58 protein-coding genes, 1 tRNA gene and 1 riboswitch (2 of these 60 running past the window's edge) are annotated in these 55,766 nt (G+C 70.0%); of the genes, 31 read left to right on the top strand and 28 right to left on the bottom strand.

From position 1 onward, the window contains the following. Window positions 1–707, top strand: partial view of a SigB/SigF/SigG family RNA polymerase sigma factor gene (locus tag LX12_RS17520; RefSeq protein WP_253655862.1) — the 3' portion only. It extends 139 nt beyond the left edge of the window; 707 of the gene's 846 nt are visible here — the last part of the coding sequence; its start codon lies off the left edge, out of view; it ends in the stop codon at window positions 705–707. Between the two features lie 21 nt (window positions 708–728). On the opposite strand, the gene LX12_RS17515 is transcribed toward LX12_RS17520, so the two are convergent. Beyond that, on the bottom strand, window positions 729–2,258 hold the full coding sequence (locus LX12_RS17515; RefSeq protein ID WP_253655861.1) for an FAD-dependent oxidoreductase: 1,530 nt from the start codon (window positions 2,256–2,258) through the stop codon (window positions 729–731). A gap of 172 nt (window positions 2,259–2,430) precedes the next feature. Between LX12_RS17515 and LX12_RS17510 the strand changes: the two genes are divergently transcribed. Then, complete coding sequence (locus LX12_RS17510) at window positions 2,431–2,829, top strand: ATP-binding protein (RefSeq protein WP_253655860.1); 399 nt, start codon at window positions 2,431–2,433, stop codon at window positions 2,827–2,829. Window positions 2,830–2,836: 7 nt separating this feature from the next. On the opposite strand, the gene LX12_RS17505 is transcribed toward LX12_RS17510, so the two are convergent. The 3 genes from LX12_RS17505 to LX12_RS17495 all read right to left on the bottom strand — a co-directional run bounded on the left by LX12_RS17505 (window position 2,837) and on the right by LX12_RS17495 (window position 4,539). Further along, on the bottom strand, window positions 2,837–3,061 hold the full coding sequence (locus LX12_RS17505) for a DUF6480 family protein (protein WP_253655859.1): 225 nt from the start codon (window positions 3,059–3,061) through the stop codon (window positions 2,837–2,839). 47 nt (window positions 3,062–3,108) lie between these two features. Then, window positions 3,109–4,128 carry a GGDEF domain-containing protein gene (locus LX12_RS17500; protein ID WP_253655858.1) on the bottom strand — a complete coding sequence of 340 codons (1,020 nt, stop codon included), beginning with the start codon at window positions 4,126–4,128 and terminating at the stop codon, window positions 3,109–3,111. Window positions 4,129–4,302: 174 nt separating this feature from the next. Continuing rightward, window positions 4,303–4,539, bottom strand: coding sequence for a DUF6480 family protein (locus LX12_RS17495; protein ID WP_253655857.1), 237 nt, complete (start codon window positions 4,537–4,539; stop codon window positions 4,303–4,305). Between the two features lie 195 nt (window positions 4,540–4,734). Here LX12_RS17495 and idi point away from each other — a divergent pair, with 195 nt between their 5' ends. From idi to LX12_RS17460, 7 genes are all read left to right on the top strand, one after another. Next, on the top strand, window positions 4,735–5,286 hold the full coding sequence (gene idi, locus LX12_RS17490) for an isopentenyl-diphosphate Delta-isomerase (RefSeq protein WP_253655856.1): 552 nt from the start codon (window positions 4,735–4,737) through the stop codon (window positions 5,284–5,286). Between the two features lie 59 nt (window positions 5,287–5,345). Then, entirely contained in the window at window positions 5,346–6,278 is a 933-nt protein-coding gene (locus tag LX12_RS17485; protein WP_253655855.1) for a hypothetical protein, read from the top strand. Between the two features lie 124 nt (window positions 6,279–6,402). Continuing rightward, complete coding sequence (locus tag LX12_RS17480; protein ID WP_253655854.1) at window positions 6,403–6,630, top strand: hypothetical protein; 228 nt, start codon at window positions 6,403–6,405, stop codon at window positions 6,628–6,630. Between the two features lie 51 nt (window positions 6,631–6,681). Then, window positions 6,682–8,124, top strand: coding sequence for a flavin-containing monooxygenase (locus tag LX12_RS17475; protein ID WP_253655853.1), 1,443 nt, complete (start codon window positions 6,682–6,684; stop codon window positions 8,122–8,124). 89 nt (window positions 8,125–8,213) lie between these two features. Further along, window positions 8,214–9,014, top strand: a complete 801-nt coding sequence (locus tag LX12_RS17470) for a GAF and ANTAR domain-containing protein (protein ID WP_253655852.1) — start codon at window positions 8,214–8,216, stop codon at window positions 9,012–9,014. A 147-nt stretch (window positions 9,015–9,161) separates the two neighbouring features. After that, on the top strand, window positions 9,162–10,115 hold the full coding sequence (locus LX12_RS17465) for an AurF N-oxygenase family protein (RefSeq protein ID WP_253655851.1): 954 nt from the start codon (window positions 9,162–9,164) through the stop codon (window positions 10,113–10,115). Window positions 10,116–10,172: 57 nt separating this feature from the next. Beyond that, on the top strand, window positions 10,173–11,696 hold the full coding sequence (locus LX12_RS17460) for an FAD-dependent oxidoreductase (RefSeq protein WP_253655850.1): 1,524 nt from the start codon (window positions 10,173–10,175) through the stop codon (window positions 11,694–11,696). A 6-nt stretch (window positions 11,697–11,702) separates the two neighbouring features. On the opposite strand, the gene LX12_RS17455 is transcribed toward LX12_RS17460, so the two are convergent. Continuing rightward, window positions 11,703–12,164: a MarR family winged helix-turn-helix transcriptional regulator gene (locus LX12_RS17455; protein WP_253655849.1), complete on the bottom strand. Its 462-nt coding sequence runs from the start codon at window positions 12,162–12,164 to the stop codon at window positions 11,703–11,705. Between the two features lie 110 nt (window positions 12,165–12,274). Between LX12_RS17455 and LX12_RS17450 the strand changes: the two genes are divergently transcribed. The 3 genes from LX12_RS17450 to LX12_RS17440 all read left to right on the top strand — a co-directional run bounded on the left by LX12_RS17450 (window position 12,275) and on the right by LX12_RS17440 (window position 15,605). After that, entirely contained in the window at window positions 12,275–13,585 is a 1,311-nt protein-coding gene (locus LX12_RS17450) for a DICT sensory domain-containing protein (protein ID WP_253655848.1), read from the top strand. Between the two features lie 20 nt (window positions 13,586–13,605). Next, entirely contained in the window at window positions 13,606–14,856 is a 1,251-nt protein-coding gene (locus tag LX12_RS17445) for an acyl-CoA dehydrogenase family protein (protein ID WP_253655847.1), read from the top strand. A gap of 83 nt (window positions 14,857–14,939) precedes the next feature. Further along, entirely contained in the window at window positions 14,940–15,605 is a 666-nt protein-coding gene (locus LX12_RS17440) for a TetR/AcrR family transcriptional regulator (protein WP_253655846.1), read from the top strand. Here the strand turns inward: LX12_RS17440 and LX12_RS17435 are convergent. Both LX12_RS17435 and LX12_RS17430 read right to left on the bottom strand, forming a co-directional pair. Then, a complete protein-coding gene (locus tag LX12_RS17435; protein WP_253655845.1) occupies window positions 15,593–16,684 on the bottom strand; it encodes a spore photoproduct lyase family protein in 1,092 nt (363 codons plus the stop codon). The two genes, LX12_RS17440 and LX12_RS17435, sit on opposite strands and share 13 nt — an antisense overlap. A gap of 55 nt (window positions 16,685–16,739) precedes the next feature. Continuing rightward, window positions 16,740–18,044, bottom strand: coding sequence for a diguanylate cyclase domain-containing protein (locus LX12_RS17430; RefSeq protein WP_253655844.1), 1,305 nt, complete (start codon window positions 18,042–18,044; stop codon window positions 16,740–16,742). 226 nt (window positions 18,045–18,270) lie between these two features. On the opposite strand from LX12_RS17430, the gene eat reads away from it, so the two are divergent. From eat to eutC, 3 genes are read left to right on the top strand one after another with little or no spacing between them, the layout of a single operon-like run. Then, on the top strand, window positions 18,271–19,704 hold the full coding sequence (gene eat, locus LX12_RS17425; RefSeq protein WP_253655843.1) for an ethanolamine permease: 1,434 nt from the start codon (window positions 18,271–18,273) through the stop codon (window positions 19,702–19,704). Next, window positions 19,701–21,110: an ethanolamine ammonia-lyase subunit EutB gene (locus tag LX12_RS17420; RefSeq protein WP_253655842.1), complete on the top strand. Its 1,410-nt coding sequence runs from the start codon at window positions 19,701–19,703 to the stop codon at window positions 21,108–21,110. The genes eat and LX12_RS17420 overlap by 4 nt, the downstream gene beginning before the upstream one ends. After that, window positions 21,107–21,892 (top strand): ethanolamine ammonia-lyase subunit EutC, encoded by a 786-nt coding sequence (eutC, locus tag LX12_RS17415; RefSeq protein WP_253655841.1) that lies wholly within the window; start codon window positions 21,107–21,109, stop codon window positions 21,890–21,892. The genes LX12_RS17420 and eutC overlap by 4 nt, the downstream gene beginning before the upstream one ends. Here eutC and LX12_RS17410 read toward each other — a convergent pair whose 3' ends face one another. Beyond that, complete coding sequence (locus LX12_RS17410) at window positions 21,893–22,915, bottom strand: YihY/virulence factor BrkB family protein (protein WP_253655840.1); 1,023 nt, start codon at window positions 22,913–22,915, stop codon at window positions 21,893–21,895. 259 nt (window positions 22,916–23,174) lie between these two features. Here LX12_RS17410 and LX12_RS17405 point away from each other — a divergent pair, with 259 nt between their 5' ends. After that, the gene (locus LX12_RS17405) at window positions 23,175–24,701 is read left to right on the top strand and encodes an HNH endonuclease signature motif containing protein (RefSeq protein ID WP_253655839.1); all 1,527 of its coding nucleotides are present in this window, start codon (window positions 23,175–23,177) and stop codon (window positions 24,699–24,701) included. On the opposite strand, the gene LX12_RS17400 is transcribed toward LX12_RS17405, so the two are convergent. From LX12_RS17400 to LX12_RS17385, 4 genes are all read right to left on the bottom strand, one after another. Continuing rightward, window positions 24,691–25,173 carry a carboxymuconolactone decarboxylase family protein gene (locus LX12_RS17400; RefSeq protein ID WP_253655838.1) on the bottom strand — a complete coding sequence of 161 codons (483 nt, stop codon included), beginning with the start codon at window positions 25,171–25,173 and terminating at the stop codon, window positions 24,691–24,693. The genes LX12_RS17405 and LX12_RS17400 overlap by 11 nt on opposite strands. A gap of 41 nt (window positions 25,174–25,214) precedes the next feature. Then, window positions 25,215–27,101, bottom strand: a complete 1,887-nt coding sequence (cysC, locus tag LX12_RS17395; RefSeq protein WP_253655837.1) for an adenylyl-sulfate kinase — start codon at window positions 27,099–27,101, stop codon at window positions 25,215–25,217. Then, window positions 27,101–28,024: a sulfate adenylyltransferase subunit CysD gene (cysD, locus tag LX12_RS17390; RefSeq protein WP_253655836.1), complete on the bottom strand. Its 924-nt coding sequence runs from the start codon at window positions 28,022–28,024 to the stop codon at window positions 27,101–27,103. The genes cysC and cysD overlap by 1 nt, the downstream gene beginning before the upstream one ends. 109 nt (window positions 28,025–28,133) lie before the next feature. After that, window positions 28,134–28,877 (bottom strand): ANTAR domain-containing protein, encoded by a 744-nt coding sequence (locus LX12_RS17385; protein WP_253655835.1) that lies wholly within the window; start codon window positions 28,875–28,877, stop codon window positions 28,134–28,136. A gap of 170 nt (window positions 28,878–29,047) precedes the next feature. Between LX12_RS17385 and LX12_RS17380 the strand changes: the two genes are divergently transcribed. After that, window positions 29,048–30,130 carry a phosphotransferase family protein gene (locus LX12_RS17380; protein WP_253655834.1) on the top strand — a complete coding sequence of 361 codons (1,083 nt, stop codon included), beginning with the start codon at window positions 29,048–29,050 and terminating at the stop codon, window positions 30,128–30,130. Then, window positions 30,127–31,179, top strand: coding sequence for a TIGR03857 family LLM class F420-dependent oxidoreductase (locus tag LX12_RS17375; RefSeq protein ID WP_253655833.1), 1,053 nt, complete (start codon window positions 30,127–30,129; stop codon window positions 31,177–31,179). Before LX12_RS17380 ends, LX12_RS17375 begins: the two co-directional genes overlap by 4 nt. A gap of 117 nt (window positions 31,180–31,296) precedes the next feature. On the opposite strand, the gene LX12_RS17370 is transcribed toward LX12_RS17375, so the two are convergent. Next, window positions 31,297–31,923 carry a vitamin K epoxide reductase family protein gene (locus tag LX12_RS17370; RefSeq protein ID WP_253655832.1) on the bottom strand — a complete coding sequence of 209 codons (627 nt, stop codon included), beginning with the start codon at window positions 31,921–31,923 and terminating at the stop codon, window positions 31,297–31,299. Between the two features lie 54 nt (window positions 31,924–31,977). Between LX12_RS17370 and LX12_RS17365 the strand changes: the two genes are divergently transcribed. The 5 genes from LX12_RS17365 to LX12_RS17345 all read left to right on the top strand — a co-directional run bounded on the left by LX12_RS17365 (window position 31,978) and on the right by LX12_RS17345 (window position 37,710). Beyond that, on the top strand, window positions 31,978–33,054 hold the full coding sequence (locus tag LX12_RS17365) for an SDR family oxidoreductase (RefSeq protein ID WP_253655831.1): 1,077 nt from the start codon (window positions 31,978–31,980) through the stop codon (window positions 33,052–33,054). Between the two features lie 258 nt (window positions 33,055–33,312). Next, complete coding sequence (locus tag LX12_RS17360; RefSeq protein ID WP_253655830.1) at window positions 33,313–35,697, top strand: alpha/beta fold hydrolase; 2,385 nt, start codon at window positions 33,313–33,315, stop codon at window positions 35,695–35,697. Further along, entirely contained in the window at window positions 35,694–36,638 is a 945-nt protein-coding gene (locus LX12_RS17355) for an ABC transporter permease (RefSeq protein ID WP_253655829.1), read from the top strand. The genes LX12_RS17360 and LX12_RS17355 overlap by 4 nt, the downstream gene beginning before the upstream one ends. Before the next feature lie 117 nt (window positions 36,639–36,755). Beyond that, the gene (arr, locus tag LX12_RS17350; RefSeq protein WP_253655828.1) at window positions 36,756–37,184 is read left to right on the top strand and encodes an NAD(+)--rifampin ADP-ribosyltransferase; all 429 of its coding nucleotides are present in this window, start codon (window positions 36,756–36,758) and stop codon (window positions 37,182–37,184) included. A gap of 61 nt (window positions 37,185–37,245) precedes the next feature. Continuing rightward, window positions 37,246–37,710 (top strand): group II truncated hemoglobin, encoded by a 465-nt coding sequence (locus tag LX12_RS17345; RefSeq protein ID WP_253655827.1) that lies wholly within the window; start codon window positions 37,246–37,248, stop codon window positions 37,708–37,710. A gap of 122 nt (window positions 37,711–37,832) precedes the next feature. Here the strand turns inward: LX12_RS17345 and LX12_RS17340 are convergent. Both LX12_RS17340 and LX12_RS17335 read right to left on the bottom strand, forming a co-directional pair. Further along, window positions 37,833–37,906: transfer RNA gene (locus tag LX12_RS17340), tRNA-Pro, on the bottom strand. A gap of 30 nt (window positions 37,907–37,936) precedes the next feature. Further along, window positions 37,937–38,548, bottom strand: a complete 612-nt coding sequence (locus tag LX12_RS17335) for a TetR/AcrR family transcriptional regulator (RefSeq protein ID WP_253655826.1) — start codon at window positions 38,546–38,548, stop codon at window positions 37,937–37,939. Between the two features lie 90 nt (window positions 38,549–38,638). Between LX12_RS17335 and LX12_RS17330 the strand changes: the two genes are divergently transcribed. Beyond that, the gene (locus LX12_RS17330) at window positions 38,639–39,721 is read left to right on the top strand and encodes an ABC transporter permease (RefSeq protein WP_253655825.1); all 1,083 of its coding nucleotides are present in this window, start codon (window positions 38,639–38,641) and stop codon (window positions 39,719–39,721) included. Here the strand turns inward: LX12_RS17330 and LX12_RS17325 are convergent. Beyond that, a complete protein-coding gene (locus LX12_RS17325; protein WP_253655824.1) occupies window positions 39,642–40,643 on the bottom strand; it encodes a metallophosphoesterase in 1,002 nt (333 codons plus the stop codon). The genes LX12_RS17330 and LX12_RS17325 overlap by 80 nt on opposite strands. A 144-nt stretch (window positions 40,644–40,787) precedes the next feature. On the opposite strand from LX12_RS17325, the gene LX12_RS17320 reads away from it, so the two are divergent. Continuing rightward, window positions 40,788–41,261 carry a GatB/YqeY domain-containing protein gene (locus LX12_RS17320; RefSeq protein WP_253655823.1) on the top strand — a complete coding sequence of 158 codons (474 nt, stop codon included), beginning with the start codon at window positions 40,788–40,790 and terminating at the stop codon, window positions 41,259–41,261. A 9-nt stretch (window positions 41,262–41,270) separates the two neighbouring features. Here LX12_RS17320 and LX12_RS17315 read toward each other — a convergent pair whose 3' ends face one another. Continuing rightward, the gene (locus LX12_RS17315) at window positions 41,271–43,751 is read right to left on the bottom strand and encodes a transglycosylase domain-containing protein (protein ID WP_372505074.1); all 2,481 of its coding nucleotides are present in this window, start codon (window positions 43,749–43,751) and stop codon (window positions 41,271–41,273) included. A 230-nt stretch (window positions 43,752–43,981) separates the two neighbouring features. On the opposite strand from LX12_RS17315, the gene LX12_RS17310 reads away from it, so the two are divergent. Then, the gene (locus tag LX12_RS17310) at window positions 43,982–44,296 is read left to right on the top strand and encodes a WhiB family transcriptional regulator (RefSeq protein WP_253655822.1); all 315 of its coding nucleotides are present in this window, start codon (window positions 43,982–43,984) and stop codon (window positions 44,294–44,296) included. Between the two features lie 7 nt (window positions 44,297–44,303). Here LX12_RS17310 and bagB read toward each other — a convergent pair whose 3' ends face one another. Further along, on the bottom strand, window positions 44,304–45,398 hold the full coding sequence (gene bagB, locus LX12_RS17305; protein WP_253655821.1) for an ArsA family ATPase: 1,095 nt from the start codon (window positions 45,396–45,398) through the stop codon (window positions 44,304–44,306). Window position 45,399: 1 nt separating this feature from the next. Beyond that, complete coding sequence (gene bagA / locus LX12_RS17300; protein WP_253655820.1) at window positions 45,400–46,422, bottom strand: ATPase BagA; 1,023 nt, start codon at window positions 46,420–46,422, stop codon at window positions 45,400–45,402. A gap of 121 nt (window positions 46,423–46,543) precedes the next feature. Here bagA and sp36 point away from each other — a divergent pair, with 121 nt between their 5' ends. Together sp36 and LX12_RS17290 are read left to right on the top strand one after the other, a co-directional pair. Next, window positions 46,544–46,708 carry a Sp36 family protein gene (sp36, locus tag LX12_RS17295; protein ID WP_253655819.1) on the top strand — a complete coding sequence of 55 codons (165 nt, stop codon included), beginning with the start codon at window positions 46,544–46,546 and terminating at the stop codon, window positions 46,706–46,708. Window positions 46,709–46,711: 3 nt separating this feature from the next. After that, window positions 46,712–47,185, top strand: a complete 474-nt coding sequence (locus LX12_RS17290) for a RidA family protein (protein WP_253655818.1) — start codon at window positions 46,712–46,714, stop codon at window positions 47,183–47,185. 10 nt (window positions 47,186–47,195) lie between these two features. Here the strand turns inward: LX12_RS17290 and LX12_RS17285 are convergent, their stop codons facing one another. After that, the gene (locus tag LX12_RS17285) at window positions 47,196–48,047 is read right to left on the bottom strand and encodes an MBL fold metallo-hydrolase (protein ID WP_253655817.1); all 852 of its coding nucleotides are present in this window, start codon (window positions 48,045–48,047) and stop codon (window positions 47,196–47,198) included. Between the two features lie 149 nt (window positions 48,048–48,196). Between LX12_RS17285 and LX12_RS17280 the strand changes: the two genes are divergently transcribed. From LX12_RS17280 to LX12_RS17270, 3 genes are read left to right on the top strand one after another with little or no spacing between them, the layout of a single operon-like run. Continuing rightward, window positions 48,197–48,589: a DUF5313 family protein gene (locus tag LX12_RS17280; RefSeq protein WP_253655816.1), complete on the top strand. Its 393-nt coding sequence runs from the start codon at window positions 48,197–48,199 to the stop codon at window positions 48,587–48,589. Further along, a complete protein-coding gene (gene eno, locus LX12_RS17275; protein ID WP_253655815.1) occupies window positions 48,586–49,845 on the top strand; it encodes a phosphopyruvate hydratase in 1,260 nt (419 codons plus the stop codon). The genes LX12_RS17280 and eno overlap by 4 nt, the downstream gene beginning before the upstream one ends. Next, entirely contained in the window at window positions 49,731–50,591 is an 861-nt protein-coding gene (locus LX12_RS17270; protein ID WP_301284723.1) for a 2,3-bisphosphoglycerate-dependent phosphoglycerate mutase, read from the top strand. The genes eno and LX12_RS17270 overlap by 115 nt, the downstream gene beginning before the upstream one ends. Window positions 50,592–50,603: 12 nt before the next feature. Here the strand turns inward: LX12_RS17270 and LX12_RS17265 are convergent, their stop codons facing one another. From LX12_RS17265 to LX12_RS17230, 8 genes are all read right to left on the bottom strand, one after another. Further along, window positions 50,604–51,170, bottom strand: coding sequence for a histidine phosphatase family protein (locus LX12_RS17265; RefSeq protein ID WP_253655813.1), 567 nt, complete (start codon window positions 51,168–51,170; stop codon window positions 50,604–50,606). After that, window positions 51,167–51,643, bottom strand: coding sequence for a universal stress protein (locus LX12_RS17260; RefSeq protein WP_253655812.1), 477 nt, complete (start codon window positions 51,641–51,643; stop codon window positions 51,167–51,169). Before LX12_RS17260 ends, LX12_RS17265 begins: the two co-directional genes overlap by 4 nt. A gap of 73 nt (window positions 51,644–51,716) precedes the next feature. After that, a complete protein-coding gene (gene crcB / locus LX12_RS17255) occupies window positions 51,717–52,085 on the bottom strand; it encodes a fluoride efflux transporter CrcB (protein WP_253655811.1) in 369 nt (122 codons plus the stop codon). After that, a complete protein-coding gene (locus LX12_RS17250) occupies window positions 52,082–52,573 on the bottom strand; it encodes a fluoride efflux transporter FluC (RefSeq protein ID WP_253655810.1) in 492 nt (163 codons plus the stop codon). Before LX12_RS17250 ends, crcB begins: the two co-directional genes overlap by 4 nt. Before the next feature lie 17 nt (window positions 52,574–52,590). Then, a riboswitch (Fluoride riboswitch) is annotated at window positions 52,591–52,662 on the bottom strand. A 3-nt stretch (window positions 52,663–52,665) separates the two neighbouring features. Further along, complete coding sequence (locus LX12_RS17245; RefSeq protein WP_253655809.1) at window positions 52,666–52,977, bottom strand: hypothetical protein; 312 nt, start codon at window positions 52,975–52,977, stop codon at window positions 52,666–52,668. Window positions 52,978–53,028: 51 nt separating this feature from the next. Next, window positions 53,029–54,207 carry a TDT family transporter gene (locus tag LX12_RS17240; protein ID WP_253655808.1) on the bottom strand — a complete coding sequence of 393 codons (1,179 nt, stop codon included), beginning with the start codon at window positions 54,205–54,207 and terminating at the stop codon, window positions 53,029–53,031. 63 nt (window positions 54,208–54,270) lie between these two features. Beyond that, on the bottom strand, window positions 54,271–55,368 hold the full coding sequence (locus LX12_RS17235; protein WP_253655807.1) for a sulfite oxidase: 1,098 nt from the start codon (window positions 55,366–55,368) through the stop codon (window positions 54,271–54,273). Window positions 55,369–55,375: 7 nt separating this feature from the next. Next, a protein-coding gene (locus LX12_RS17230) for a LysR family transcriptional regulator (protein ID WP_253655969.1) crosses the window boundary here: on the bottom strand, window positions 55,376–55,766 show its 3' end. 551 nt of this gene lie beyond the right edge of the window; the window shows 391 of its 942 coding nt (coding positions 552–942); its start codon lies beyond the right edge, outside the window — the gene reads right to left on this strand; the stop codon is at window positions 55,376–55,378.

Genomic DNA, 55,766 nt, shown 5'->3' with positions numbered 1-55,766 from the left:
GCGACAGTGTCATCGCGCGGTGCCTCCCTCTGGCGGATCACGTCGCCCGCCGGTTCGGCGGGCGGGGCGAGCCCTACGACGACCTGGTCCAGGTCGCTCGCGTGGGCCTGGTGAACGCCATCGACCGGTACGACCCCGAACGGGGCAGTGACTTCCTGTCGTTCGCCGTGCCCACGGTGATGGGCGAGGTGCGCCGGTACTTCCGGGATGCGGCGTGGTGCATGCGGGTCCCGCGCCGCACCAAGGAGAACTACCTCCAGATCACGCGCGTCTCGGACGCGTTGTCGCAGCGCCTCGGTCGGTCACCGAAGCCGTCGGAGATCGCGGCCGAGACCGGCCTCGCCATCGACGACGTCATCGACGGGCTCGTTGCCGGCGCGTCGTACCACACGACCTCGATCGACGCGGAGTTCGGCGGTGACTCGGCGACCCCCAGCATCCGGGAGACCCTCGGGAGCCGCGACGAGCGGATCGGACAGATAGACGAGCTGGTGTCGGTGCGTCCGGCCATCGACGCCCTGCCGCCCCGCGAGCGCCGCATCCTGGTGCTGCGGTACTTCGACTCGATGTCGCAGTCGCAGATCGCCCGCGAGATCGGGATCTCGCAGATGCACGTATCGCGGATCCTGTCGGCCACACTCGACCGGCTGCGGGCGGGCGTCCGCGACCGGTCCGTCGACGAGGACTGGACGGCCGGGGCGGCCTGACGCCGGGCCCGGCCGGTCACCTCACGGCAGGTGGCGCGTGGCCGGTCCCTCGAGCACCTCGCCGTCGGGGGCGAAGCGCGAACCGTGCAACGGGCAGTCCCAGGACTGCTCACTGTCGTTCCAGTGCAGGATCCCGCCGAGGTGCGTGCAGACCGGCGTGACGCTCTTCTCGGCGCCGTCGACGCGGCACCGACCCACGGGACGCACGCCGGAGCGCCCGACCGTGGCGTCACCGTCGGCCGACGGGGTCCGGTCGGCGCTGCGGGTGACCGCGGTCGCCCAGCCCGTGACCATGTGTCGGGCGACCTGTGCGTTCATCTGTGCCGCCGAGGCGACCGAGGTCACTTGCGACGGCCGCCACGCGCGGTACACCCGCGCCCATGGGTGGTTGCCCCCGAGGATCCGACCGCTGCACGCCAGCGCCGCGGCCACCCCGTTCGTCATGCCCCACTTGGCGAACCCGGTCGCGACCAGGATGCGGTCGTCGCCGGGGACGACCGGTCCGACGACGGGCAGCTCGTCGACCGACGAGTAGTCCTGGGCCGACCAGAGGTTCTGCATCTCGGCGCCGGGGAAGGTGGCCCGGGTCCAGCGGATCAGCTCGTCGGTGTGCGATCGCTCCGACGACGCCCGACCCGTCTCGTGTCCGAACCCGCCGACGAGGAGCACCCGCTCCGAGCCGTGCGGCGACGGGCGCCACGCATACCGCAGTGACACCGACGGAGATCCCGCGGCCAGGGACATCGAGCGGGGGATGCGCTCCTCGTCGAGGGAGAAGACCGCGCCGTAGGACCGCTGTGCGGTGAGGCGGGCGAAGTGGGCGCCGCGGTCGAGTGTCGGCATGCCGGTGGCCAGTGTCATCGTCGCGGCGCGCACCCGGCCGTGATCGGTGCGGATCGTGACGTCGCCGCGGGGGAGCACGCCGGGCAGGCCGGGCAGCGGCGACCCGGTCCCTCGCACGCGAACCCCCTCCATCAGCACTCCGCCGTGCTCACGGAGGTCGTCGGCGAGGGCATCGAGCACCGGCATCGGGTCGAACTGGGCCTGGTCCGGCAACGCGACGGCCGCGGCGACGTCGAACGGGAGGTCGGTGTCGGCGACGATCTCGGTGGCGAGCCCGGCGGCCCGGGCGGCGCGATGCTCGGCGACGATGGTGTCGGCGGAGTCCTCGTCCGTGGCATAGGTCAGGGCGGTCTCGCGGTCGACGGAGAGGTCGCGGTCGGCGCAGAACCGCAGCAGCCACTCCATGCCCTCACGGTTGGCGTCGACGTAGGCCGCGACGACGTCGCGGTCGTGGCGACGGGCGATGGTCGAGAGGCGCGTGCCCTGCAGCAGGCTGACCTTGCCGGTGGTGTGCCCGGTGGTCACCGCCCCGAGGTGGCGCGCCTCGAGCACCGCGACGCTCGCGCCGGCGCGGGCCAGCAGGACGGCCGTCACCATGCCGGTGATCCCGGCCCCGACCACGACATGGTCGAAGCGGGACCCGTCCAGATCGGCGACCTGCACAGGAGTGGCAGGGCGGGAACGGTTCTCGAGCCACAGCGAAGTCATCGTCTCCCTCACGTCGTCACGGGCGCCGTTGGGTTACCCCCCATTCAGGGGTGACAAACACGGCCCACCCGGCGACGTTTCGCCCCGGCGGGGGTCGGGTATCGCCGGACGGACCGACGATCGACCACCGCCAGGCAGCGGTGGGACGGAGCCCGCGACGGGAGGAGTCCACGTGGACGACGACTGGACGCGGTCGTCGGCGATGGTGACGGTGACGGTCGCGCCGCACCGGGTCGGACTCATCCGGGCGATGCTCGAGACGCTGCTGTTGCGCGTCGACTTCAGCGTCGAGACCACGTCGGACCTGGTGCTGGCGGTGACGGAGATCTGCGAGCAGATCGTCGAGCGGTCCGACCACCGTCACCCCCTGACGTGTTCGGTGGTGACCGGACCGCACGCCGCGGACGGCGAGATCCGCGGCGTGGTCCAGACGGGCCGTCGTCGACTCGGGGTGGGTGTCGGGTGGCAGCTGGTGAACGCGTCCGTCGACCACGTCGACGTCACGAGTGCGGATCGTCCCGACGGCCGCGACGTCGTGGTGTCGTTCAGCAAGCTGCGCGAACCGGCGTGAGACGCGCTCAGCCGCCCGCGATCTCGTAGATGATCGCGACGACGGCCGCACCGAAGACGATGACGAGCAGGGCCACGGCGACGATGGTGGCGACGCCGGTCGTCGAGAAGCGGTGACGTGCATCGGGTTCGGGCTCGGACAGTCCCGAGGTGGTGGCCTCTGCGGGCGGTGTGTCGCCGGGGGTGACGCCGCCGCCAACCTCGAGATCGGGTGTCTGTTCGGGTTCGGTCATGCGCAGGCGGTTACCCGCCCGCACCGGGGCGGAAACCGCGGACCGGGTCAGAGCCGGTGCACGCAGGCGTTGCCGCCGCCGGCTTTCGCCTCGTACATCGCGGCGTCGGCGACCCCGACAGCACGCCACAACGAGTCGGTCGATCCCGGTTCGACGGAGCACCACGCCGCACCGACGCTCATGGTGACCTGCGGACCGCGCTCGCCCGGGGTGACGGTGGGCAACGCGCCGACGCGATACCGGACCTCCCCGGGCACCCCGGCGACGAGCACGGTGAACTCCTCGCCGCCGTGCCGGGCCACGGTCGCACCGGCCCCGAAATGCTCGAACAGGTGCCGCGCAGCCTCGCCGATGACCGCGTCGCCGATGGCGTGCCCGTGGACGTCGTTCACCGTCTTGAACCGGTCGATGTCGGCGATGACGACGGCCACCGCGAGACCACGGCGGTGCGCCATCGGTTGCAGCGACGCGAAGTTGCGCTCGAGTCCGGCACGGTTCGCCGCGCCGGTCAGGGAGTCGGTGTACGCCAGCTGTGCACGGGGGCGCAGGTCACCCCACAGTGCACGGACGGTCAACGGGACGCCCAGCGCGAGCCACGTCGCGAGGCTCAGCAGGATCGTGGTGCGCCCACTCGGCGTCGCCGAGCTCGCGACCGCCACCAGACACCCCACCGAGATGGCGATGTGTGCGAGGAACGCCAGTCGCCCGACCAGCAGGCCGGCGAACGCACCGACGAAGAGGAAGAGGGAACACCCCATCATCGCGAGCGTCTCGTCCGCGACGGCCGTCACGCCCAGCGCGATGCCGACGTCCGCCGCGACGACGAACGCCACGGCCCCGCGGCCCTCGAACGTCGACGGCGTGGCGGCCGACGTCGTGGCTAGGCACAGGGCGAGGGCCACCAGCGACCACAGCAGGCGGGTGTTCGTGGCCGTCGCCGCGAGTCCCGATCCTGCTGCCAGGGCCGCCCACCCGGCGAAGCTGACACACGCCATCGTGGTGGTGACCCGTACCGGCCCGTCGATCGCACTGTCGCGAGTCGGAACCCACGTGACCGGCGCGGGCATCCGCCGGATCACTCCCCACCCAGACGCTGGCATCTCCCCCGGACGAGCGCGCACCTGCGGTGCTGCGCATGCTTGATCACAATCCGCGATCGCGAACCTGTTAACGGTAACAAAGGTCACGCGGGGGCGCCGCGGTCAATCGGTCGGATGACCGGTTCGTCCGGGACGGTGCTGTCAGGTCGCGTAGTTGAATCCCACCCCGATCGCCGCGGCGACGAGAAACGCGAGCAGCACCAGCACCAGGGCGGCCGCGAGGATCTTGCCGGTGCGGCCGCCCGGGGGGAACCGTCGTGTCACGTCCGGGTCCGCGTCGTCGCGGACCCAGGTCGTGGATTCCGCTGCGGGAGGGGTCGATCCGGGTGCGACACCGCCGCCGGGTTCGAGGTCGGGGACATTCTCGGGCTCGGTCACGATCGCCACGCTACGAGCGACCCGGGGGGCCTGACGAGGCGCGGACGGCCCGGGCGCGAAGGTGCGGCCGAACGGTGACGACAGCACCGGGGAGGTCTCGGTTCGGTCGCGGACGTCGCACGCGTGCACGGTGCGTCCCGCGCAGTCTCTGTACGATCAGTCCAGAAACATCACGCACGACACCGGTCGGGAGACATGAACGCAGATCTGGTGGTCCTCACCGACGAATCGGGCGCACCGACGGGCGTCGCCGACCGCACGACGGTCCACACCGCGGACACGCCCCTGCACCTCGCCTTCTCCTGCCACGTGGTGGACGACGCCGGCCGGATCCTGATGACCCGCCGCGCACTGAGCAAGCGGACATGGCCCGGCGTGTGGACCAACTCCTTCTGTGGGCATCCGCGACCCGAGGAGGCGGTCCCGGACGCGATCCATCGCTACGCCCCGCGAGAGCTCGGGTTCGGGGTCGCCGACCTGCGCTGCGTCCTGCCCGGCTTCCGCTACCGCGCCGTCGACGCCAGCGGCGTGGTCGAGAACGAGATCTGCCCCGTCTTCACGGCGCGTCCGGTCGGCGAGGTGCGTCCCGCCGCGGACGAGGTGGCCGAACACACGTGGTCGCCGGTCGTCGACGTCTGGGCGGCCGTCGAACGGACGCCGTGGGCGTTCAGCCCGTGGTTCGTCGACCAGGTGTCGCAGCTGACGCCGGACGACCTCCTCCGCCCGGCGGGCGTCGCCGGGGTCTGACCCGCCGCACCCGCCCCACCACCCCGGGACGGTCCCGCGGCGTGGCACCATCGCCGACCGTGGGTGGGACACGAGCGATCCGTGGTGCCGTCGCCGCCGCCGCGGCGGCCCTTCTCCTCGGCACCGCGGCGTGCGGTGCGTCGACGCCGGCGCCTCCCGCGGACTCGTCTCCACGCGTCGAGTCCGCATCGAGCGCGGCCGCGCCGACGCCACCCGAACTGCCGCGCGGGGGACGCGTCCTGTTCCCGGGGCAGCGGCTCGTCGCGCTGTACGGCACCGATGACGGTGGTGGTCTGGGCGCCCTGGGTGTCGGCACGCCGGATCAGGCCGCCGTCCGGCTCGAACAGCAGGCGGCGGCGTACGCGCGGCCCGGCCGGCCGGTGCTGCCCGTCATGGAGATGATCGTGACCGTCGCCGACCCGACGCCGGGACCCGGCGGCTGCTACTCGCACCCGATCGCCGACGCGGACGTGGACCGCTACCTCGCCGCCGCCCGTGCGCACCGGCAGATGCTCGTCCTCGACGTGCAGCCCGGCCAGTGCCCGTTCCTGCCCCAGGTGCAGCGGTGGACGCGGTTCCTGACGCAACCCGACGTTGGGTTGGCCCTCGACGCCGAGTGGCGGATGCCGTCGGGCGTCGTGCCCGGGACGCAGATCGGAACGGTGTCGGGGGGCGAGGTGAACGGGGTCGTGACGTGGCTCGCCGACCTGACCCGTCGCGGCGCCCTGCCGCAGAAGCCCCTGGTGCTGCACCAGTTCACCCCGGACATGATCACCGGCCGCGGCGGCGTCCTCACCCCGCCGGAGCTGGCGCTCATCGCCCACACGGACGGGTTCGGCACCACGGGGACCAAGGTCCGCAAGTACGCCGAGCTCGCCGACCCGCGGATGCACCCCGGCTTCAAGGTCTTCTACCGCCAGGACATCGGGGTGATGAACCCCGCGCAGGTGCTCGCGCTCGCGCCGTCGCCGGACTACATCAGCTATCAGTAGTGGCCGGTCCGCGACGTTTCGTCGCCGACGGGACGGGTATGTCACGGCGACGACGCTGACGAGATCACCGGGCGTCGGCACTGTCGGTACCCGACCGCGCCGCGAGGCGGGTGAGGAGCGGTTCATGCTCAAGGGGAATCTCGTGTCGGTGGCTCTGCCCGACGGGCGGCGGTGCGTGTGCACCGTCGTCGCCGTGCGACACAGCCCGGTCGATTTCGTCGAACTCCAGCCGATCGGTGGCGGCGCCAGGATCGCCGCGCCGATGTCCCGGATCACGCACTCCCGGGAGATCGACCAGGAGAAGGGCGTCGAGCGGGTCATCGCCTCGCTGGTGTTGTCGCCCTCGCGCTGACCCACGCCGCCCGCCGTTGACACCTGTCCAGATGGGTGTCCATCATCGACCATGTCGTCGGAGCCGCGGGTCGCGGTCATCGGGGCCGGGTTCGGTGGACTCTGCGTCGCGCTGCGTCTCGCCGCCCGTGGACACCGGTCGTTCGTCGTGTTCGAGCAGGCCGACGACGTCGGCGGCACGTGGCAGGCCAACACCTACCCGGGCGCGGCGTGTGACGCACCGTCACACATCTACAGCTACTCGTTCGCCCGCACCGTCGCCTGGTCACGCCGGTTCGCGCCCGGCCCCGAGATCCACGCCTACCTGCGTCGGTGTGTCGCCGATGCCGGCATCGGCGACCGGATCCGGCTGTCGACGACAGTCGTCGCCGCGGCGTGGCGTGACGGCGCCTGGCATCTCGACCTCGACGACGGGACCGTCCATGTCGCCGACGTCCTCGTCCCGGCGGTCGGCCAGCTGTCGGTGCCGTCCGTCCCGGGCTGGGCGACCCCCGAGGCCGTCGCGGCGGCGGGGTTCCCGGGTCCGGTGTTCCACACCGCCCGCTGGCGCCACGACGTCGACCTGCGGGGGAGGGACGTCGCCGTGGTCGGGACCGGCGCGAGCGCGGTCCAGGTCGTCCCGGAGATCGTCGACGAGACAGCCCATCTGACGGTGGTCCAGCGGAGCGCGCCGTACGTGCTCGCCCGACCCGACGCCGACTACGGGTCGCCGCACCGCGCGATCCCGGGGTACGCAGCGGTCGCTCGCGTGGGCATCTGGACGGCGTTCGAGGCGTTCACGCTCGCGTTCTGGCGGTTCCCGCAGGCGATGCGCCTGATGCGCCGATTGTTCCTGCGCCAGTTGCGATCTGCCGTGCCCGATCCGGTCCTGCGGGCGCGACTGACACCCGACCACGAGATCGGCTGCAAGAGGATCACGGTGTCCAGCGACTGGTACCCCGCGCTGCAACGTCGACACGCCGAGGTCGTGAGCGGCGCGGTCGAGGGACTCACGGCCGACGGGCTCGTCGTCGGCGGTGTCGTCCATCCCTGCGACGTCGTCGTCCTCGCAACGGGTTTCGCGACCACCGAGTTCCTGACGGGGGTGTCGGTCACCGGCCGTGACGGGTCGACGCTCGCCGACGCGTGGCGCGACGGGGCGTCGGCCCACCTGGGCCTGTCCGTGCCGGGCTTCCCCAACATGTTCCTCGTCTACGGCCCGAACACGAATCTCGGTGCCGGGTCGATCGTCTTCATGCTCGAGACCCAGACCGCCCACATCCTCGACGCGGTCGACGAGATCCGACGATCGGGTGCGGCGCTCGAGGTGCGTCCCGAGGTCCACGAGCGCTTCCGACGGAACGTCCGCGCAGCGGAGCACCGCACGGTCTGGGCCGGGTGTCGGAACTGGTACCACGACCGCGACGGACACGACACGCACAACTGGCAGTGGTCGATGCGGTCCTACCGTCGTCGGGCGGGCCGTCTCCGACCCTCGGACTACCTGCATGCCTGAGCCCGCCCGCCGTCGTCACGTGGATTAGGACGCCGTCGCAGTGGGTAGACCGCGTCCCGACCAGGAACCCGAGAACGTGGGGAGCGGCGATGGTGCACACCGTGGACGACGAGTCGGACCGGCGGGACACCGCGCCGGACCTGTACGACGACCATCTCGAGGTGCACACCGCCATCGCGCGGCTCGCGCGCCAACTGCACGGCATCGAGGCGCGCGGGATCGACCCGTCGGCCGTCCTGGCCGAGGTGACGCACGCGGCGGTGACCTTGCTGCCCGCGGTCGACCACTCCGGCATCACGCTCGTCAGCCGGCGTCGCGGCGTCAAGAAGCCCTACCTGGAGTCGACGGCCCCGACCGGCCCGGTGCCCGAGCGTCTCGACGCGCTGCAGCACACCCACGACGAGGGCCCGTGCTACGAGGCGGTCTGGGAACACGAGACCATCGAGGTCCCGGACATGGACGCCGAACGCCGCTGGCCGTCGTTGACCGCGGCGATCCTCGGCGAGTTGCCGGTCCGGTCGTCGCTGTCGATCCAGCTCTACGTGTCCGACCTGGACATGGGTGCGCTGAACCTCTACTCCGAGCGCTCGCACGCCTTAGACGACGAGACGCGCGACCTCGCGCACATCCTCGCCACCCACGCCGCCGTCGCCATCTCCGGCGCCCGACGGTCGTCACAATTCCGCAGCGCGCTCGCGTCGCGCGACATCATCGGACAGGCCAAGGGGATGTTGATGGAGCGGTTCGACATCGACGCGGTCCGCGCCTTCGACCTCATCCGGAAGCTCTCGCAGAACACCAACACGCGCCTGTCGGAGGTCGCGGAACGGCTGGTCCACGCCGATCACCCGCCGTTGTCGCGCGATCGGGAACACACCGACACCCTGTGACGTAGTTCACTGCGGGTGCTGTCGGGTGACCGCCTCGCAGTGGGTTTACACATGTGCACCACCGTCGTATCGTGACAACGAGCGTTGACGACAACAGAAATTGTCACGATCGACGACGACGAGGTCGTCCCACAACGGAGGTGCACGATGACGGTCATCGCGGACAACACGGTCGCGCAGGACGGAACGCAGCCGCAGGGCGCGGTCGCCGACTCCCGGCTGGACCAGGGACCGCAGGAGGTCTCCGACCGCCTCATCGCCTCCGCCGCACGGCTCTCCCGCAACGCGATGACCGAGGTGGACTGGGACGAGCCGCTCGACCCGACGAAGTACGGGTGCAGCCCCGAGTGGTGCACCCTCTACGGCACCGACCTGTGGAACAGCCTCGACGAGAAGCAGCAGATCGAGCTGACCAAGCACGAGACCGCGTCGGTCGCCTCCAACGGCATCTGGTTCGAGATGATCCTGCAGGAGATGGTGCTGCGCGATCAGTACCTCGGCGAGTACCACAGCCCCGAGTTCCAGTGGTCGCTCATCGAGATCGCCGACGAGTGCCGCCACTCGCTGATGTTCGCCAAGGGCTCCGAGAAGCTCGTCGGCACCTCCTACCGGCCGTCGAAGCTGGTCGGCTTCCTGGGTCAGGGCTTCAAGCTCCTCGCCCGCAAGGAGGTCGCCTACGCCGGCATCCTCGTCGCCGAGGAGGTCCTCGACGTCCTGCAGCGCGGCTGCATGAACGACGACCGCGTCCTGCCCTTCGTCCGGACGATCAACGAGATCCACGTCCTCGAGGAGTCGCGCCACATGAAGTTCGCGCGCGAGGAGGTGCGTGAGTCGCTCAAGGGTGTGGGCTGGCTGCGTCGTCAGATCAGCGCGCTCATCATCGCGATCGCCGGCTTCGTGATCGTCGGCAGCCTGCACTCGCCGCAGGCGTACGTGAACGCCGGTCTCGACCGCAAGCAGGCCATGGCGGCGCGCCAGAAGAACGCGCACTTCCACTCGATGATGCGTGGCAGCTGCCAGCACCTCATGGAGTTCCTCGACAGCGTCGGGTTGCTGACCCGCCCCGCGGCGTACTGGTACCGCCGCGCGCACATCCTCTGATCGCGGCGCGCAGTGGCTTTCGCGATCACCCAGTCGTGTTGCAGCGACGCCGGGTGTGTGGCCGTCTGTCCGGTCGGCTGCATCCACCCGGCACCGGGTGAGCCGGGGTTCGGTACCGCCGACATCCTGCACATCGACCCCGAGAAGTGCATCGACTGCGGCGCGTGCGCCGATGCGTGCCCCGTCGACGCGATCTTCCCGATCGACCGGCTGGGTCCCAAGGACGCACACTTCGCCGAGGTCAACGCCGCGTACTACCGCGACACCGAGGTCGATGCCGGACCCACGCAGACCCAGTACGCGCGTATCCCCCGGCTGCCCGAGGGGTTGCACGTGGCTCTCGTGGGCACGGGTCCGTCGGCGGGCTACGCGCTGCGCACCCTGCTGAACCGCACGACGGCGTCGGTCACCGTGATCGACAAGCTCCCGACCCCCGGCGGTCTGATCCGCTCGGGCGTCGCGCCCGACCACCCGGCGACGAAGAACATCATGCACGGCTTCGACCTGCACCTGCGCGACCCGAGGGTCACCGTGCTCGGTGGGGTGGAGGTCGGCGTCGACATCACTCCCCAGGACCTCGCCGACCACTTCGACGCCGTCGTCTACGCGGTCGGTGCGTCCGAACCGCGTCGCCTCGGCATCGCCGGTGAGGACCTGCACGGCAGCACGTCGGCCACCGAGACCGTCGCCTGGTACAACGGCATCCCCGACGTGGAGAACCCGCTGCGGCCCGGCGTCGTCGGCCGCACCGTGCTCGTCGGTACCGGCAACGTCGCGCTCGACATCGCCCGGCTGTTCCACACCTCGTCGGATGCGCTGCGTCGCACCGACATCGCGGACCGGTCGCTGCCGTTCTTCGACGACAACGCGACGTCGGAGATCGTCCTGCTCGGCCGCCGCGGACCCGAGACCGCGGCCTACACGAAGGCCGAGTTCGCCGCGCTCGCAGCCATGCCCGACGTCGAGGTGGTCACCCTCGATGCCGACGAGGTCGACCCGTCGGAGTTCTCCGGACCCCCGCAGGCCGGCCGACGCCGTGTGGTGTTCGTGTTCGGCACCCGTCCCGTCGAGGTGATCGGCGATGCCGGCTCCATGACGGCAGTGCGTGTCCGGTCCGGCGAGCGCGAGTACGACATCGCCGCCGACAACCTCATCAGCTCCATCGGCTACCGGACCAGGCCCATCGCGGGCCTGCCGTTCGACCCCGACGCCGGCCTCATCCCCAGCCACGACGGTCGCGTCGTCGACGGCGACGACGTGGTGCGCGGCTCCTACGTCGTCGGGTGGGCCAAGCGAGGGCCGTCCGGCGGTATCGGGGCCAACCGTGCGTGCGCGGAGGACACGGTGACCGCCGTCGTCGACGACATCGCCGACGGACTGGTCCCGTCGCCCAACCGGGACGCCGACGAGCTCGAGGCATTCCTCCGCAAGCGCGGCGTCACCCCGATCCGACGGCGCGGCATCCGCACCATCGACCGCGTCGAGCGGGAGCGGGGCGCCGGAGCCGGTCGTCCGCGCGTGAAGCTCACCAGCACAGAGGAACTGACGAAGACCGCTCGTCGGCGTCGTCGCCGGGGCTGATCCGCCTCAAGGACGGGGCCCGACGGACTCCGGATCCGCCGCCTGTCGGCGCACGGACGCGAGCGCGTCGGTCATCTCGCGCAGGCGCTCGACCGACATCGTCGACCCCAGCCGGTGGGCCAGTTCGTCGTGGAACGTCTTCTCGGCGGCGGTGAGGACGGCCCGGCCGGAACCGGTGAGTTCGAGCCATGTCGCGCGGCCGTCGTCGGGATGGCGGTGGCGGTCGAGGTACCCGGCCGCGGCGATGCGATCGACGAGCTTGCTCGCCCCGCCGTCGGTGATGAGCAGGGTGGTGGCGATGTCGTGGACCCGTGCGTGGTCGCGACCGGCCACGACCCGCATCGGTTCGAACCAGCTCAGGGGCAGGTCGTGGACGTCCCGCAACCGCCCGTCGACGGCGTTCCACAGCAGGATCTGCGCGCGCACGAGGTGGTCGAAGAGTTCGGCCGCGACCGTCCCGTCGTACATCACACCTCCGGTGGCCGTCTGGACGGTCGGTGAGTCCGAAGAAGCCTGCGTGAGGAATTCTCCTCATCGACGGATTTGGTTTCCGTGGAAACCATATACTCGGAGGAGTCGTGAGGAAGGGGGACCGGGATGCGACCACCTCGTCACCGGTCGATCCCGGCGCACGGCCCTGCTCGGTCGCGACCGTGACCGCCGACGACACCCGTCGGCGGCAGATCGAGGCCGACGACCAGATGAGCACCTGGGCCGACCTGCTCCACCCCCGGTTCGCCCCGATCCACCGACTGTCCGACGGGGCCGTCGCGGCCGTGTCCGTCCAGGTCTCCGGGCCACCCGGCACCGCGATCGCAGAACCCCACGCCCTGGTGCACGCCGCACGCCAGATGGGTCTGGAGCGTGTTGTCGACGCGACCCGGCTCGCGGTCGCCCGGACCATCACCCCGGTCGCGGGTGCGGGCGACGTCCCGCTGCTGGTGACGATCGACCTGCTGTCGACCACCGCGGCCACCCACGACGACTCCGTCGACACGGCGGCCGTGTCCGTGCGACCGCAGGATCTGCTGCACCACCCGCACCGCACCATCGCCGCCGTACACGCCGCGCGTGGTGCCGGGCGGGCCGTCTGGGTCGACGGACTGGGTGTCGACGACAGCGCCATGACGTTGCTGGCGCTCATCGAACCCGACGTCGTGGTCGTGGACCGACAGGTCATGCAGATCGGGTCGTCGCAACGCCTCGGCGCCTTCGTTCACGCGCTCTCCGCGCACGTGCAACAGACGCCGACCGTCGTCATCGCCGACGGCGTGGACTCACCCCGCCACCGGCAGGTCGCACAGACCCTGGGCGCGACCCACGGCATGGGGGCGATGTTCCCCGCGGTCGAGCATCCGAGGACGGTCACCGGTTCTCGCGCGCCGCTGACGATCACGACGCGCGCCCACGCGGAGCCGGCGGAACCGACCACGCCGTACTCCCTCTGCGCCGGGTCGCACCGGGCGCGGCGAGGGAGCAAGCGTCTGCTGATCGAGATGAGCAAGGCGCTCGAGGCGCAGGCCGCGGCGAGCGGCGGGGCCGTCGTCGTCCTCGGCACGTTCCAGCACGCCCGCCATTTCACCGTCGCCACGGCGCTGCGGTGGGATCGTCTCGCGCAGACCACCGCTCTGGCCGGTGTCTACGGCGTCGGGGTGCAGCCGATGGCCGACGGTGCCGTCGTCCACGCCGCGCTCGACCCCGACGACCCGCTCGCCGACGAGTGGAACGTGGCGGTTCTGGCGCCGCACTTCTCGGCGCTGCTCGCCGCCCGTGACCGCCACGACGACGGCAGCGACCTCGACCGCACCTTCGACTTCGTGCAGACCTACGACCGCGCGACCGTCATCCGCGCCGTCCACGCCATCCTCGACCGATTCCTGGAGAACTGAGCGGTCGATAGCCTCGGGGGATGGACTTCGCCCCGTCGCCACGCGCCGCCGACCTCGTCGACGCCGTCTCCGAGTTCGTCGCCCGCGAGATCGACCCGATCGAGGACGGCTACCACCGTGAGCTCGCGGGGGTGCGCGCGAACGGCGGTGATCCGTGGACCCCGCTGCCGGTCCTCGCCGAGCTGCGGGAGAAGGCCCGCGCCGAGGGTCTGTGGAACCTCTTTCTCCCGGCGGGTCATGAGGGTCCATGGGCGCAGCGCTACGGGACCCGTGGGGGCGCCGGGCTGAGCAACGTCGACTACGCACCCGTGGCCGAGGTGATGGGCCGATCGGCGATGGCGCCGTACGCGTTCAACTGCAACGCGCCCGACACGGGCAACGCCGAGGTGCTGCTCAAGTACGGATCCGTCGAGCAGCAGGAGCGGTGGCTCGCACCGCTTCTCGCCGGCGACATCCGCAGCGCGTTCTGCATGACCGAGCCCGCGGTGGCGTCCTCGGACGCGACGAACATGGAGCTGACCGCCGTCCGCGACGGTGGTGACTGGGTGCTCAACGGTCGCAAGTGGTGGTCCACCGGTGTCGGTCACCCCGACTGCCGCATCCTCATCGTCATGGCGGTCACCGACCCCGACGCCGACCGCCACCACCGTCATTCGATGATCCTCGTCCCCCGGGACGCGCCCGGCGTCGTCGTCGAGAGACTGCTCGACACCATGGGTTTCCGGGACGAGCCCTACGGCCACGGCGAGGTGAGCTTCACCGACGTGCAGGTGCCGGCCGAGAACGTGATCGCCGGCGCGGGGAAGGCGTTCGAGATCGCCCAGGGCCGGCTCGGTCCGGGACGCGTGCACCACTGCATGCGTCTGATCGGACTCGCGGAGGCCTCGCTCGAGCGCGCGATCCGTCGGGGGATGGACCGGACGGCCTTCGGGAAGCGGTTGATCGACCTCGGCGGCAACCGGGAGCGGATCGCGTGGGCGCGCATCCAGATCGACTCCGCCCGACTGCTGGTGCTGAACGCCGCGTGGAAGCTCGACGAGGGCGGCCCGACGAACGCTCTCTCGGAGGTGTCGCAGATCAAGGTCGCGGTGCCGACGATGGCCCAGCAGGTGATCGACATGGCGATGCAGATCCACGGTGGGGGCGGGCTGAGCAGCGACACCCCGCTGGCGGCTGCATGGACCGCGGCGCGGGCGATCCGCCTGGCCGACGGCCCCGACGAGGTGCACCTCGGCATGGTCGCGCGCCTCGAACTGGCCAAGCACCGCTGACGAGCAGCGGTGACGCCAGGCGATCTGACGACATCGTCACAGTTGGGATCGTGCGATGATGACCCGATGACCAGGAGTGACCGGTGAGCGGCGACGGTGCGGCGAGTCGTTCCGAGCGTCGTAAGCAGCAGACCCGCCAGGCGCTCATCCGGGCGGCGCAGCAGTTCCTCGCCGAGGGGCGGACCGCGGTGTCGGTCCTCGACATCACCACCGTCGCCGACGTGGGGACGGGGTCGTTCTACAACCACTTCGCGACGAAAGAGGAACTGTTCGACACCGCGGTGATGGCCGTCGTCGACGTCCACGGCGCGATGATGGACGGCCTGACCGCCGACATCGACGACCCTGCCGTGGCGTTCACCCAGAGCTTCCGACTGACCGGACGACTCCACCGACAGTTCCCCGAACTGAGCAGGGTGATCGTGAACCGCGGCCTGGGCATGCTCACCGCGGACGAGGGCCTGCTCCCGCGCGCCCGCCGCGATGTGGGGGCGGCCGTCGAGGCCGGCAGGTTCGTCGTCACCGACCTCGACCTCGCGCTGACGGTCGTCTCGGGCGCCACCCTCGCGCTGGCCAAGCTGCTGCTCGACGAACCCGATCGTGACGACGCCGAGGCGACGGACACCGTCACCGGGCACGTGCTGCGCGCCCTCGGCGTCCCCGAGAAGAACGTCGCCGCGTTGATCGCGCTGCCGCTGCCCACGGCGACGGTGCAGGTGACCGGACTGGAGATCGGTCAGAACGCGTAGCGCACGCGCAGCCAGGGTGTCGTCGTGGCCACGAGGTCGCAGAGGGCGTCGACGCCGCGACGCTTCACGTCGTTGCGGTAGCGGACGTTGGTCATGCCGTTCTGGGATCGCTTGGGCTGCTGGATGTCCGGTCGCCACAGCACGTCCTCGGCCTTCGGGTGCCAACCGAGGTTGACCTCGTGCAGCTGCTCGTTGTGGGTGAGGAAGATGACCTCGGCGGCGGCCTGCGCCCGGAACGCCGCGCCGGTGCCGTCGGCGACCTGGAGCAGCAGCTCCCGCCAGTCCTCGAGCCACCCGTCGCGGATGACGACCGGGGACAGGTTCAGGTGCACCTCGTAGCCGGCGGCGACGAAGTCGTCGATCGCGGCGATGCGGTCGGCGACGGGGGTGGTCCGGATGTCGAGCAGGCGGGAGTCGCGGTCGGGCATGAGCGAGAACCGCACCCTGGTGCGCCCGCACGGCTCGAGGTCGAGCAGAGACCGGTTGACGAACTTGGTGGCGAACGACGCCTTCGCCGCGGGCATCTCGGAGAACGCCCGGATCAGGTCGGCGACGTTGTCGCTGACGAGTGCGTCGACCGAGCAGTCGTTGTTCTCGCCGATGTCGTAGACCCAGGCCTGCGGGTCGCACTGGTTCGGTTCCGGCTTCGTCCCCTGCCGGACGACGTGGCGCCGCAGGTACCCGACGATGCGGTCGATGTTGGTGAACACGGTGATCGGGTTCGCGTAGCCCTTCCGCCGCGGCACGTAGCAGTAGGCGCACGCCAACGCGCAGCCGTTCGCGGTGGACGGCGCGACGAAGTCGGTCGATCGCCCGTTCGGTCGGGCCGAGAGCGACTTCTTCTCCCCGACGACCAGGTTCTCGACCTTCGTGCGGACCCAGCGGTCGACGCTGCCGGCGTTGCCGTGCAGCTCGGGGATGTTCCAGTGCGACGCGACCTCGACGACGTCGGCGTCCGGGAAGCGCGCCCGCACCTGCTGCCCCCGCGGGCTCTCGAGCGCGCCAGGTTCGGCCCAGAGGGTGCGGACGTCGAGGAGATCGGAGACCACGGGGCGGGTGGTCGCGGGTGTGCCGGGCATCCGCCCGTTGTACCCCGAGCCTCCGACAGTCCCCGCCGCTGCGCGTCCTCCAGGGTCAGTCGGGGCGTCCGGGTCGGCGGTGCCAGGCGGTGCGGTCGCCGCCGGAGCCCTTGGCCTCGTACATCGCGTAGTCGGCGTCGCGGAGCACGTCGTCGATGGAGCGGTGGTCGTCGACCGGGACGGCGACCGCGCCGATGCTCGCGGTGATGCGGACGGCGCGGCCCTCGAGGCCGATGGTGCCGCGCAGCGCGCCGTGCAACGCCCGGGCGACGTCCTCGACGTCGTCGGCGGAACCCCGGAGGACGGCGACGAACTCGTCGCCACCCACGCGCCCGAGGACGCCGCCGCTCGGGATGACCGATGCCAGCCGCGCCGAGACGCGGGTGAGCAGGTCGTCGCCGACGCTGTGTCCGAGGGTGTCGTTGACGGCCTTGAGGGCGTCGAGATCGAGGTACAGGACGCCGAGGTCGCAGTCGCGTGCCGGGTCACGCACGGCCTCGGCGAGCTCCTCGACGACGTGCTGCCGGTTCGGCAGGCCGGTGAGCGAGTCGTGCCGTGCCTGGTAGCGCAGGCGCGCCTCCGCCTCGCGGTCGGCGGTCACGTCGGCGAAGGACGAGATGACCAGCCGCGTGTGGTCGACACCCACGAGCGTGGTCGTCCCCCGGATGATCACGACCGTCCGGTCGCGCCGGGTGATCTCGAGATCGAAGCTCGCGGGCTCGCCGGTCTGCTGCGCCCTGCGGTGGGGGAGCTCGGCGGGGGTGATCATCTTGCCGTCGGTGCGGCGGACCAGACCGCGTTCCCACAGCAGCGCCGGGAAGTCGGTGCCGATCGCCTCGTCGGCCTCGACACCGAGGAGACGCGCGGCGGCCGGGTTCATCGATCGCACGTAACCGCGACGGTCCTGCACCACCACCCCGTCGACGAGGCTGTCGACGATCTCGGCGAGGCGCCGTTCCGCGACCCGCGCGGACTCCTCTGCGGTCGACTGGCCGGTCAGGTCCCTCACCGAGGACATGATCGCGGGACCGCCGTCCCAGGTCGTCGGCGCCGATCGGGCCTCGACCGTGCGGACCCGTCCTCCGGGGCGGACGACCTGCGCCAGAACCGTCGATGTCGTGGGAGTGCCGTCCAACAGGTCCTCGATCCGGTCGTACAGGACCCGGCGGGAGTCGACGTGGATGAAGCCGTCGATGCGTTGGCCGATGATCTCGGCCGGAGACACCGCACCGAGGATGGCGGCCGCCGCGGGATTGGCGTACTGGACCACCTCTCCGTCGTGGACACAGATCGCGTCCGGCGACGACTCCACGAGACGACGGAACGCGGCGTCCGGTGTCGCCGTGCTGTCGTGGTCCATGCTGTCGGTCCGCTCTCGCCCCTCGGGCTCCGCCGCGTTCGGTGTGAGGGAGATTACTCGCCGGTAGCCGGGCGTCGTCGCCCCGCACCCCTGTACGGGTCACAGTGCCAGGTGGGCGATCGACGTGTTGTCGCAACGTCACTGCAACGTGGTGGTCCTACTGTCCCTGGACACACGACATACCGCGCACATCCGACGCGGGTCGCCCGAGCACAGGAGTGACACGGTGTCCGTCGACGAACCGATCCGTACGCAACCGACGGCCGCGGCCGCCCCCGACTCCGACTATCTGGAGAAGCGACAACTCAAGGGCGGGACGGCCGGGTGGTTGCTGCTCGCGGGGCTCGGTGTCAGCTACGTCGTCTCCGGCGACTACTCGGGGTGGAACTTCGGCCTCGCCGAGGGCGGTTTCGGCGGACTGGCCATCGCGGCCGTGATCATCGCCGCGATGTACGTCTGCCTGGTGCTCGGCATGGCCGAGCTGTCGTCGGCACTCCCGGCGGCCGGTGGCGGCTACACGTTCGCCCGACGGGCACTCGGACCCTGGGGTGGTTTCGCCACCGGGACCGCGATCCTCATCGAGTACTCGATCGCACCGGCGGCGATCGCGACCTTCATCGGTGCGTACGTGGAGTCGTTGAACCTCTTCGGCATCACCGACGGGTGGTGGGTGTACCTGGTCGTGTACGCGATCTTCATCGCCATCCACCTGTCCGGCGCGGGCGAGGCGCTGAAGGTGATGTTCGTGATCACCGGCATCGCCCTGGTCGGTCTGATCGTCTTCGCTGTCAGCGCCGTCGGCGAGTTCGATCTCGGCAACCTGACGAACATCGTGCCGACGGACGCCGCCGGTGCGTCGGACCTCCTCCCGTTCGGCTACATCGGCATCTGGGCGGCCATCCCGTTCGCGATCTGGTTCTTCCTCGCCATCGAGGGTGTGCCGCTCGCGGCCGAGGAGACCGCGAACCCCGAACGCAACGTGCCGCGCGGGATCATCGCGGCGATGGGCGTTCTCGTCGTCACCTGCGTGGCCGTGCTCATCCTGACGACCGGGGCCGGTGGGGCGGATGCGATGTCGGCGTCGGGCAACCCGCTCGTCGAGGCGCTCGGGGGCTCGTCGATGGCGACGGTGGTCAACTACATCGGGCTCGCCGGCCTCGTCGCCAGCTTCTTCTCGATCATCTACGCCTACTCGCGGCAGCTGTTCGCGTTGTCGCGGGCGGGCTACCTCCCGACGGCGCTGTCGGTCACCAACTCCCGCAAGACGCCGACGCTGGCGCTGATCGTCCCCGGCGTCATCGGGTTCCTGCTCTCGCTCACCGGTGAGGGTGCGCTCCTGCTGAACATGGCCGTGTTCGGTGCCGCGCTCAGCTATGTGTTGATCATGGTGAGTCACATCGTCCTGCGTCGCCGCGAGCCCGACATGCCGCGGCCGTACCGGACGCCGGGCGGTGTCGTCACGACGGGCTTCGCGTTGGTCGTCGCCGTCATCGCGGTCATCGCCACGTTCCTCGTCGACACCGTCGCGGCGCTCTGCTGCCTCGGGGTGTTCGCCGTGTTCATGGCGTACTTCGCCCTCTACAGCCGCCACCGTCTCGTCGCCGCGTCGCCCGACGAGGAGTTCGCCGCTCTGGCCCGGGCGGAGGAGGACCTGCGGTGAGGTTCTCCCAGACCCTGTCGGGTACGACCTACGAGTTCGACGGTCTCGTCGACCTCATGGCGAAGGCGACGCCGAAGCGGTCCGGCGACGAACTCGCCGGGTGCGCGGCCGAGTCGGACGCCGAACGCGCCGCCGCGGCGTGGCAACTCGCCGACGTCGAGCTGTCGACGTTCCTCTCCGAGGTCGTCGTCCCGTACGAGACCGACGAGGTCACCCGGCTCATCGTCGACGGTCACGACCGTGCCGCGTTCGAGACCGTCTCGCACCTCACCGTCGGTGGCTTCCGGGACTGGCTGCTCGAGACCTCCACGCGGGCAGACGCATCCGAGCGCCTCGCCGCCATCGCCCCCGGTCTGACCCCGGAGATGGTGGCGGCGACGTCGAAGATCATGCGCAACCAGGACCTCGTCCTCGTCGCGAAGGCGTGCTCGGTGGTGTCGGCGTTCCGCACCACCATCGGGCTGCCGGGCCGCATCGCGACCCGCCTGCAGCCGAACCACCCGACCGACGACCCCCGGGGGATCGCGGCCGCCACCCTGGACGGCCTGCTGATGGGGTGCGGCGACGCGGTCATCGGGATCAACCCGGCCACCGACTCACCCGAGGCCACATCGGATCTGCTGTACCTCCTCGACGACATCCGGCAGCGGTTCGCGATCCCCATGCAGTCCTGCGTGCTCTCGCACGTCACCACCACCGTCGAACTCATCGAGAAGGGTGTGCCCGTCGACCTGGTGTTCCAGTCGATCGCCGGGACCGAGGGCGCGAACAAGGGTTTCGGTGTCGACTTGTCGATCCTGCTGGAGGCCAACGAGGCCGGGCGATCCCTGCATCGCGGCACCGTCGGCGACAACGTCATGTATCTCGAGACGGGCCAGGGATCGGCGCTCTCGGCGAACGCGCACATCGGCACCGGCGGCAAGCCTGTCGACCAGCAGACGCTCGAGACCCGTGCCTACGCCGTCGCCCGGGCACTCGACCCGCTGCTGATCAACACCGTCGTCGGGTTCATCGGGCCCGAGTACCTCTACGACGGCAAACAGATCATCCGCGCCGGCCTCGAGGACCACTTCTGCGGCAAGCTGCTGGGCCTGCCGATGGGTGTCGACGTCTGCTACACCAACCACGCCGAGGCCGACCAGGACGACATGGACACGCTCCTCACCCTGCTCGGGGTCGCGGGTGCGGCGTTCGTCATCGCGGTCCCGGGTGCCGACGACATCATGCTGGGTTACCAGAGCCTGTCGTTCCACGACGCGCTCTACGTCCGGCAGGCGCTCGACCTGCGTCCGGCGCCGGAGTTCGAGGCGTGGTTGGCCGGTCTCGGCATGGCCGACAAGGACGGTCGGATCCTGCCCGTCGACGTCGGGACGTCGCCGCTGCGATCGCTGACGGTCGCGCGATGAGCGACTCAGGGGTGAGCCGGCCGGACACCACCGACGCCTGGGCGGACCTGCGTCTCACCACCCAGGCCCGGATCGGTCTCGGTCGGGCCGGCAACTCGCTGCCGTCGCACCGGGTCCTGGAGTTCCGGGCGGCGCACGCGGCCGCTCGCGACGCCGTGCACGACCCGCTCGACGTCGAATCGTTCGTCGCGACGATCGCCGGGTGCGGGCTCGGTGATCCCGTGGTGGTCACCAGCAAGGCGTCCTCGCGGGGTGAGTACCTGCGCAGGCCCGACCTCGGACGGCTCCCCGACGACCTCTCGTCGGTGCCGTCGACGAACGCCGACATCGGGATCGTCCTCGCCGACGGGCTCTCGCCGCGCGCACTGGTCGACCACGCCGAGGGTCTCGTCCTCGCCCTGAAGGAAGCGTTGTCCGAACGGTTCTCGATCGCGCCACCCGTGATCGCCACGCAGGCGCGGGTCGCACTCGGCGACCACGTCGCCGAGGCGTTGGGCGTGCAGACCCTCGTCGTGGCGATCGGCGAGCGTCCGGGATTGTCCGTCGCCGACAGCCTCGGCATCTACCTCACCCATCGGGCTCGCCCGGGGTGCAGCGACGCCGACCGCAACTGCATCTCGAACATCCACCCGCCGGACGGCCAGAGCTATGCCACGGCGGCGCGCATCACCGCGTCGCTGGTGGACGGCGCCCGCCGACTGGGGCGGTCGGGTGTGTCGCTGAAGGACACCTCGCGCGCCGAGATCACCGCCGCGACAGCGCCGGTCATCGAGTCCGCCTGATCACTCCTCGCGGCCGCGGGACTGGCGCAGCAGACGCGCGCGCTCGACGAACTGTTCGTCCTTCGCGTGGTTCTTCTCCGCGGCGGCGGTGTCCCGCGGCGGCAGTTGCACGTGTTCCTCCGCGGGCAGCCCGGCCTGCAGCTCCCGCGCGCGTTCGAGTTCGGAGTCGAACTCGGCGCCGAACAGCAACGCCAGGTTGGTGATCCACAGCCAGAGCAGGAAGACGACGACACCGGCGAGCGCGCCGTAGGTCTTGTTGTAGCTCGCGAAGTTCGCGACGTAGACGGCGAACAGCGCCGACGCGACGATCCACACGACGATGGCGAGCAGGGCTCCCGCGCTGATCCACCGGAACTTCGGCTGCCGCACGTTCGGCGTCGCCCAGTAGAGGATCGCGACCACGGTCACGACGAACACGAGGATCACCGGCCACCGGGCGATGTTCCAGACCAGCAGACCGGTGTCGCCGAGGCCGATACGGTCGCCGACGGACCGGGCGATCGGCCCGCTGACCGCGAGCATGAAGGCCACCGCCGCCGTCATCAGCACCGCCACCAGGGTGACGAGGAGCATCGCGGGCCGCAGCTTCCAGATCGGCCGGCCCTCCTCGATCTCGTACATCCGGTTCAGCGCCCGTCCGAACGCCCCGACGTACCCCGACGCCGACCACAGCGCGCCGAGGACGCCGATCACGAGGGCGAATCCTGCGCTGGGTGCGTCGACCAACTGCTGCACCGGGTCCCGAAGGGTGTCGACCACCGACGCCGACCCGAGGTCACCGATCACGTCGAGGACCGCGTCCATCGTCCGCTGTCCCTGCCCGAACACACCGAGCAGGGACACGAGCGCCACCAGGGCCGGGAACAGCGACAAGACGGAGTAGTACGTGAGACCCGCTGCGATGTCGGTGCATTGGTCCCGCGAGAACTCGCGCGCTGTCTTGCGGAGGGTGAAGACCATCGAGGGCTTCGTCAGCTCCGTGGGCGAGTCGGGCTTGCGCGGATCATCCGGGTCAGCGGTCACGGCGCAGGGATTTCCCCGCGAGACGGCATTCAAACAGCGTGGTCCGCAGCCACCTGTCACTCGACAACAGACCGGTGATGGTTCGTGACCACAGCATCGGCGGAGGACCAGGCGTCCTCAGTGTTGACAGGTGTGCTGACTCGGCGAATGGGATTGAGCCGGCGAGCCTCTCGCCGAGAGATCACCTGTTCAGACTACGGCGCACCTCGAACACACGTTCTATGATGTCTGTACAGTTTCAATGCGGGGGAGGTGCGTCGTGAGCGACAGTCTGATCGACGACTACGCCGCGTTGCACGTCCTGCTGGATCGAATCGTAAAACGCACCTCCGACGCGTGTAGCGAGCTCGAGGTCGCGGAGTTGGCGATCACCCACGAGCACGCCGTCCGGAAGATGGGTTCGATTGGGCTGCAGCGAATCCTGGACGTGAGTGATCGGGAAGCGTTCCGGTCGGTGCAGTGCACGAAGCTCGACGAATTCGTGGGCCAGCGTCTGCGTATCCAGAACCCGCGCAGGCGGTTGCGGCAGGTCACGCAGTTGACCGAGATGCACGCCATGACCGGGGAGAAGCTTCCACCAAGGTGTCCTGAGACCGCGGACGCGATGGCCGACGGCGCGCTGAACCACGAACACGTCGACGCCGTGCTGGACGTGATGGCGAAGGTGCCGGCGGCGACACCACCAGAGATGCGGGACCTGGCCGAGGAGCAGCTCGCGGAGATCGCCCGCCACCACTCGCCGCGGGAGATCACCCGCGCCGGCGCCCGGATCCTGTCGCACCTCGACCCCGACGGCGATCTGCCCGACGAGCGGGACCGGGCCCGCAACCGGTCGCTGTCGCTGGGTGCGCAGGACACGCTGGGCATGTCGAAACTGTCCGCCACGCTCGACCCGACTACGCGCGCGCTGTTCGAGGTGCTCCTCGCGGCGTGGGCCAAGCCGGGCATGAACAACCCGGACGACGAGCTGTCACCCAAGGGCGGCGCCGACGGCGACGGGATTGACCAGGATCAGCTGCGCGACGCCGCGTCACGGGACTGCCGGACCCAGGCGCAGCGCAACCACGACGCCCTGAACGCATTACTCCGCGCAGCCGCAGATGGCGGACTGTACGGCGCCTCACACCGAGGTCTGCCACCGCACATCGTCGTCTCCATCAGCGAAGCCCAACTGCGGGAGCGCGCGGGGATCGGGCACACCACGACTGGCACCGATCTACCCATGAGCGAGATCGTGCGACTGGCCGCGCAGGCGCAGATGTATCTGGCGGTGTTCGACGACCACACCGGCGAACCGCTCTATTTCGGGCGGGCCAAGCGTCTCGCGTCGGAGTCGCAGCGGTTCGCCACCTTCGCCGAGTACGGCGGCTGCTCGAAACCCGGCTGCCCGCGCCCGTTCTCCCACACCGAAGCCCACCACGCCGAACAAGACTGGGCTAACGGCGGAAACACCGACATCACCGACCTCGCCCCCGCCTGCGGACCGCACAACCGGGCCGTCCACCACGGACCCGGAGGCTGGAAAACCGTCAAAATCACCGACGGCTCCGACCGCGGGAAATACGGATGGGTCGCCAACGGCACCTCCGACCCGCCGAGAACCAACCACCTGCACCGGCCCGACCGGATCCTCGACGACACCGCACCACCCGACCCCGACTGGTCCGACATCGAACACCGACTCGAACTGATCCTCGCCGACCACCATTCGGAAGCACGACCACCCGAGCCGCGCGAGCCGTGGATCATCCGCGTCATCGACTACCGGTCACCGATCACAGGGTGAGTCGGCAGGCCTGACCGACGTCGAGGACGCGGAGGGCTCGTCCCTGCCCCAGCCACAGTGCGCACGACAGCGTCAGGTCGGTGATCTCCTCGTCGGTGAGCAGCGCGTGCACCCGACCCCAGAAGTCGTCGTCCTCGCGGAGGCCGACGTGGTCGCGCGCGAACCGCTCGGCGAACTCCGCGGCCACCCGCTCGACGTCGGTGTATCCGTCCCACGTCCGCCAGTCGTCGACATGGTCGTAGAACGACTCGTCGAGGCCGGCGGCCTCACCGTCCGTCGTGCGAGTGTTCCGGCAGACCTCGCACTCGTTGTCGAGAGCGATCACCATGCGGGCGATCTCCCGCACCCGCGGAGCCAGCCCGCCGTGCCGGTACACGGCGTCGGCGTATCCACCGAGGGCCCCGCCGATCGTCGGTGACAGGCCCATCCACCCGATCAGGTCGTCGGGTGCGAAGTCGCCGATCCGTGCCATGTCCGCACGCTAGCACCGGCAACGAGAACGTGTTCTCGTTCTCAGTGCGCGGCCAGGACGCCCTTCGCCGCCTCCACCCGCGCCAGCTGGTCGAGCACGGTGGCGACGATCTCGTCGGTGTCGACACCGGTGGTGTCCACCGACACCTCCGGGTTCTCCGGCGGCTCGTACGGTGCGTCGACGCCGGTGAGCCCCGTCAATTCGCCCGCCCGGGCGCGGGCATAGAGGCCCTTCGGGTCCCGGCGCTCACACTCGGCGAGCGGGGTCGTCACCGCGACCTCCACGAACGGCAGGCCCGCCGCATCGTTGAGGGCGCGGGCGACCGCGCGGTCCGACCGCAGCGGCGAGACCAACGAGGCGATCGCGACGACGCCCGCGTCGGCGAGCAGCCGGGTGAGGTGGCCGACCCGGCGGATGTTCTCCGCGCGGTCACCCGCCGAGAAGCCGAGGTCGTCGGACAGCCCGTGTCGCACGTTGTCGCCGTCGAGGAGGTAGGCGGTGCGGCCCGACTCGACGAGCGCCCGTTCCAGCGCGACGGCCACCGTCGACTTCCCGGAGGCGGGCAGGCCGGTCAGCCAGATCGTGGCGCCACGCTGGCCCGTGCTGGCCCACCGGTGTCCGCGGTCGAGCGCCGACGGGTGCCACACGATGTCGTTGCGCGTCTGCGCACCGGGCACCACCTCGCGTGCCACGTCGATCACCCCGGCGCCGACGGTGTCGTTGGTCGACTCGTCGATGAGGATGAACGCGCCCGCCTCCCGGTCGGTGGTGTAGGGATCGGCGACGACCACGGAGCTGGTGCGGATGGTCACCGAGCCGATGTCGTTGAGCGCCAACTCGACCGGGGAGTCCTGGGTCTCCAGGGTCTCGGGATCGAGACGGTCGGCGATGGTCTGCACCGTGGCGCGCACGGTCGACGTGGAGTGCTTGAGTGCGAGCCGATCGCCGGCGCGCAGCGGTGTCTCGCCGAACCAACAGACGGTCGCCTCGAGCTCACGGGCCGACACCGGTCGGTGCGCGCCCGAGCCGTCGGAGACGAGCACGTCGCCACGACCCACGTCGATGTCGTCGGCCAGTTCCACCGACACCGACAGGGGTGCGACGGCCACCGACCGGTCGGGGTCCAGGGTGTCGACGGCGGTCACCGTGCTGCGCGAACCGGAGGGCAGTACGACGACGTCGTCGCCCGCCTGAAGGGTCCCGGTCGAGAGCCGACCGGTGTAGCGACGTCGTTCACCGGGCACGGGACGCGACACCCACTGGATCGGCAGGCGCAGATGATCGCTGCGCGCCGCGGGTGCCGACAGGTCGATGGACTCGAGTCGCTCGAGCAGCGAGGGCCCGTCGTACCAGGGCGTGCGGTCCGAGCGGTGCACCACGTTGTCACCGTCGCGCGCGACCATCGGGATGACGGTGACCTCGACGCCGCCGAGACGTTCTGCGAGGGTACGGAGTTCGCTCTCCACCTCGGCGAAACGTGCGGCGTCGAAGTCGACGAGGTCGATCTTGTTCACCGCGGCGACCAGGTGTGGCACACCGAGAAGGGTCGCGATACGTGCGTGACGCCGTGTCTGACGCAGTACGCCCGCGCTCGCGTCGACGAGCAGCACCGCGACGTCGGCCGTCGACGCGCCGGTGAACATGTTGCGCGTGTACCGCTCGTGTCCGGGCGTGTCGGCGAGGATGTAGCTGCGCGCCTCGGTCGAGAAGAACCGGTACGCCACATCGATCGTGATGCCCTGCTCCTGCTCGGCGCGCAGTCCGTCGGAGAGCGCGGCGAGATCGGGGACGCCGTCGCGTCGGACCGCCTCGAGATGGTCCAGCGGCAGGCTGTCGGTGTCGTACATGAGACGACCGATGAGGGTGCTCTTGCCGTCGTCGACCGAGCCGGCCGTGGCCAGACGGAGCAGTTCGCGTCGTGCTGCCATCAGAAGTACCCCTCCCGCTTGCGATCCTCCATCGCCGCGACCGACGTCCGATCGTCCGCGCGGGTCTCGCCGCGCTCGGACACGGTCGCGGCGGAGATCTCGGAGATCACCGCATCGATGTCGGCGGCGTCCGAGCGCACCGCGCCGGTGATCGTCAGGTCGCCGACGGTCCGGTAGCGGACCGTCTCGACGCGTGCGGTCTCGCCGTCGCGGGGCGCGGTGAACCGGGACGTGGCGAGCAGGATGCCGTCGCGCTCGAAGACCTCCCGTCGGTGAGCGAAGTAGATCGACGGCAGTTCGAGTCCCTCGAGCGCGATGTAGCGCCACACGTCGACCTCGGTCCAGTTGCTGAGGGGGAACACCCGCACCTGCTCGCCGCGCCGGATGCGGCCGTTGTAGAGCGCCCACGGTTCCGGACGTTGGGCACGGGGGTCCCACTGCCCGAACTCGTCGCGGAAGCTGAGCACACGTTCCTTCGCGCGGGCGCGCTCCTCGTCGCGACGTGCGCCGCCGAACGCCGCGTCGAACCGTCCGGACTCCAACGCGTCCAACAGTGTTCGCGTCTGCAGCCGGTTGCGGGACCCGGAGGGTCCGCCGACCTCCGTCACACGGCCCGCGTCGATGGAGTCCTGCACCGACGCCACGATGAGCTGGTGCCCGGCGCCGGACACCCGCCGATCCCGGAACTCGACGACCTCGTCGAAGTTGTGGCCGGTGTCGACGTGCAGCACCGGGAACGGCATCGGTGCGGGACGGAACGCCTTCTCGGCCAGTCGCAGCAGGACGATCGAGTCCTTGCCGGCCGAGAACAACAGCACCGGTCGCTCGAGCTCCGCGACGACCTCGCGGATGATGTGGACGGCCTCGGCCTCCAGGATCCGCAGTTCGTCGACGTGGCGATCAGGTGGCGCCGCGGCGGTCATGGGCTCTCCTCGGCGTCGGGACCGGGTGTCCGATCAAGCCAACACCGTGCCGCCGCGGCGAGTCCCACCGAAGTGGGGTTCGGATCAGAGCGACCGAAAGCCTGGCGGTTCAGGCCGGAGCGGGATCCGCGGTCTCGGCGTCGATCAGCTGACGGGCGACGTCGATGACACGCGTGTTGGTGTCCTGCGAGAGCCGACTGAGCAGAGCGAACGCGGCCAGGGCGTCGATGTGGAAGCGCTCCATCACCATGCCCTTCGCCTGGGCGATGATGTCGCGGCTGGCCAGGGCGTCCGCGTACTGCGCCCCACGGACGGCCGACGCCCACGCCGCGGTGGCGTGCGCGGCGAAGATCGACGCGATCTCCTCGACGTCGGGGGAGAACGCCTCGGGTGGTGTCGCGAACAGTGTGAGAGAGCCGAACGAGTCCGTAGCGGTGAACAACCGCAGCGACAGGATCGACCGGAACGGGATCGCCGCACGTGCGTCGGGGGTGTACTGCGGCCACCGCGTCTCGTCCCGCAGGTCGTCGATGCGCACCACCGGCTGGTCCCAGATCGCCGACAGGCAGGGGCCCTGCCCGTTGCTGTTCTGGATCTCGGAGTGGAGCTGCGCGAGCTCGCCGGTCGCGGCCTCGGTGACGAGCGTCCGCTTGCGGCCGGCGATGGAGATGCTCGCCTCCTCGGCGCCGTCGATGTTGTGCACCGCGCCCGCGACCAGGTCGTCGAGGACGGTGGACAGCTCACGCGGACCGCCGGCGGCCAGGCGCCGGGCCATGTCGGCGATGGCGACATGCACGTCGAGGGGTCGCGTGTCGGGAGCTCGCGTGTCCGGCTCCGCGGTCATCGGGTCCATGGCTGTTCCTTCCCGCGGCGACACACCCTCGACGGTGACTGTGCGCGTCCCGCGGGCGACGGACAAGCGGAGCCGGACAACCGGTACACGGTCGTGGTCGAGGTCACGGATGGGTCACGGGATCCGACATTGGGCGGACGGCCGTCTGGACAGTTGTCCATCATCGGGAGGTGCGTACTCCGATACCCGGCGAGATCGCCCAGGTCACCGCGGAATGGCTGACGACGGTTCTCTCACGACCTGACGCACCCGTGACCGTGGAGAGGGTGACCCACGCCGTCGTCGGTACCGGTCAGACCGGCTCGACGTACCGCCTCGACGTGACCTGGCGCGACGGTGCCGACGGCGGGCTCCCGTCGTCGTTCGCCGTGAAACTGCCGTCGGTCGACGCGGCCGTCCGTGAGCGGGTGGCGCTCGGCTACCGCTCCGAGCACACCTTCTACACCCGTGTCGCCGACACCGTGGCGGTGCCGGTGCCGACCTGCCACCACATCGCGATCGACGGCGACGGTGCCGAGTTCGTCCTGCTGATGGACGATCTCGCGCCCGCCGAGCAGGGTGATCAGCTCGCGGGCTGCACCCGCGACGAGGCGGTGCTCGCCGCATGGGCACTGGCCGGTCTGCACGGCCCGCGATGGTGTGATCCGGCGTGGGATGCGTTGCCCGGCATCGTCCTCGGCCGCCCCGACCGGGCCGGGGCGCAGGGTCTGGCCGACATCGTCGGCATCGCGGTGGACACCACGATCGACCGCATCGGCGACCGTCTCGACGACGCCGACAGGGCAACACTTCGTGCGGTGACACCGGCGATCGCCCCGTGGCTGCTGGCGGAGCCGACGCGATTCAGCGTCCTACACGGCGACTACCGGCTGGACAACCTCATGTTCGCCCCGGACCGGTCGTCGGTGACCGTCGTCGACTGGCAGACGCTCGCGGTGGGTCTGCCCGCCCGCGACCTCGCCTTCTTCGTCGCGACGTCGGTGGAACCCGAGGCCCGCGCCGACATCGAGGACGACGTGGTGCGCGAGTACCACGACGCGCTGCTCGCGCACGGCGTCGTCGGTCACGACCTCGAGGAGTGCCGTCGCGACCACCGGCTCGCGATGCTGCAGGTCCCGTTGATCACGACGCTCGGCTTCGCGTTCTCCGTGTCCACCGACCGCGGGGACGAGATGGCCGCCGCGATGCTCACCCGCGGCTGCGCGGCGATCCGCGATCACGGCACCCTCGACCTCGTCGCGGCGCTGACGTGACCACCGTCCATCCCGAGCTGGGCTGCTATCTGCTGGCGGGACAGCCCGATTCGAGCCGCGACATCCTCGACGAGGCGCGCGCGGCCGAGAGCCTCGGCCTCGGCACCGCGTTCGTCTCCGAGCGCTACAACCGCAAGGAGGCGATCGCGCTCGCCGGCGCGGCGGTCGCCGTCACCGACCGCATCACGATCGCGACGGCGGCGACCAACCACAACACACGACACCTCATGGTCACCGCGGGCGCCACGCGCACGCTGCGGGACCTCTCGGGCGGTCGGTTCGTCCTGGGTCTCGGACGCGGGATCCCCGTACTGCAGGACCTGTACGGGTTGTCGCCGATCACCACCGGTGGGCTCGAGGACGCGGCCGGCCTGCTGCGGCGACTGTTCCGCGGCGAGGCGATCGTCGGCCACGACGGCCCGGCGGCCAGCGTCCCTGTCCTCCATCTGGACTCCTCCCTCGACGAGTACCTACCCCTGGCGCTCGTCGCCTTCGGACCGAAGACGCTGACACTCGGCGGCCGGTGTTTCGACGAGGTCGTCCTGCACACCTACTTCACGCCGGAGACCACGCAGCGAGCCGTCCGCACGGTCAAGGATGCCGCGGAGAAGGCGGGCCGTGACCCGGCCGCGGTGCGGGTGTGGTCGTGCCTCGCGACCGTCGGCGACCACGTCCCCGAGGCGACGCGACTGCGGAAGACGGTGGGTCGGCTCGGCACCTACCTCCAGGGGTACGGCGACCTGCTGGTGCGGACCAACGGGTGGGATCAGGCCGTCCTGCAGCGATTCCTCGCCGACCCCGTCGTGTCCTCGATCCCCGGTCTGGACATCGCCGCCACCGCCGACCAGCTCGAGCACGCCGCGGGGCTGTTGCCCGAGGAGTGGCTGCAGAACGCAGCCGTGGGCACGTCGGAGCAGTGTGTCGACGCCATCCGCGGGCAACTCGACCTCGGATGCGACGCCGTCATCCTCCACGGCTCGACCCCGACCGAACTCGCGCCGATCGTCGAGACGTGGAAAAGCCCACCGACCAAGCACTCGCTTGTGTAACCTGCGTCACAGTCGAGTGGGAGGTCGTCCGATGGGCTACGCCGTTCTGAACCGTGAGCAGCTCGCCGCGATGTGCAGCGTCTGGTCTGTCATCGGTCGGCGCTGGGGACAGCGTCGTCAGATGAGGGTCGACCAGTACGACCAGAACCGCACCGCGATCATCGCCACCACCACCGCGTAGACGATGATCAGCAGCGGTCGGAGCCATCCGGCCGCCTCGATCAGTGACCGACGCCCGAGCGCCGTCGCCGCGAGCTGGGCGGCGGTCACGAACAGCAGCGGCGTGACGACCCACACGACCATGCAGTAGGGGCAGAGGGCGCCGATCCGGTACAGGCTCTGCGTGATCAGGTAGCCGATGAACACCAGGCCGACGCCGGTGCCCGCCGTGAGTCCGACCCAGAACCACGCCGGCAGGGCCACGCGCGCGACGGCGAGCAACCCCGCGACGATCGCCACGGAGAACGCCGCGATGCCGATGATGGGGTTGGGGAAGCCGAAGAACGCGGCCTGATCCGTGGTCATCACCGATCCGCACGAGATGATCGGGTTGATGCTGCAGCTCGGCCGGTACCCGGGATCGGCGAAGAGCTTGAAGCGCTCGATGGTGAGTGTCGCCGCGGCGACGAGACCGATGACCCCGGTGATCAGCACGATCCACGACGCGACGGCCCCCGGCGCGGGCGGGCCGACCTCGTCGGGGTCGATCCGGTCGTCGGCGCGGTCGTCGAGCTGTGTCGTCACGAGAACAGGGTAGGTGGCGGAACAAGCCGACGGTCGTGCGTGCTGCACCGTCACATGACCGATCGTGAACCCCGGGTGGCCCTTGTCGTCGGCGCCACAGGAATCTCCGGACAGGCTCTCTGCTCGCAGCTCGTCGGCGACGGATGGACCACCTATGGCCTCTCCCGCCACGACACGCTTCCCGTCGACGGGGTCACGCCGATCGCGGCCGATCTCCTCGATCCCGACCAGTTGGCCGACGCGCTGCGCGACGTGGCGCCCGAGGTCGTGTTCCTCGTCGCGTGGATGAAGCAGGACACCGAGAAGGAGAACATCGAGGTCAACAGCCGACTGCTCCGCAACGTCTTCACCGCGCTCGAGCCGGCGGGGTCGGTGCGTCACGTCGCGCTGATGACCGGCCTCAAGCACTACCTGGGGCCGTTCGAGGACTACGGCACGGCGGTGACCGCCGAGACCCCGTTCCACGAGTCGGAGCCGCGCCTGGACAACGACAACTTCTACTACGCGCAGGAGGACGAGGTCTTCGCCGCCGCCGAGCGGATGGGCTTCACGTGGAGCGTCCACCGCGCGCACACCATCGTCGGGTTCGCCGTCGGCAACGCCATGAACATGGCGCTGACGCTGTCGGTGTACGCGACCCTCTGCCGCGAGCACGACCGCCCGTTCGTCTTCCCCGGCTCGGAGACCCAGTGGAACGGCCTCACCGACGTGACCGACGTCGGTCTGCTCGCCGAGCAGATGATCTGGGCCGCGACGCACGCCGAGGGCGAGAACGAGCCGTTCAACATCGCCGACGGCGACGTCTTCCGGTGGCGCTGGCTGTGGCCGCAGATCGCCGAGCACTTCGGTGTCGAGCCCGTCGGGTTCGACGGCGAGCCGAAGCCGCTGGACGACCGTATGGGCGACGCCCCCGACGAGTGGCGGGCGATCGCCGAGAAGTACGACCTGGTGGAGCCCGACGTGACCCGGCTCGCGTCGTGGTGGCACACCGACAGCGACCTCGGCCGCGACATCGAATGCCTCACCGACATGACCAAGAGCCGCCAGGCGGGCTTCCTCGGCTTCCGCTCGACCCCGCAGAGTTTCGCCGACGCGATCGCCCGCTACCGGGAGGCTCGCATCATCCCGTGATCACCCGGCGGTCCCCGGGCGCGCGCCTACCATCGATGGTCAGCGGTCGAGCGGTGACTCGCCCACCGACGAGAGGCATCGACCATCGCCAGCATTTCCTCCCGGCTCCGCGGTCGTCGGCGTCTGCTGATCGCCCTTGCGGTCGTCGTCGTGCTGGTCGCGGCGATCGCATCCGTGGTTGCGACCCGCGGGTCCGACAGCCCCCGGATCACAGAGCGTGCGGAGACGATTGCAGGCGTCGCAGAGGGCTCGACGCCCGTGTCGCTGGACGCCTCGGTGTTCCTGCCCGCCACCACACCGGCGCCGGCGGTGGTGCTCGCCCACGGATTCGGTGGGACGAAAGACGATGTCGCATCCCAGGCCCGGTCGCTGGCGCAGCAGGGGTTCGTGGTCGTCACGTACTCGGCACGCGGGTTCGGGGCGTCGGGCGGACTCATCCACCTCGACAGCCCCGACTACGAGGTCGCCGACGCGCGGCGTGTGATCGACCGCCTCGCCTCAATGCCCGAGGTCGAGAAGGACGGTCCGGGTGATCCGCAGGTCGGCGTCGCCGGCGCGTCGTACGGCGGCGCCCTGGCACTGCTCGCGGCCGGCTACGACCGTCGTGTCGACGCGGTCGCGGCCGACATCACGTGGAACAGCCTGTCCCAGGCCCTGTTCCCGACGGCGGGCGGTGACACCGCCGGTGTCTTCAAGCAGGCATGGGCCGGTCAGCTGTTCTCGCAGGCGGCACGCCAGGCCACGTCCGACGGCTGCGGGAAGTTCGCTCCCGACGTGTGCGCCGCCTATCAGGCGTCGGCCGCCGCCGGTGAACCCACCGTCGCGCTGCGCGCGCTGATGGAGGCGTCGAGTCCGTCGACGATCCTGAACCGCATCACGGTCCCGACGTTGCTCAGCCAGGGACAGCAGGACTCGTTGTTCCCGCTCGACCAGGCCGTCCGCAACGCCGCCGGCATCCGCGCGCCGGTGCGGATGGTCTGGCGCTCCGGCGGCCACGACCAGCCCGGGGGCGACCCGACCGCCGACGCGCAGAGCTGGTTCACCCAGGTCTTGCGGGAGCGGCGCACGCCGAGTGCGGGTTTCAGCGCGACCGTCCCCGACGGGTCGATCTCGACCGAGACCGGCCGGTCGGTTCCGCGGCAGCTGTCGGGGGAGTCGCTGGCCTCGGTGCAGCAGACCCGTCAGGTCCCGATGCTCGGTCCGCCGCAGGTGCTCGATGCGCCGGCAGGCGGGACGCCGTCGGCCATCACCGCCGTCCCCGGCATCGGCAGCCTGTTGTCGACGGCGAGTTCGCTCACCGGCGGGTCTGCTCTGTCGGCCATCCCGGGACAGGCTGGCGGATTCGCCTCCGCGCCGATGGCTTCCGACACGCTCGTCGGCGGGTCGTCGTCGGTGCGGCTGCGGGTCACGCCCCGGTCCACCACCGATGCGCTCCTCTTCGTCTCCCTCGTCGACGTCGCGCCGGACGGGACGCGCACCCAGCCGTCAGGCCTGGTCACGCCCGTCCGTCTGACGGGACTGACGCCGGGACAGGCGACGACGGTCACGGTCCCGCTGCCCACCGTCGTGCGCACGGTCGCTGCCGGACACCGTGTCGCGGTGCAGGTCTCGACCACCGACCTCGGCTATCGCCTGCCGACGGACGCGCGCAGCTACACCGTCGGTCTCGACTCGCCGACCCTCGCGCTCACCACGCTGCAGGGCCGCGCGACCGCGGCGGCATTCCCGTGGGGCTGGCCGGTCGCGGGCATCGTCGCCCTCCTCCTGCTCGTCGCGGGGATCCTCCTCGCGGGCAGGCGACGCCGTACGTCGGCTGCCGAGAGCACGTCCGACGACGTCCCGCCGATCGTCGTCGAGGACCTCGTCAAGGAGTACGGCGACTCGTACCGGGCCGTCGACGGCGTGTCTTTCAGCGTCGAACGCGGGCAGGTCGTCGGACTCCTGGGCCCGAACGGCGCCGGGAAGACCACCGTCCTGCGGATGATGGTGGGTCTCATCCGCCCGACGTTCGGGTTCATCCGGCTGTTCGGCGAGACCGTCGGACCGGGGTCGGACAACCTGGCTCGCGTCGGCGCGTTCATCGAGGGCCCCGGCCTGCTGCCACACCTCTCCGGCCGCGAGAACCTCGATCTCTTCTGGGCCGCGACCGGCCGCCCCCGCGAGGAGGCCGACGTCGAGACCGCGCTCGAGATCGCCGGTCTCGGGGCGTCGGTGGACCGGAAGGTCCGCAAGTACAGCCAGGGCATGCGGCAGCGGTTGGCCATCGCGCAGGCGATGCTCGGACTCCCGGAGCTGCTCATCCTCGACGAGCCCACCAACGGTCTCGACCCGCCGCAGATCGCCGAGATGCGGGAGGTCATGCGGCGCTACGCAGCCACCGGGCGCACGGTCATCGTGTCCAGTCACCTGCTCTCCGAGGTCGAGCAGACCTGCAGCCACGTCGTCGTGATGCACAAGGGTCGGCTCGTGACGGCGGGTTCCGTCGCGGAGCTCGCCGGCGCGGCGACATCGACTCTGGCCGTCGCCGACGTGGATGCGGCACAACGCATCCTGGCCGACGCCGGCGTGGAGTCGACCGTCGTCGAGTCCCGTCGCCACCTGGAAGAGGCGTTCCTCGATCTCATCGGAGGGGAGTCACGATGACCGCCGACGAGACCACGACGACGGCCGCGACCCGCAAGGGTGTCCACGACCGCCTCGACGCCCTCGGGCCGGTGCAGCCCGTCGAGGTCCGCCCGCGGCGGACGCTGCGGTTGCGCGTGGAGACGGTACGTCAGCTGCGGCGTCGTCGGACACAGGTCGCCGCAGCACTTCTGGTGCTCCTCCCGCCGATCATCGCGATCGCATTCTCGTTGAGCTCCGACGACCCGGGGTCACCGGGCGGGTCCGACTCCGGCGGCGGTGGCCGCCAGACGTCGGCGCTGTACTCGCTCGCGACCGCCGGTGGCGCGAACTTCGCACTGTTCACCGAGTTCGCCGCCGGCTCGTTCCTGCTGACCGTGCTCGTCGCGCTGTTCTGCGGGGACACCGTCGCCAGTGAGGCGGGCTGGTCGTCCCTGCGGTACCTGCTCGTCATCCCCGTTCGGCGCTCACATCTGTTGCGGCAGAAGCTGATCGTGGGTCTGGCGTCCAGTGCGGTGGTGCTCATCCTGCTGCCGGTCTGGGCCTACGTGGTCGGCGGACTGTTCTTCGGATGGGGTCCGGCGCGATCGCCGCTCGGAGGCGAGTTCACGAGCACCGAGACGCTGCAGCGGTTGGCGATCGTGGTGGGCTACACCCTGATCCAGTCGCTCGTCGTCGCCGGGTTCGCGTTCCTGCTCAGCGTCGTCACGGATGCGCCGCTCGGTGCGGTCGGTGGCGCGACGATGCTGGTGATCCTGTCGAACATCCTCGACTCGATCTCCGCGCTCGACCCGTACCGCCAGTTCCTGCCCACCCACTACCAGTTCGCGTGGCTCGACGCCCTCGGCCCGACGGTGGTGTGGGAGGACATGGCCCGCGGTGTGGGGATCTCACTCATCTACGCGGCGATCCTGTTCGGTGCCTCGTGGTGGTGGTTCGACCGCAAGGACATCGTCAGCTGAGTCGGCCGCGGTCCCCCGTCCCACCTCAGATTATGGGTGCACCCGAGGCTTGCGGCAAGACCCCGTCGGTGGTCCAGACTGCTCCGGCGCACGTCAGCCGAGCGATGGGGAGAGCACATGACCACCACACCTCCGACACCCTTCGAGATCCACGAGTCCGGGGCGTACCTGCACGGCACCCGGGCCGACCTCGCGGTCGGCGATCTCCTGATCCCGGGCCATCGGTCGAACTATCGGGAGGCGCCGCTGCGGCACGTCTACATGACGCACACCCTCGACGCAGCAGCGTGGGGCGCCGAGATGGCTGTCGGCGACGGACCGCCACGGATCTATGTCGTGGAGCCGGTGGGGGAGGTCGAGGACGATCCCAACGTCACCGACAAGAAGTTCCCCGGCAACCCGACGCGCTCGTTCCGCACCCTCGACCCCGTCCGCGTCGTCGGCGAACTGACCGACTGGACGGGCCACACGCCGGAACAGATCGAGGCGATGAAAGCCGGACTCGCGGGGCTCCGTGAACGTGGACTCGACGTGATCATCGACTGATCCGCGGCGCCACCGAACCGATTCGACGACGACGGCTCCCCACCGGTGTTCTCATCGGAGGATGACTCAGACCTTGCTCGAGTGGGCGGGCGGTGAGCACGCGCTGCGCCGACTTCTCGATGCGTTCTACGACCGCGTCGAACGCGACGACCTCCTGGCCCCGATGTTCCCGGGCGGGGTGTCGGAGGTACATCGGGCGAATGTCACCGGGTGGTGGGTGGAGGTGTTCGGCGGCGCACCCCGGTACACGAGCGAGCACGGCGGGTACCCCACGATGCTCGCGCACCACATCGACTTGGGGATCACCGCCGAGCAGCGTCGCCGATTCGTCGAACCCATGAGCATCGCCGCCGACGACGCTGGCCTCCCGGACGATCCCGAGTTCCGGTCGGCACTGCTCGCCTATGTCGAGTGGGGCACCCGGTTGGCGATGGCGAACTCGCAGCCGGGCGCGCAGCCGATCGAGCAGGCGCCCGTGCCCAGGTGGGGGTGGGGCGTCGCTCCCCCATACGAGCCCGGAGGGTGACGGACTTCGGCGGATGGGTGCCGATGCCACTGCCGGGGAAACGAGGAAGCCCTGACCGGGTTTCCCTGGTCAGGGCCTCTTCTGCTGTGTCTCAACCAACACATCTGTGGACTGCTGTCCTGTCGGGGTGGCGGGATTCGAACCCACGACCTCCTCGTCCCGAACGAGGCACGCTACCAAGCTGCGCCACACCCCGCGGTCGTCCTCGCGGACGGCCTCGCACAGACTACCGCCCGAACCGTCGTCGGACTAAATCGCCTGTCACGCCGTCGGCGGCCGCGTGCACGAGAGGGCAGAACACGGTGTCGACGATGTCGTCGACGGCGGCCTCGCTGAGATCGCCGTTGACGATGAACTCGTAGCGCGCCAGGTCGAAGGCCAGCGAGCGGATGCGGTCGGGGATGGGCTCGGGGCCGATCTCGCCGCGCGCTCGGGCCGCCTCGAGGATCAAGTCGATGACAGCGGCACCCTTGTCCCGCAGCAGTTGCAGCGGGGTCGCGCCGGGCGTCTCGGCGGCCTCGGCCAACACGCCGAGCGCGACACCCCGCCCCATCGAGTCGAAGCGGTCGAGCACCGACAGGAGCGTGACTCGTACGTCCTCGGACATCGATCCGGTGTCGACCGGTCGCAGGGCGGCCTCGCTGATGTCGATCAGCGCGGCCACCACCAGGTCGACCCGTGTGGGCCACCGCCGATAGAGCACCGACTTGCTCGTCTCCGCGCGACGGGCGACGCCCTCGAAGGTGAGGCCGCCGTACCCCGACTCGCGGAGTTCGTCGGCGACGGCGGCGAGGATCGCGGCGTCGAGCTCCTCGCCTCGTCGACGTGTGCCCGCCATCCGACCTCCCTGTAGGAAACGTTGCGTATCTTATCGCGACCGGCTAGCGTCAGTCCAACAAGAAACGGTACGTATCTCAAGGGGGCTCGCATGGCCGGGATGAAGAGCGCGGCGCGACCCGCCGCCGCGGTGGTCGGGGTGACGGCACTGCTGTCGGTGCTGCTGCTCGCGTTCACACTGCCGTCGGTCCATTCGGGACCGCACGGGGTGCGGGTCGGGATCGTCGCCGACCGCGGCGTCGCCGAACAGATCGCCGGTGGGCTCGACGCCGGGGACCCGGGCGCGCTGCAACCCGAGTTGCCCGCCACCGAGCAGGACGCTCGCACCGACATCGCCGAGCGCCGGGTCGATGGCGCCGTCGTCGTGGGACCCGACCGCGTCGTCACCCTCGTAACCACCGCGGGGAGCCCATCGCTGGCCACCGTCGTCGAGGGGATCGGCGCGTCGATCGCCCACGCCCGCGGATTGCCGGCGACCGCCGTCGACGTCCAGCCCTTCGGCCACCGCGACCCGCGCGGGATCGGGCTCTCAGCCGGAGCGCTGCCGTTGGCTCTCGGAGGGTGGATCGGCGCGCTGGTGATCATGATGGTCGCGCGCAGGTCGCACGCGATCGCGGCTGCGGCGCTGGGGTTCTCCGTCGTCGGTGGCCTCGCCCTCACCGCCGTTCTGCGGTTCGTCGTCGGCACCTTCGACGACGCGTTCTGGCCCGTCGCGTGGACCGCGATGTTCTCGCTGTGTGCCACGACGTTCGCGGTGATCGGACTACGCATGGCCGGCGGTCTCGCGGGCACAGCCGTCGCCGGTGTCGCTCTCGTCGTCCTCGGCAACCCGCTGTCCGGACTCACCAGCTCACCGCGACTGCTCCCCGAACCGTGGGGGACGGTCGGTCAGCTCCTGCCTCCGGGCGCGATGGGCAGCGCGATGCGATCGGTGGCGTTCTTCGGCGGACACGGCAGCGGTACGGCGTTCGCCGTTCTCGCTGTCTGGTTGGTGGGAGGCGTCGGACTGTTCCTCCGCGCGGTGACGCGAGGGAATACCACCGACGACGCGTTCGAGCGGGAGCTCGACGACGCCGTCGGCTACGACGAGGGACTCAGCCCCGTCGTGTCTCCGCCAGAGGCGGAACCGACTGCTCCTCGTCGTACTCCGCATCGCCATGCGATACCGGCGTGAGCGTCAGGAGCGTCGCCTCGGGGCGGCAGCAGAAACGCGCCGGCGCGTAGGGAGAGGTGCCGAGGCCCGCGCTGACGTGCAGCTTCATCGACGCACCCCAGCTCGACGGGCCCTTCACGCGGGACCGGTCGATGTGGCAGTTCGTCACCAGCGCCCCGACGAACGGCAGGCACAGCTGACCGCCGTGGGTGTGGCCGGCCATGACCAGGTCGTAGCCGTCGTCGGCGAACTGGTCCAGCACACGCGGCTCGGGCGAGTGCGTCAGCCCGAGACGTAGGTGCGCGAGCGGGTTGGGCCGGCCGGCGACGGTCTCGTAGCGGTCGCGACCGATGTGCGGGTCGTCGACACCCGCGGCCGCGACACGGACACCGGCGACCTCCAGCTCACGGACGGTGTGCGTCGCGTCGAGCCAGCCTCGCTCGGTGAACGCCGCCCGCAGGTCCTGCCAGGGGAGCGGCGCGCCGTGGCTGCGCTTGTGGTCGGTCTTGAAGTACTTCATCGGGTTCTTCGGCGTCGGCCCGAAGTAGTCGTTGGAGCCGAACACGAACAGACCCGGCCGCGACAGCAGCCCGCCGAGCGACTGGATGACGGCGGGCACCGCCTGCGGGTGCGCGAGGTTGTCGCCGGTGTTGACGACGAGATCGGGTTCGAGCGCCTCCAACTCCGAGATCCACGCCTGCTTCAGCCGCTGTCCGGGGAGCATGTGGATGTCGCTGATGTGGAGGACCCGCAGCGTGCTCGACCCCGGCTCGAGGACGTTCATCGTCTGGTGCCGGAGCACGAACGCATTGCGCTCGATGAGCGTGGCGTAGGCGAGTCCCGCCGCCGCGGCGCCGGCGGTGATCGCTGCGGTCTGCTGAATGCGGGTGAGTCGTTCAGGCGAGGCCCCGACAACTCGCCGCACCGGATCGAACGCGTCCATCAGGCCAGGATAGCGACCGTTCCCCGTCCCGCGACGCGATCACTGCCATCAACCGGTGGTGAGACCGGCCATCCGACGACGGAGACTCTGGTTCACGACGCGGGCGGGACGAAACCGCTCGACACGGCAACTACCGTTGGCGCCATGGCCGATGCACCCCTGAAGCAACGAATCCGCGCCGATCTCACGGCGGCGATGAAGGCCCGGGACACCGCGACGACGGCGACCCTGCGGATGCTGGTCGCGGCGATCGGGGCCGAGGAGGTGTCGGGGTCGACGGCCACTGAGCTGTCCGACGAGCAGGTGCTCGCAGTGCTGATGCGCGAGACCAAGAAGCGTGGGGAGTCGGCGGCGATCTACGACGAGAACGGGCGCGGCGAACTGGCCGAGGCCGAGCGCGCCGAGGCGGCGATCATCGAGCGCTACCTGCCCGAGCCGCTCGACGACGCCGGCCTCCAGGCGCTCGTGGCCGAGGCCGTCGACCAGGTCGCCGCCGACCTCGGCGAGAAGCCCGGCATGCGTCAGATGGGTCAGGTCATGGGCATCGCGAAGGCCACGGCCGCCGGGCGCGCCGACGGTAAGCGCCTGTCGGACGCGGTGCGCGCCGCGCTGGGCTGAGGCCGGCCGTCAGCCGCCGGGGATGACGATCGGCCCGATGCCCGGGATCTGGATGGTCGTCGGCGGCAGACGCGGGCCCGGGTCGGGCCGGGACACCTGGCCCTGCCCGTTGCTCACGTAGATCGTGACGGTGCTGCCGGGGATCGCCGTCCCCGTGGGCGCCGTCCCGACCACGGTGCCCTCCGACTCGGCGCTCGTCGTCGTCTCCTGGTCGACCTTGAACCCGTTGTCCTGGAGGCGTTCTGTCGCCGCATCGGCGGTCAGGCCGACGACGTTCGGGACGCGGCCCTGGTTGCTGCCGTCGACGTACCGGGGATCGGTCGGCGGGAGTTGCGTCGGACCGAACTTGTTCGCCACCGGCAGCATCGCGTTGTACCAGGTGCGGGCGGGTTCGAGACCGCCGTAGAGGTCACCGCCGTAGCACTGGCGCAGCGGCGAGGAGCAGATGTCCTCCGGGCTGGTCGAGTCGCCGTAGATGTAGCTGGCGCCGGCGAGGTTGTTGGTGAACCCGAGGAAGGCCGACGAGCGGTGCGCCTCGGTGGTCCCCGTCTTCGCCGAGACCGGCAGGTTCCATCCCGCGGAGCGTGCCGACGCCGCCGACGTGCCGCCACCGCGATCGTCGGCGGAGAGCGCGTTGGCGAGCGAGTTCGCCAGGCCCTCGGGGACGACCTGCTCGCACGCAGGCGGGTTGAAGGCGACCTGTGTGGTCTCCGGCTCACCGTTCGACCCGATCACGGTGTTGCCGTAGCGGTCCCGCTTCTTCTGGGTGATCGACGCGATGGGGTTCGGCGGGCACCACACGCCGCCCGACGACAACGTCGCGGCCACGTTCGCCAGCTCCAGCGGGTTGACCGCGTTGGGCCCGAGGGTGAACGAACCGAAGTTCCCCTGCTTGACGTAGTCGGCCAGGCTCAGGTCGCCCTGGCCGGAGGTGCCGGGCTGCGCGTAGGAACGCATGCCCAGCTTGACCGCCATGTCGACGGCGGAGGGCACGCCGACCTGCTGCAGCAGCTTCACGAACGCGGTGTTCGGCGACTGCGCGAGGGCGTTCGTGATCGACATGGTCCGCGGGTAGCGGCCGTCGTTCTTCACGCAGTAGGTGTTCGCGGGGCAGCCGTTCGCGCCACCCGAGGAGCCCATGCCCTTCGCCTGGTAGGTGGTCGGCACGTCGAGCGTGGCCGACGTCCCGAGGCCCTTCTCCATCGCCGCGGCGACGGTGAAGATCTTGAACACAGACCCGGCACCGTCACCGACCATCGAGTAGGGCTGCGGCTGGACGGTCTGGTCGCGGTTCGCGTCGAGGCCGTACTCGCGGCTCGACGTCATCGCGAGCAGGTCGTGGGAGTTCTTCCCCGGCTTGATGACGTTCATGACGTCGGCGATGCCGGTCAGGTCCGGCGCGGCGACCGCCTGCACGGCCGACTTCGTCGCCTGCTGCACCTGCGGGTCCAGCGTGGTGCGGATGGTGTAGCCGCCGCGGAGCACAGCGTCGCGGCTGATGCCGTTCTCGGCGAGGAACTGCAGCGCGTAGTCGCAGAAGAACCCGCTGTCGCCCGACGAGATGCAGCCCTGCGGCAGCGATCGCGGCTGCGGCAGCACACCGAGGGGCTGCGCCTTGTCGGCCTCGAACTCCGCCGCCCGCTGCGGGAAGTTCTGCTTCATGGTGTCCAGCACCAGGTTCCGACGGTCGGTCACACCGGAGGGGTTGGTGTAGGGGTTCAGCGCCGAACTCGACTGCACCATGCCGGCGAGCATCGCCGACTCGGTGACCGTCAGGTCCTTGGCGGGCTTGCCGAAGTAGGTCTGCGCCGCCGCCTCGATCCCGTACGCGCCGTTGCCGAACGGCACGATGTTCAGGTAGCGGGTGACGATCTCCTTCTTCGCCTCCTGCTTGGCCGCGGCGCGGTCGATGTTCTTGTCGCGCATGGCCTGATCGGTCAGCGTCTGCTCGAGCGTCAGCGCCATCCGGGCCTCGCGCAACTTGCGGGCGGGGGTGGTCGCGGTGGCCGCCTCGCGATCGGCCTCGCTGCGCGCGAGCACCAGCAGTTGGTAGTTCTTCACGTACTGCTGGTCCAGGGTCGATGCGCCCTGCTGCACCTCGCCGGAGGACGAGTTCTTGAGGAAGGCGCGGATGGTGCCCTTCCAGTCGACGCCGTCGTGCTCGAGGAAGCGACGGTCCTCGATCGAGATGATCGCGCGGATCATGTCCGGCGAGATGTCGTCGTAGGCGACCTGCTGGCGACGCTGGTCGTACAGGTAGGCGATGGGGCGTCCCGTGGAGTCGGTCATGGTGGTGACCTCGGGGACGGTCCCGTCGAGCAGCTCCGACGACGAGTTCTCGACCGTCGTCGCGGCCTTGGTGGTGAGCAGTCCCAGACCACCCGCGAGCGGGAAGATCAGCGCGGCGACGAGCACGCCGGCGAGCACACAGCAGCCGAGGAGCACCCAGAGCGCACGGGACCGCTCGGGGCGGCGGGTGGCATCGGACACGAGGCACAGGATACGGGTCTCAGATGAGAGGCCCCGTCGACGCGGCGATCACGGGCGCGCGGCACGCCCGTCTCGATCCGGGTTGCACGGCGGTCCCATTTCCGGACTTGACGCTAGCGGACGCCAATACCTAGATTGATGTACCGAATGTGACTCACGTAACAGTTGCCCGCGAAAGTGACGCACGATCGTCGGCGACGTGTTCGACCACCGCAGACAGGGGTTCGATGATGGCCAACGCGGCAGTGTCCACCGGAGAAGCGGAAGCACGGTTGGCGTGGGTGTCCCAGGCGCGATGCCGCGGAGGCAACCCCGACGAACTGTTCGTGCGCGGCGCCGCGCAGCGCAAGGCGGCCACCATCTGCCGTCACTGCCCGGTACAGCTCGAATGCGGTGCCGACGCCCTCGACAACCGCGTCGAGTTCGGCGTCTGGGGCGGCATGACCGAGCGTCAGCGTCGCGCGCTCCTGCGCCAGCACCCCGAGGTCACCTCGTGGGGCGAGTTCTTCGAACTGCAGCGCCGGCGTCACGCCGACGCCGTCTGACCGACCGCTACTCCGCGACGATCTGCTCGACGACCGCCTTCAGGGCGGTCATGTCGGCCACCTCGAACGGCAGCGACGGCACACCGACGATCGGCACCCCCGGGTGCGACGAGGTGAACCGCTGGAGGAGTTGGAGTTCGCGCCGACCGGTGGTGGTCCGCTCCGCGTGTATCGCGAGCACCGCGCGCGCGAGCGGATCGGTCGCCGACTCCAGCGCTGATCGGGCCGCATCGGCGCTGACCGACGTCAGGTTCGGGTGCGTGCGGTTGAGGATGAGACCGGCCAGCGGCATCGACTCCTCGGACAGCCGCTCGACGAAGAACGCGGCCTCCCGCAGCGCGTCGGGTTCGGCCGAGGCCACCACCACGAACTGGGTGCCGGGGCGCTTGAGCAGGTTGTAGGTCGTCGTCGCGCGGTCCTGGAACCCACCGAACATCGCGTCGAGCGACTGCACGAACGTCGACACGTCGCGCAGGGTGTCGCCGCCGACGATCGTCGAGACGCCTCGCATCGCCAGGCTGACGACTCCGGTGACCACACGGCCGACGCCGCGACCGCCGCCGAGCAACACCTTCATCAGACGCCCGCTGAGGAACGACCCGAGCCGTGCCGGTGCGTCGAGGAAGTCGAGTGCGTTCCGCGACGGCGGGGTGTCGACGACGATCAGATCCCACTTGTCGAGCGCGATCAGCTGCCCCAGCTTCTCCATCGCCATGTACTCCTGCGTGCCGGAGAACGACGTGGCCACCGTTTGGTAGAAGGGGTTGTTCATGATCGCCTCGGCGCGATCGGGCGACGAGTACTGCGTCACCATCTCGTCGAAGGTCCGCCGCATGTCGAGCATCATCGCGTCGAGCGAGCCCGCGCCCTCGATGCTGACGGGCTGCGGGGTGTTCGTCAGCTCCGTCATCCCGAGCGACTGCGCGAGGCGGCGCGCCGGGTCGATGGTGAGCACGACGACGCGGCGTCCCTGCTCGGCAGCGTGCACGGCCATCGCGGCCGCGGTGGTCGTCTTGCCGACGCCGCCGGCGCCGCAGCACACTACGACGCGGGTCGCGCTGTCGGCGAGGACGCTGCCCATCCGGAGCTTCTGGGTTGCCATGTCACGCACCTGCCTGTCGCAGCAGTGCCGCGATCTCGTAGACGCGGCCGAGGTCGACGCCGTCGTCGAAGGAGGGGATCTCGACCGCGGCGATGTCGATCTCGTCGAGTTGGGCCTTGGCCACCTGCTGGGCCTGCACCCGGCTGGCGTGCTCGATGGACTCGGTCAGCAGACCCTGCAGATCCGCGTCGGTGACGGTCAGCCCGGACGCCGTGAGCGCGTCGGCGAGTGCGGGGCCGTCGACGTCGCCCTCGGCGACCGCGTCGATCTGGTCCTCCGACAGGTGCGGCGGCGCGACGCGGTTGACGATGAGCGCCCCGACCGGGAGGTCCTTGCCGCGCAGCTCGGCGACGGCCTCGACCGTCTCCTGGATCGGCATCGCCTCGAGAAGCGTCACGAGGTGGACGACGGTGTTCTCCGAGTGCAGCAGTTGGGCGACGCCCTCGCTCTGGTTCCGGATGGGTCCGGTCTTCGTCAGATCGCGCATGGCGGTGGTGACGTCGAGGAAGTTGCCGATGCGGCCGGTCGGTGGCGCGTCGACCACGACCGCGTCGTACACGGGGCGTCCGCGGTCGTCGACGCGGATGACGCACTCCTTCACCTTGCCGGTGATGAGGACGTCGCGCAGGCCCGGCGCCACCGTGGTGACGAAGTCGATCGCGCCGATCCGCCGCATCGCGCGGCCGGCGAAACCGAGGTTGTAGAACATGTCGAGGTACTCGAGCAGGGCGTGCTCGATGTCGAGGGCGAGGCCGTGGACCTGTCCTCCGCCCTCGGCGGTCGCGATCTTGGTCTCGGTCGGCGGCAGCGGCGGCAGGTCGAAGAGTTGGGCGATGCCCTGACGGCCCTCGCACTCGACGAGAAGCACCTTCTTGCCCTCGTTCGCGAGCGCCAGGGCGAGCGCCGACGCGAGCGTCGTCTTGCCCGTGCCACCCTTCCCCGACACGAAGTGCAGACGTGCGGTGCGCGCGCTCTCGGGCCAGGCGTCACCGGACGCGGTGACGTCCTTGTGGAGATCGGTCACGCCTCGTTGCGGATCGGTCGCGGGTTGTGGGACCACGTCCCCGAGGATATCGACGCGGGAGGTGCGCTGATCACCGATCGGCGGGTGATGCGGGGCACGCCCGCCGGATAGGGTGAGCGCCATGAGTGAGCTCACCCGCTGGGAGTACGCGACCGTCCCCCTGCTGACCCACGCCACGAAGCAGATCCTCGACACGTGGGGCACCGACGGGTGGGAACTGGTGAGTGTTCTTCCCGGCCCGACCGGTGAGCAGCACGTCGCCTACCTCAAGCGCCCGAAGGGCTGAGCGGTGAGCTGGTCGCAGCGGCTGTCCGAGCTCGGCATCGAGCTGCCCAAGGTCGTCGCGCCGCTCGGGGTCTACTACCCCGCGGTGCAGACGGGGTCGCTCGTCTACACCTCCGGTCAGCTCCCGATGGCCGACGGTGAGCTGACCCTGCACGGCAAGGTGTCCGACGGCGCCGAGGGCGTCATCCGTCCCGAGCAGGCGACCGAGGCCGCTCGGCTGTGCGCGCTGAACGCACTCGCCGCGGTCCATGGACTCGTCGGCATCGATTCGGTCGTGCGCGTCGTCAAGGTAGTCGGCTTCGTCGCGTCGGCGCCCGGGTTCACCGGGCAGCCCGGTGTGCTCAACGGCGCATCGGACCTGATCGGCGAGATCTTCGGGACCGCCGGCCATCACGCGCGGTCGGCTGTCGGTGTCGCCGAACTGCCCCTCGGCGCACCCGTCGAGGTGGAACTGATCGTCGAGGTCGCGGCCGACTGAACACCGTCGATCAGTTCGAGCGCAGATAGGTCAGCTGCACCTTGACCGACATGCGGGCCGCAGGCCAGAGCTTCTTGTCCACGTCGCGATAGACCTTGCGCACGACCCGCATCGGCTTGGCCGCGTCCGGGGTCGTACCCATCTCGGTCAGCGCACGGCGGATCTCGTCGAGACGGTCCTCCCGATGCTTCTTGTAGTAGCGGGCGATCGGGATCAGCTCAGGGTGATCGGGTCCGTGGCCGGGGAGGAGGGCGCAACCGTCGCCCTCCACGATGAGTCGGTTCAGGGAATGGAGGTAATCCTCCAGTGTCCCGTCCGTCGGGTCGAGGACGGTCGTCCCGGCGCCCAGGATGGTGTCGCCGGTGACCATCGCTCGTCCGAGCACTCTCGGTGGCTCGGCGACGATCACGGACGGATCGCCGTGTGCCATGTGTTCGACGAGAAAGCTCGTCGAGTCGGCCGTGTGGCCGGGTGTGAGGAGAACGGTGATCCGTAGACCTGCAACCTCGATGATCTCCCTGTCCGAGAGTGGCGCGGCACCGCGGCAGAACTCGGCGGTGCGTGCGCGCACCGGTGCCTTCGTCATCTTCCGGAACCGCTTCACGGCGTCGGTGTGGTCGCCGTGGCGGTGTGTGATCAGTACGAGTGCGATTTCTCCGGCGTCGGCGACGGCGGAGAGGTGGTCGCGATGGCGGCGGGGCCCGGGATCGACGACGACACATTCCCGGCTCCCGGGGGCCTGCAGTATCCACGTGTTGGTGCCGTCGAGTTCCATCATCCCCGGGTTGTCGCACAGGATCACCGAGGCGAAATCGGATACTGCGCGGCGGATCCCATAGGCGGGATGCTGCGATGTGCCCATTCGCCGGAGCGTACCTCCGATCGGTCGGGGAATGTCTGTGTCACAGGGCCACAACCTCACCTTGTCAGTGCACAACGGTTTGCCACTTCCGCTGAGGCGAGCACGACGCGCACCATCGAGAGGTCAGCACATCCGTTGTCGAGGAGGAGGTGAGCGACGTGGGAACCATGAACCGGCCCGGCGTCGCGCAGTGGCTCGGTTACGTCGTCGGCAGGACTCTCCCGCCGGAGCAGATCGACTGGGTGCGCAACGATCTGACGGGACCGCACGCCGCCGTTCGACACATACTGCGGAATGAATTGGTGTTCTCGCCGTTCTTCGTCGCGGCGTTGTTCCTCCCGGGGCCGTGGGTGCTCCGCCTCGCGACGTTGGCGCTCGGTGCCATCCTCGGCACCTTCTACACCGTCGCGTACATGAAGCCGCAACGAGAGGGGCGGCTGAGGGCGCACGGACTCCCGTCGGATCTGATGACGTCGCACGAGCGGTCGCGCCACGACGCCGAGCGGCGCAGCTTCGAGCATGAATATCGGACCGTGTCGTGAGACTGACGCATGTCGACGCAGCCGAGATCCTGGATTCTCGTGGGGCACCCACCGTCAGCGTGTCGGTGACGGACGGGTCGGGGCGACGATTCGTCGCGGGTGTGCCCGCCGGTGCGTCGACCGGGTCGCGAGAGGCCGTGGAGGTCCGCGACGGCGACCTTGACCGTTTCGGAGGCCGCGGTGTGACGACAGCGGTGAGAAATGTCCAGACGGAGATCCGCGATCTGCTGACCAGTCGCGAGTGGTCGGACCTGCAGCAGGTGGACCGCGCCCTGTGCAGGTTGGACGGTACGCCGAACAAGTCGCGTCTCGGTGCCAACGCGATCGTCGGGGTGTCGATGGCTGCGGCCAGAGCGTTCGCGCGTGATGCGTCTGTCCCGCTCTACCGGTTCCTCTCGCCGGACGACACCCAGCCCTGTCTGCCGGTCCCCCACTTCAACGTCCTGAACGGCGGCGCCCACGCCGACAACGGACTGGCCTTCCAGGAGTTCATGATCGCCCCTCTGGGTGCGACCGACTACTCGGAGGGGCTGCGGTGGGGTGCGGAGGTGTACGCGGCGTTGCGGTCCGAACTTCGCCGTGCCGGGCTGTCCTCGGGTCTCGGGGACGAGGGCGGTTTCGCGCCGGCGATCGACGACCCCCTCGAGGCGTGCGGGCTTCTCGTGGGAGCCGTCGAGTCCGCCGGACTGTCGGTCGGCCGCGACGGTGTGTGCATCGCGATCGATCCCGCGGCGAACGGCTTCCACGACGGTGACACCTACGAGGTGGCCGGACAGAGGTTGTCCTCGTCCGACCTCGTCGATCTCTACGCGGATCTGGTCGACGCCTTTCCGATCTGGTCGATCGAGGACGGATGCGCGGAGGGCGATGATGACGGCTGGAAGTTGCTCACCGAGCGCCTGGGGAACTCGGTCCAGATCGTCGGTGACGACATCTTCGTGACCGACGCGGAGACCATCGCTGCCGCAGCCGACGCGGGTGTGGCGAACGCGGCCCTCATCAAGGTCAACCAGATCGGGACCGTCTCCGAGACGTCAGCTGCGTTGGCCGTGTGCCGAGACCGCGGCTTCGCGGCCATGATCAGTCACCGGTCCGGCGAGACCCCGGACGCGTTCATCGCCGACCTGGCGGTGGCGAGCGGATGCGGCCAGCTGAAGTCGGGCGCGCCGGCCAGGGGGGAGCGTGTGTCCAAGTACAACCGCCTGCTCGAGATCGCCGCGTCGGAACCGTCATTCGGCTACGGGTGCCTCTCCTGAGGAGTTCGCGCGCTCGGTTGGTGCTGGCGCGACACGGCGAGAGTGTCGCGAATGCGGCTGGGGTGTTCACCGGATGGCTCGACGTGTCGCTCTCCGCTCGCGGGCGCGTCGACGCCGGCCACCTCGGGCGGACGTTGGTCGACGCCGGGATCATCCCCGAGGTCGTGTACACGTCGACTCTGGCGAGGTGCTCGGAGACCGCGGCGTCGGTCGTGGGCGAGATCGGCCGGGTCGGCGGGGGTGTCACGATCGAGCACCGCCGCGATCTCGACGAGAGGCACTACGGCTCGCTCACGGGGAGATCGAAGTCGCAGGTGCACGCGGAGGTCGGGGACACGCTGTTCGGGGAGTTCTGCAACTCCCTGTCCACGCCACCACCACCGTTGACTGCGGTGGATCTCGCCCGCCTGACACGTGATCGATGGCCGTGCGATCGCCTGTCCACACTGGGGGTTCTCAGCGAGAGCCTCGGTGACGTCGTGGTCAGGACGCGACGTGTGTGGGAGCACGAGGTGCGCTCCGACCTCGAGGCGGGCAGGACTGTCGTTGTCGTCGGCCATGGCAATTCGCTGCGTGCGCTGATGGTCACCATCGACACGCTCGATCAGACCGAACTCTCGCGATGCCGTGTGGCAACAGGCGTTCCGCTGGTGTACGACTTCGACGCCGACATGCGGCCTGTTGTTCGCGGAGGTCGGCTCATCGGCGGCGCCGAACACGCCGGGGATCGTGGTGTCGTCCTCTGAGCGGTCGCCCTCTCAGTGGCCGCTAGGGCTGCCCCAGTCGAACGCCTCGATCGACCATCGACCGCCGTCGACTGCGATGATGTGGCAGGACCCAGGCGCTATCGGTTCCGGAATCGCTGTGCCGGCAATCGCTTCCAGGATCGGACGCAACACGGCGTCGTGGCTGACCAGGACCACGGGTCCGTCGTCCGAACTCCTCGCGGCGTCCTCCACCGCGGGCCATGACCGCGCGAGGACGTCTGCCCGCGGCTCGACCCCCGGTGCGGAGTCGATCTGTCCGAACCGTTCGATGACCTCCGAACGCAGCACACCGGTCCAGCGGCCGTAGTCACGGTCGTTCAACCGTGCGTCGGAATGCTGCTCGACGCCACACACCGTGGCGACGATGTGTCCGGTCCGCACCGCGCGGTCCAGCGGACTCGTCCACACGGCGGAGGGGGCCGCGCGGACGATCAGCTCTGCCGCGGATTGCGCCTGTGCCACACCGACATCGTCGAGTTCGGGGTCGGCGAGACCGCGGAGCCTGTCCTCGGCGTTGAGGACGGTGCGTCCGTGCCGGACCAAGATGAGCCGGGTCATCGATCATCCTCGTCGGTGTCGCGTGGCACCACGAGGGTGGGGAGGTCGTGGCGACCTATCAGGTCGTGCATGACCGACGGAGACCCGAGCGACTCCAGGAAGGAGCGCAGGCCACTGTGCGGTGATCCCACGACGACCATCAGCGCGGCGCTGTCGTGTGCGACTTCCGTGAGAAGCCGTGCGGGGTCGCCGTGGGCGCAGTGATAGGTCCACCCTCTGGTGACGCCGGCGAGTGCGGATATCGCGTCGTGCGCCTGTCGGTCCAGTGCTCGGCGGACCTCGTCCTCCCAATCCGGTGAGTCAGGGTCGACGGGGAGGTCGTCGATGTCGACGATGTGCACGACGTGCAGGTGGGCGTCGAGCCGGGCGGCGAGGTCGATCGCGAACGTGAGTGCCGACCCGCTGGCGGACTCGTGGTCCCATCCGACCACCAACGACGTCGTGGTGCTCTCGTGTCCGGTTCCGCTCGTCACGGTTCGATGGCGTTCGATGTCGAGAGGTGGGTTGCCGTTCACAGTGCGGTCCTTCCTGATGCCCAATCGGTCCTCACAGCGCGGACGCCGCGAACAGGCCTGCTGCGCAGGAGACCAGCGATGCGCCGAGCGTCAGGACGATGTTGATCGCGGCAGCGGAATGCTCCCGCTGTTGCACGAGCCGGACGCTCTCGAAACTGGCTGTGCTGAATGTCGTGTAGCCGCCGCAGAAACCGGTACCGAGCACGGTCTGCCACGCGGGTGCCGCGGCGTGGAACATCGCGACCCCCGCCAGGACACCCAGGACGAACGATCCGCTGACGTTGATGCCGATCGTCGCCCACGGCACGGTCGACTTCCACCGCGATTTCATCTCGGCATCGACGACGAAGCGTGCGACCGCACCGACGGCGCCGGCGAGGACGGTGAGCACGACGGTCACGACCCGGCCTCCGATCGTCGGGCCACGGAGGCGGCGAGGACGATGCCGAGCCAGGCGGCGACGATGCCCCCGATGACACTGCCGATCGCATACCCGGCAGCAGTGGCCGTCGCACCGTCACGGGCGAGAAGCGATGTCTCGAGAGCCAGTGTGCTGTAGGTGGTGAAGGCGCCACACCCGCCGGTCCCGACGAGCACGCGCGCTCGTCGTCGCCATCCGGAATCGGGACCCAGCCGGGTGAGGGATTCCAGCAGGGCGCCCAGGAGGGCAGCGCCGACCAGGTTGATCACGAAGGTGCCGGTGGGCCAACCGACTCCCCTGTGCGGGAGAAGCAGCTCTACCCCGTAGCGCGAAGCTGTGCCCACCGCGCCGCCCACCAGGACGAGGAGCAGTGCCTCGCCCGTCAGGTGGAATCGCCGACCCGGCGGAGCCTCGGAGTCGGGATCGATCGGAAGAGAATCGAACCGCCCGGGGTCATCTCGAACCATCTGCCCACCCGTCATCGACCTGGGTAGGAACCATCAGCCGTCCGGCGGGTCGAGCATGTGCTCCGGCGGGATCCATCGCCGTGGTGAACACCTTAGCGCGATTCCTTGCCCCTCCTGCCGCGGCCGTACGCGCTGAGATACTTCGCCCTGCGCGCGCGGACGATGTCGCGACGGGTCGATGGGTCCTCCGTGGTCTTCCGGTCGAAGCGGTAGAACCCGTAAGCGCCTCCGAAGAGCCCGACCGTGACGATCGCCATGACCACCCAGAAGACCGTCTCGCCGCCCGCCAGGGCCATCAGCGCCAGGCAGGACGTCACCATCCCGGCCATTGCCATCGTGATGGCCGCCCACATCACCGGGACGGTCCGCCGCTCACGCTGGAGGCGACGCTGGGTCTCGCTCATGGCTGTGTCCTCTCGACAGGGTGTCGCTGTGGATCCGGTCAGTATGCCCGCTCAGGCGGGCAGGAAGACTCGTCCTGTGATCGTCCCGCGGATGGTGTGGGTGGCGACTGTTGCCCAGGCGCCGAGCAGGACCACGTACAGGGCGACCGCCATCGCGTGGATCACCGAGATGCCGGCTGCGGTGCCGAGGGCGGTCGCGCCGGTGACGCAGGTGCCGACGGGGAAGGTGAAGCTCCACCAGGTGAGCGAGAAGCTCAGGCCGCGGCGTGCTACGTGCACGGTGAGCATGGTGGCGAGTGCGAACATCAGGATCCCGAAGCCGCCCATGGCGAATCCGTAGGCGATGCCGAACACGTGCAGTCCGGTCGCGACGATGGCCTGCTTCCCGACGAACACCGTTGCCGCGTGGGTGCCGAGCAGGTTGGTGGCGGTGATCGACTGGCCGATCATCCCGAGGGTGATCCACACGGTCGGGGCGGCCTGGACTGCGGGCATCCCGCCGTGGACGAGCCGTGAGTAGATCATCGTCATGGTGATCATCCCGAGGAACAGGCTCAGGCCGAACATGGCGTAGCAGGCCGCGATCAGGGCCAGTCGCGGCTGGCCTGCGGGGACGTGGTCGAGCAGGAGCGCACCGGTCGACGCCGAGACCATCGGGGGGACGATCGGCATCAGCCAGGCCGGCAGGGCCATGGCCGAGTCGTGGTCGTGGGTGGTGATCATGCGGAAGGGGATCCACACGCTGGTCGCCAGGCCGGTGAGTGTGCCCGCGGTCCACAGGACCGCGTCGATCCACACCGCGGCACTCGAGCCGATGAGTGGCGGTCCCAGAGTGATGGCCCCGGCCCCGACGGTGAGCATCGCCATGGGTGGCGCGCCGTAGAACTGCGACATCACCGGGTGTGCGGCGTGGGCGCGGGCGTGACCGCGGTGCAGCGTCCAGTGCGCGGCGAAGGCGACGGTCAGCGCGACCAGCGCGGTCGAGGCGATGAGCCACACCACGGTGGCGAAGGTGTGCAGGCCGGTGACCTGCAGCGGCAGGGTGGCGGCCGCGTTCGCGACGATGCCGGTCCCCATCACCGAGGCGTACCAATTGGGGGTGATGTGCTCGAGCATCTGGCCGGGTCGACCGAGATCGCCGAACACGCGGGGCAGCCGCTGCGGCGCGGACGCGGCTCGGCGTGCGGGACGGGCCGTCGTCAGCAGATGGGAGCGTGTGGCGGTGGTCATGCAACAAGTCTCGGCGCGCGCCATCCGCGCAGGTAGAGACCGCGGCGTTGTCAGGTCACAAACTCAGGTTGTGGCTGGGGGCCGGTGCAGGGTGAGCCGGCCCCACGAGTTGTTCACGTACCCCTTGGGGTTCCACAGCTCGGCCGCCGAGGCCGGTTGCGTGGCCGCGGCGCCGTCCCAGGCGCGGACACACAGCTCCACCTCGGGCGCGTCGAGCGGTACGACCGCCGACCAATGGCGCCACGCCCACCGGCCCTGCGACTCCGCGAGTTCCGCCTCGATCCACGTCGCGCCGTCGTCGGTGGACACCTGCACGCGCGAGACCGCTCGGTCGTCGCCGGCGAACGCGTACCCACCGACCCGCACCTCGTCCCCGTGGATGGTCGTCGTCGGGTCGGGATGGAGGAAGTCGCAGTTGAGCGCGACCGACGAGAGTGAGATCCCGTCGCCCGGTCCCGCCGAGTCGGGGTCGGCGTCGGAGGGGAGCACCCGATAGGCGACACGTTGGAACCAGTTGTCGGACGGGCTGTCTCGCAGCGTGATCTCGTCGACCCACTTGACGGATCGCGCTCCGATGTAACCGGGCACGACCACGCGTACGGGGCCGCCGTGCACCCGGGGGAGCGGTTGCCCGTTCATACCCCACGCCAGCAGCGTCTCCGCCGACATCGCCTTGGTCAGCTCGATCGAGCTGCCGTACCGCTGTGGCGGTGTCGCCAGATCGGAGACGTCGGGGCCGACGAACTCGACGTGGCCCGGGGTGTTCTCCTCGACGCCGCACGATCGGAGTAGATCGGCCAGGGCCACGCCGTTCCACCGTGCGGTCGACGTCGCGCACTGGGTCCACGGGTCCTCGCCGGGGATCTCGCGTACCGCCATGAGTCCGGCGCGCCGGTTGCCGGCGCACTGCAACGTCGCGACGACGGAGATCTCGTCGAACTCCTCTCGGAGCTCGACGAGCGAGAACGAGCGGCTCATCCCGTGGCCGTCGGCCACCGTGAGCCGCCACCCGGCCGGATCGATGTCGGGGATCGGGCCGTGGTTGCGGCTGTAGAACACGTCCTCGTCGGTGAGGAATCCCTCGGCGAGCGCGGTGGGCGTCGGTTCGGCGTTGTAGGGCTCGGTCTCGTGTACGACCGTGTCGGCGCGCTTGTTCCACATGGTCAGATCATCTCCCCGTTCTGCGGATCGTGTGCGTGCTGTGGCCGATGTGCTCCACGAGATCGCGGGCGGGACCGGCGGGTGGGGTCGCCCCTCCCAGCCAGATCGCACGCAACGGCCGGTGCAGGTCGAGTCCCGCCGTCCGGACACACACGAGGCGACCCATCGCGAGGTCGTCCTCGACGGCCAGTCGACTGATCACCGCGGGCCCGGTCCCGGCCGCGGCGGCAGCGCGCACCCCCGACGCGGTCGGCATCTCGGCGGCGGGGGCGACGGGCGTGCGGTCCGGGCCGTTCACGGTCCGCAGCGCGGCGTCGAGGAACAGCCGAGTCCCCGACCCGGCCTCGCGGGTGATGAGGGGTGTGCGAGCGAGGGTCGCCGCGTCGACGGTGGTCTCG

Source organism: Williamsia serinedens (assembly GCF_024171725.1).
GTDB lineage: Bacteria > Actinomycetota > Actinomycetes > Mycobacteriales > Mycobacteriaceae > Williamsia_A > Williamsia_A serinedens.
This window is presented reverse-complemented; position numbering and strand designations above follow the sequence as displayed.

What these genes read in the sequence shown, in the direction of transcription:
- LX12_RS17285 (WP_253655817.1), bottom strand. Translation starts at nt 48,047, where the DNA reads ATGGGCACATCGCAGCATCCCGCCTATGGGATCCGCCGCGCAGTATCC.
- LX12_RS17365 (WP_253655831.1), top strand. Translation starts at nt 31,978, where the DNA reads ATGACCGATCGTGAACCCCGGGTGGCCCTTGTCGTCGGCGCCACAGGA.
- LX12_RS17355 (WP_253655829.1), top strand. Translation starts at nt 35,694, where the DNA reads ATGACCGCCGACGAGACCACGACGACGGCCGCGACCCGCAAGGGTGTC.
- LX12_RS17265 (WP_253655813.1), bottom strand. Translation starts at nt 51,170, where the DNA reads ATGACCCGGCTCATCTTGGTCCGGCACGGACGCACCGTCCTCAACGCC.
- LX12_RS17505 (WP_253655859.1), bottom strand. Translation starts at nt 3,061, where the DNA reads ATGACCGAACCCGAACAGACACCCGATCTCGAGGTTGGCGGCGGCGTC.
- eutC (WP_253655841.1), top strand. Translation starts at nt 21,107, where the DNA reads ATGAGCGACTCAGGGGTGAGCCGGCCGGACACCACCGACGCCTGGGCG.
- LX12_RS17400 (WP_253655838.1), bottom strand. Translation starts at nt 25,173, where the DNA reads ATGGCACGGATCGGCGACTTCGCACCCGACGACCTGATCGGGTGGATG.
- LX12_RS17240 (WP_253655808.1), bottom strand. Translation starts at nt 54,207, where the DNA reads ATGACCACCGCCACACGCTCCCATCTGCTGACGACGGCCCGTCCCGCA.
- cysC (WP_253655837.1), bottom strand. Translation starts at nt 27,101, where the DNA reads ATGGCAGCACGACGCGAACTGCTCCGTCTGGCCACGGCCGGCTCGGTC.
- LX12_RS17465 (WP_253655851.1), top strand. Translation starts at nt 9,162, where the DNA reads ATGACGGTCATCGCGGACAACACGGTCGCGCAGGACGGAACGCAGCCG.
- LX12_RS17385 (WP_253655835.1), bottom strand. Translation starts at nt 28,877, where the DNA reads ATGGACCCGATGACCGCGGAGCCGGACACGCGAGCTCCCGACACGCGA.
- LX12_RS17470 (WP_253655852.1), top strand. Translation starts at nt 8,214, where the DNA reads ATGGTGCACACCGTGGACGACGAGTCGGACCGGCGGGACACCGCGCCG.
- LX12_RS17455 (WP_253655849.1), bottom strand. Translation starts at nt 12,164, where the DNA reads ATGTACGACGGGACGGTCGCGGCCGAACTCTTCGACCACCTCGTGCGC.
- LX12_RS17270 (WP_301284723.1), top strand. Translation starts at nt 49,731, where the DNA reads ATGCGGCCAGCTGAAGTCGGGCGCGCCGGCCAGGGGGGAGCGTGTGTC.
- LX12_RS17480 (WP_253655854.1), top strand. Translation starts at nt 6,403, where the DNA reads ATGCTCAAGGGGAATCTCGTGTCGGTGGCTCTGCCCGACGGGCGGCGG.
- LX12_RS17500 (WP_253655858.1), bottom strand. Translation starts at nt 4,128, where the DNA reads ATGCCCGCGCCGGTCACGTGGGTTCCGACTCGCGACAGTGCGATCGAC.
- LX12_RS17345 (WP_253655827.1), top strand. Translation starts at nt 37,246, where the DNA reads ATGACTCAGACCTTGCTCGAGTGGGCGGGCGGTGAGCACGCGCTGCGC.
- idi (WP_253655856.1), top strand. Translation starts at nt 4,735, where the DNA reads ATGAACGCAGATCTGGTGGTCCTCACCGACGAATCGGGCGCACCGACG.
- sp36 (WP_253655819.1), top strand. Translation starts at nt 46,544, where the DNA reads ATGAGTGAGCTCACCCGCTGGGAGTACGCGACCGTCCCCCTGCTGACC.
- LX12_RS17235 (WP_253655807.1), bottom strand. Translation starts at nt 55,368, where the DNA reads ATGTGGAACAAGCGCGCCGACACGGTCGTACACGAGACCGAGCCCTAC.
- LX12_RS17435 (WP_253655845.1), bottom strand. Translation starts at nt 16,684, where the DNA reads ATGCCCGGCACACCCGCGACCACCCGCCCCGTGGTCTCCGATCTCCTC.
- LX12_RS17320 (WP_253655823.1), top strand. Translation starts at nt 40,788, where the DNA reads ATGGCCGATGCACCCCTGAAGCAACGAATCCGCGCCGATCTCACGGCG.
- arr (WP_253655828.1), top strand. Translation starts at nt 36,756, where the DNA reads ATGACCACCACACCTCCGACACCCTTCGAGATCCACGAGTCCGGGGCG.
- LX12_RS17325 (WP_253655824.1), bottom strand. Translation starts at nt 40,643, where the DNA reads ATGGACGCGTTCGATCCGGTGCGGCGAGTTGTCGGGGCCTCGCCTGAA.
- LX12_RS17445 (WP_253655847.1), top strand. Translation starts at nt 13,606, where the DNA reads ATGGACTTCGCCCCGTCGCCACGCGCCGCCGACCTCGTCGACGCCGTC.
- LX12_RS17475 (WP_253655853.1), top strand. Translation starts at nt 6,682, where the DNA reads ATGTCGTCGGAGCCGCGGGTCGCGGTCATCGGGGCCGGGTTCGGTGGA.
- LX12_RS17335 (WP_253655826.1), bottom strand. Translation starts at nt 38,548, where the DNA reads ATGGCGGGCACACGTCGACGAGGCGAGGAGCTCGACGCCGCGATCCTC.
- LX12_RS17515 (WP_253655861.1), bottom strand. Translation starts at nt 2,258, where the DNA reads ATGACTTCGCTGTGGCTCGAGAACCGTTCCCGCCCTGCCACTCCTGTG.
- LX12_RS17245 (WP_253655809.1), bottom strand. Translation starts at nt 52,977, where the DNA reads ATGAGCGAGACCCAGCGTCGCCTCCAGCGTGAGCGGCGGACCGTCCCG.
- LX12_RS17250 (WP_253655810.1), bottom strand. Translation starts at nt 52,573, where the DNA reads ATGGTTCGAGATGACCCCGGGCGGTTCGATTCTCTTCCGATCGATCCC.
- LX12_RS17330 (WP_253655825.1), top strand. Translation starts at nt 38,639, where the DNA reads ATGGCCGGGATGAAGAGCGCGGCGCGACCCGCCGCCGCGGTGGTCGGG.
- cysD (WP_253655836.1), bottom strand. Translation starts at nt 28,024, where the DNA reads ATGACCGCCGCGGCGCCACCTGATCGCCACGTCGACGAACTGCGGATC.
- LX12_RS17430 (WP_253655844.1), bottom strand. Translation starts at nt 18,044, where the DNA reads ATGGACCACGACAGCACGGCGACACCGGACGCCGCGTTCCGTCGTCTC.
- bagB (WP_253655821.1), bottom strand. Translation starts at nt 45,398, where the DNA reads ATGGCAACCCAGAAGCTCCGGATGGGCAGCGTCCTCGCCGACAGCGCG.
- LX12_RS17310 (WP_253655822.1), top strand. Translation starts at nt 43,982, where the DNA reads ATGGCCAACGCGGCAGTGTCCACCGGAGAAGCGGAAGCACGGTTGGCG.